The following is a 57,671-nucleotide window of genomic DNA, read 5'->3' as shown; positions in this document are numbered from 1 at the left end:
GCACGACGACGGCATGAAGCTCAGGTACTCACGCACCCAGTCGAAGGCAGCCTTCTCGTCGGGAGCGACGTGATGGATGTTTCCGTACTCCGCCTGCTTGCGGGCTCCACCCAAGTCCTCGAGGCTGACCTCTTCGCCGGTGACCGACTTGATGACGTCGGGTCCGGTGACGAACATGTACGACTCTTCGGTCGCGACCACGACGTCCGTGTTGATCGGGGCGTACACGGCACCGCCGGCGCATTTACCGAGGATGACCGAGATCTGCGGGCACAGGCCGGACAACGGCTCCTGACGTGAACCCATGTTGGCGTACCAGGCCAACGAGGAAACGGCGTCCTGGATGCGAGCTCCACCGGAATCGTTGATACCGACGACCGGGCAGCCCACCTTCAGCGCAAAATCGTTGACAGCTGCGACCTTACGGCCGAACATCTCTCCGGCGGCACCGCCGAACACCGTCTGATCGTGCGCGAACACGGCTACCGGACGCCCGTCGACGGTTCCGTGACCGGTCATGACGCCGTCGCTGTACGGGTTGCCCTCGCCCGCCATCTTCACCAGGGCACCGATCTCGATGAAGCTACCGGGGTCGAGCAACATGTCGATGCGCTGGCGCGGCGTGCTGTGCCCTGCTGCATCGCGCTTGGCAATGGCCCGAGCCGAGCCGGGTTCCTTTGCCTTCTCCAACTTTTCGCGGAGTTCAGCGAGCTTCTCCGCGGTGGTTGTCGTCACTTCTGAACTCCGGTTTCCGCTGCTTTGGTCTGAGCTGTCTCGATCTGGGCCAGCTTGGTGGTGAGGTCTGCCGCAACCTTCGCGATGTACGGCTCGTCGACGATCTGCAGGTGGTCCCCGCCGATGTAGACGACCTCGAGGTTCTTCACGTAGTCACCCCAGCCACCATCCGCCTTGCGGGTCTTGAATGCAGGCTCGAGCGTCATCAGCTCGTCGTGGTACTTGTCAGCCATGTAGAGCACGACGTCGCCGTCGTAACTGCTGAACTCGGCCGTCTGGATGGCGCGATTGTCCAACCACGACGTCCGCTGATGCTCGATGATGCCGCCGGGAATCTTGGCGCCGCTCATCTTGATCATGTCCATCAAGATCTGGATCTGATCCTCGTCGGCTTCGGTGGAAGCCAGAACGTCAAGCGGCAGCGGCACATCCAGGTTGTAGGTGCGCTTGGCGAACTTGCCGTAGCGCTCCCAACGCTTGCGTCGTTCCGCCTCGGTGTCCGGCACGACCTCGCCGGCCATGACGGTGTCGAGCAGCCCGACCACACGCACGTCGGCGCCCTGCTCGCGCAGCAACTTCGCGACCGCATACGACATCACGCCACCGAACGACCAGCCACACAGCACGTACGGCCCGTCGCCCTGGATCTCACGCAGCAGCGGAACGTAAGCAGCAGCGCGGGTTTCGATCGAGCCCTCGACCCGCTCGAATCCGTACATCGGCGTGCCGGCGGGCAGGCGCTTGAGCAGAGGCTCGTACGTCACCGTCGAACCACCGGCAGCATGGAAGACGAATACCGGTACGGCAGTGGAACCTTCGGGGCGGGCACGCAGAGTACGTACGAGTCCGTCGATCTTGCCGTCGTCCTCGAGGTACTGGCGAACGACGTCCGCAAGCTCTTCGATGGTGGTGGAGTCGAGAACGTCGTCGAGAGTGATCTCGCCACCGGCACGCTCGGAAAGCCGAGCAGCAAGCTTCTCGGCGACCTCGTCACCGACGATCGGCAGATCGTTGAAGATGCCCTTGGCCGACTTCCCGGTGACAACCGCCCACGTCGCAAACGTCAAGCGCTCGGCCGCATCTCGCGGCGGAACGTCCGAGCCTGCGTCGTCGGCAGTTCCGGCTCGAGAAGGATCGGAAGGCGCAGCAGCAACCGGAGCAGTGGTAGGTAGTTCCACTGCCACCTCGGCGGGAGCAACGTCCTCGTCAGCAGCGTCGGCCGCCAACTTCTCCGCGGCCTGCTTGTCGGCCATCGCCTGAACCTCTTCGCGATTGTCGATCGCGTAGCGCAGGTACTTGTTGACCTCGTTGAGGCTCGCGTCCTTGACTGCCTGGAGCTGGAGCTGCGGAATGTCGAACTCGTACTCGACGCGGTTCTTGATACGCATCGCCATGAGCGAGTCGAGACCCAGTTCGATGAGCGGAACCTCGGCCGGCAGATCCTCCGGCGAGTACCCCATCGACTCGGCAACCACGATCTTGAGGCGGTCGTCGAGGCTCTGCGAACCGTTCGGATCCCACTTGTCTCCGGCGTCTTCGACGACCTCGGCCAAGGATTCCATCGGCGCACTGGTCTTGACCGGCGCGCTGACGACCAGCTCGGGCAGCGGCTCACCCGACGTGACGACGGCGTCGAAGAGCAGACGGAACGTAGCGCCCTCACGAGCGTGCACCTGCACCGACGCCCCACCCGGATGCGGGTTGAGTGTCGTGGTCAGGGTCGAAGCACCGGCCAGTTCACCGTGCGGAACAGCAGCGGTCAGAGAGACATCCGAAAGCACCTGTCCGGCAGCGGCGCTCACCAGCACCGCCAGGTCGGTGACGGCGGATGCGTCGACCTCCCACACGTGGCGGCCGTCGGGCAGAGCGACGTGCGAACCGGGTACGCGAGCCGAACCGCCGGCACTGACGCGAATGTCGAGCCAATACGGCTTACGCAGGAATGCGGTACGCGGAACCGAAGCGAAATCGCCTGCGGGAAGCAGAGACTCGAGGTTCACGGCATGGCCGTGCACGTACAGCTGCGCGAGAGCGGCAAGAACACCCGCGGACTCGTCTTCCTTACGCTTGAGCGTCTGGATGAGCTCCATGTCGTGCAGGCCCGAATCGAAAGCGGTAGCCGCCACCGACATCAACGTCACCGGGTTGGGTGCAAGCTCGACAAAAGTGGTGTGGCCGTGGGCAACTGCACCGCGTACCGCATTGGTGAAGTACACGCTGTGGCGAAGACCCTTGACCCAGTACGCCTCTTGATGGATCGGCTCGTGACCGGGACGGTAGAAAGTGTCCTTGTCGACGGACGAGTAGACGCCGAGCTTCAACGTGGTCGGCTCGATACCGGCCAACTCCGCGGCAAGCTCGCCGAGCAACGGATCGACCTGTGAGGTGTGGCTGGCACCCTTGGTCTGCAGGACACGCGCCATCTTGCCGTCGGCCTCGGCGGCCGCGACGATCGCCTCGATGTCCGGCTGCGGTCCACCGATCACCGTGTGCGTCGGAGCTGCGTAAACGCAGACCTCGAGCTTGGGGTACGTGGGCAGTAGCGCCTCGATCTCGGATGCGCTGTACTCGAGCAGTGCCATCAGACGGATGTCGTCGCCGACAAGTGCGCCCTCGGCCTCACCCATCAGCCGTGAACGTGAACAGATCACGCGGACAGCGTCTTCCAGGTTCAGGCCGCCGGAAACGTACGCGGCAGCGGCCTCACCCATCGAGTGCGGAACCACGGCTTCGGCCTCGGCGCCGTGGTGACGCAGCAATGCGGCCAGACCGACCTGGATGGTGAAGATTCCCACCTGGGCTGTCTCGACGTTGTACTCGATCGAATCGTCGAGGAACATCTCGACCATCGAGTAACCGGCCTCGTCCTGGATCAGCGCGTCGACCTCGTCGACGGCCGCCTTGAAGGCCGAGTTCTCCGTGTAGAGCTGCTTGGCCATCTTGCGGTGCTGCGAGCCGAAGCCCGAGAACACCCACACCGCGCCCTTGGGCGACGGCGAGTCGGCGGAGAAGACTCCTTGAGCAGGCTTGCCCGCGGCGACGGCACGCAGCGAGCTGATGGCCTCGGAGCGCGTCTTCGCCAGAACAGCGGCGCGCGAGCGTCCGTGGTTGCGACGCGCGAGTGTGCGGGCGACGTCGGCGAGGGGCGTCTTGCTTCCCTCTTCGGTTTCGAGCCAGTCGGCCAGGTCAGCGGCTGCGCGGCGACGACGCGACGGCAGCGCACCGGAAACGGCCAGCACAACGGTGCTCTCGTTCTCTGCTGCCGGTTCGTCGACCACCGGGGCATCCACAACCGGTTCATCGACTACTGCGTCGGCGGGCACGTATTCCTTGACCACGACGTGCGCGTTGGTTCCACCGAAACCGAAACCGGAGACACCGGCGACAGCCTTGCCGGTGTAACGCGGCCAGTCGGTGGCCTCGGGCGTCACCTGCAGGTGCGACTTCTCGAAGTCGATGTGCGGGTTCGGGCCCAGGTAGTTGATCGTCGCGGGAATCTTGTTTTCCTGCATCGCCAGAACGACCTTGATCAGGCCGGCGGCACCTGCAGCTGCTTCCAGGTGCCCGAAGTTGGTCTTCGCGCTACCGAGCAGTGCCGGCTTGTCTTCGTCACGACCACGACCGACGACACGACTGAGCGCGTCGGCCTCGATGGGATCACCGAGATCGGTACCCGTTCCGTGCGCCTCGATGTAGTCGACGGTGGTCGGCAAGATTCCGGCGTCGCGGTACGCGAAACGCAACACGTCGGCCTGGGCATCGGGATTGGGGGCGAGCAGACCGTTGGAACGGCCGTCCTGGTTGACCGCGGATCCGGCGATCACCGCGAGGATGGAATCTCCGTCACGCTCGGCGTCTTCGAGGCGCTTGAGCACGACGAGTCCGCCGCCCTCACTGCGAACGATTCCCTGAGCCTGAGCGGAGAAGGCACGCAGTTTTCCGTCGGGAGCGAGCATCCCGGTCTGATCGAAACCGAGGGTTCCGGGAGGGGCCAGCAGCATGTTGACGCCACCGGCCAGCGCGATGTTGGAGTCACCGCTGCGCAGCGAGCGCACAGCCTCGTGAACGGCAACCAGCGAAGACGAACACGCGGTGTCCAGAGCGATGGACGGTCCACGGAAGTCGAAGAAGTACGAGACCCGGTTCGCGACGATCGCCGTCGACGTTCCGGTCAACGCGTACGGATGCGCCGTCGTCGGATCACTGACCGCGAGCAACTGGTAGTCGTTGGCGGAACTGCCGATGAAAACACCGACCTGCTTGCCCTTGAGCCCACTCGCCGGAATGCGAGCGTGCTCGAGTGCTTCCCACGCGAGTTCGAGTGCGAGGCGCTGCTGCGGATCGACGTTGACGACCTCGAGCGGAGACATCGCGAAGAACTCGGCGTCGAAACCCTTGACGTCGTCGAGGTACCCGCCTTTGGTGTTCGCGTTCTCGACCGCGGCCTTGATGGCGGGATCCGACATGAACTCGGCCCAGCGGTCCTCGGGGAGGTCGCTGATGCCGTCGCGTCCGGCCGCCAGCATTTCCCACATGTCCGAAGGCGTGTGCCCGGCACCGGGGAATCGTGTGGACAGTCCGACGATGGCGATGTCGTGAGCGTCCGTCGTGCCGCCTGAGACGTAATACGAGGCGTCGACGGTCTCCTCCGGCGCCTCGGGCTCACCTTCGATGATCCGAGTAGCCAGCGAAGCGATGGTGGGGTGTTGATAGGCAACCGTGGCGGTCAGCGTGACGCCGAGCAGATCCTCGATGTCTCCGCTCAGAGCAACTGCGTCCCGCGAGGCGAGCCCGAACTCTTCCATCGGGCGATCGTCCGTGATCGACCCCGCCGGCTGACCGGTCGCGTTGGCGATCCAATTGCGAAGCCACTCACGCAGCTGCGCGACACTCATTTCGCTCACAACGTCTTTGCTCTGCGCACCATCTTGTTCAACCATCAACTCACCAAGCCACCGATCATGAAGGGACTGCTCCTCAAACGCTATCGGGGAATGCGGTCTGCTGATAGCCGCCTCGCAACGTTCCCTCGATATAGCTCGCCTTACACGCGCGGCGAGCGATCTTGCCGCTCGACGTACGCGGAATCGAACCCGCGGGGACAAGCAGGATGTCTCGGGCCGTGACGCCGTGACGGGAAGAAATCGCCGCACGCACAGTGTCCGCGATCGGCTGCGGATCGGCCTTGCCTGCGCCGGGAGCACGCTCGGCCACGATGACCAACTGCTCCGAGGAATCGTCGTCGTCGAACTTCAGACCCGAGTGCGTGTTGGAGAACACGACGGACGGCAGCTGGTTGGCCGGTACGGCAAACGCAGCGATGAAGCCGGGGCGCAGAGCCGGGCTGGCTTCCTGAGCCGAAGCCTCGAGGTCCTGCGGGTAATGATTGCGACCGTCGACGATCACGAGGTCCTTGACGCGCCCGGTGATGTACAGCTCGCCGTCGACGTAGACGCCGAAGTCGCCGGTACGCATCCAGTTGGCATCCGCCGGCGTGCCCTCGGTGTGGCTGTCTTCGCTCAACCGATTGTCCAGCTTGTTGTGGAAGGTCTCCGCCGTCTCGTCAGGGCGACCCCAGTAGCCGATACCGATGTTCTCGCCGTGCAACCAGATCTCGCCGACGTGATTGTCGGGGACCTCGGTCAGCGTCTCGGGATCGACGATCGCCGCCCACTGACTGCGCGAGACGTACCCACAGGAGACCTGCGCGATTGCGTTCTCGGAGTACTGGTCGACGATGACCATGCGTCCCTTGTTGAGTTCCGTGCGGTCGACGTAGATGACCTTGGCCTCGTCGGAATGCTTGGTCGAGGAGACGAAGAGCGTCGCCTCGGCCATGCCGTACGACGGCTTGATCGCAGTCTTGGGCAGACCGTACTGAGCAAAAGCGTCGTTGAACTTGCGCATCGACGACGTCGTGACCGGCTCACTGCCGTTGATCAGACCGATGACGTTGCTCAGGTCCAGGGTCTCGCCGTCCTTCGGCAGGCCACGCGCGGCAGCGTGCTCGAAAGCGAAGTTGGGAGCGGCAGCAAAGGTGCCGGCGCCGTCGGAAACCGCAGCAAGTTCCTTGATCCACCGGTACGGCCGCTGCACGAAAGCACGCGGGCTCATGATGGTGATGTACTTGCCGCCCAGAGCAGGCAGGATGACCGTCAGCAGGCCCATGTCGTGGAACAGCGGCAGCCACGTGACGCCGCGTGAGTCCTCGTTGAGTTCGATGGAGTCGACCATCTGGAGCGCGTTCGTTCCGACAGCACGATGGGTGATCTCCACGCCGGCGGGAACTCGGGTCGAACCCGAGGTGTACTGCAGGTACGCGATGTCGTCGAGTTCGATGTCGGGGCGAACCCACGTTTCACCGACGGTGTCGGGAATCGCGTCGACGGCGATGATGCGCGGACGCTCGGCAGCGGGAAGCGAGCGGAACAACTGTCGAACACCGGCCGCCGACGATGCGGCAGTCAGAATCGCAGTCGGCTTGCAGTCACCGAGAACAGCGTGAAGACGGTCGGTGTGACCGGGCTCGTCCGGATCGAAGAGCGGCACCGCGATGGAACCGGCCTGAATGGCCGCGAAGAACGAAATGACGTAGTCGAGTCCCTGCGGAGCAAGAATCGCGACACGGTCGCCACGCTTGGTGACCTGCTGCAGACGGGCTGCAACAGCGCGCAGACGCACACCGAACTGCTCCCAGGTCAGCTCCAGGGCTTCACCGTCACGCTCGCGTGAGTAGTCGATGTACCGATACGCGAGCTCGTCCGCGTTGACACGCGAGTGTTGCTCGACGTAGTCGACCAGCGTGAAGCCTGGTTGCAGGCGGATCTGGCCCTTCTCGTCGAGAAAGCCATCGAACAGCGCGTTCATTCCATCTCCTCCGAAGCGATCACACAAGCACTGTCTTTCATGCCTGCGCCCCAGACTTCCTTCGCTCTCTCGGGTCCATCTTCGATCAATCGAATCGCACTTTGTGCGCAACTCACCTGAATCACTTCATCGATCCCAAACCATCGATATGTTACAGATTCGCATCGTCCGTATTCTCCGGCCTACTCGCCCGCCAGTAACGGGATGATCGGGGCGAACGCTTCCATCTGCGTCGGGAAGACCCCGACGTACGACATCGACGTCTTCTCGCGGACCAGTCGAATCTGGTCTGCGATTTCCTCGAAAGTGCCCACAGCCAGGTATGGAGAGTTCAACAGCTCCTCCACGCTCAGCTTACGATCCACTTCGATGTTCGGCGGAAAACCTTGGTCCAGAGCGGCGATTGCCATTTCGGCAGCCTGCTCTCGATCGTCGGTGATCATGATCATGGTGATGGTCCAGTTGAGTTCGATCTCATCGAAACGCTCGCCGGCAGCTTCGCGGATCCGCTCGACACGTTCGATGGTCTTTTCCATCGTGATTCCGGAGAGCAGAAGCCGCCCGTCACGGTTGGTCGGTGTGGCGACCGAGATGATGTCCGCGTACTTCGCCGCGAGAGCAAGCATCTTCGGGCCTCCGCCGCCCACGATGATCGGTGGCCGCGGGCCCTGCCGCGGTCGCGGGCTGCCCTTGAGGCCGCGCACCTGATAGTGCTTGCCTTCGAAAGTGCATTCCTGCCCGCGCAGAAGAACGTCGAGAATCTGCAGAGACTCCTCGAGCTTCTCGATGCGAACGCCCGGACTTTCGTAGGCGATGCCGCCCTTGTCGAACTCTTCCTTCATCCAGCCCGCACCGATACCGAGTTCGAGTCGACCACCGGACAGCACGTCGATAGTCGCCGCGTCCTTCGCGAGCACAGCAGGATGACGGAAGCCGTTGGCCAACACGGCGGTGCCGAGACGAATCTTGTCGGTGGCCACCGCGAGCGCTCCGAGAGCGGCGATCGGGCCGACCTGATTACCCAGGTGATCCGGAATCATGAACGAGTCGTAGCCGAGTTCCTCGGCCTTCTGCGCGAGCTTGACGAAGCGTCGCGCACCACCCTCTTCGGCGTTGCCCTCGCCACCGGCCGCAAACCGAAATTTGCGTAGGGCATCGCTGCCGTGGGTGGAACTCATATATCGATCTCCTGTGATGGACACGTACGTCGTACTCGAACTACAAACTCGGACAAATCGAACCTACTCGCCAGTCACTTACGTGACAGCACTGTAGAGGAAGCCCCCGGACCGTGCAGCACTCTACCGGGACCAAACGAGCAGATTACCCGCGAGCGAACTCCCGAGACGCCCGATTGTGACGAATCAACAGTGCGGCGGTGACTCAACTGTGGGGCGGCGTCGGTGCAGCGTCGATCTTCTCCGCAGCCCACTGTGCCATCCATTGGGTGGCCGTCGTGCCGTTCGGATCGACTTGGAAGGAGTTGTACATCGCATGCACAGGGTTGTTGTAGTACTCGAGCAGTCGCGGCGCCGAACTCAGCCAGTTGGTCGGGTTGAGAGCGGCTGCCGGCGCGTCGCAGATACCGTCGCTCGGCGCGCAGATCTGATAGGTCCGATCGTTGAGGTCACCGAACCCGCCGGGCCTCGGGCCGGTCATCGTGAGACCGGGCAGCTTCAGCCCGTTCAGCGACAGCTCGGCGCCGACACCGGCAACGCTCGGGCCAACGGTGTTCCCGAACGCCGGATCGCGCCGACCGTCGGCGATCAAGCCGACGCCCAGAACCAGATCGGCAGGCACCGCGCCGGTACCGTCGCCGATACTCGCGGCGACGTCACCCGCGATCACCGCGCCCTGGGAAAATCCGGTCAGGACGTAACTCGTGAGCGGGCACTCGGCGTGCCGCTTCATCAGAAAGTCGTTAGTGGCAGCAGTTCCCGCGGCCCGACTGTTGTTGTAGGACTGCTGTCCGTCCGGCGGGATCGCCACCGGATTCGAAAACTGTGCGACATACGGAACGGTGTAGACGTCGGCCCGTGAAGTATCGAACTTCTCCTGCAGAGGACGGGTCACGTTCAGCATCAACGACGCCGGATTGGCCGTCGGGTTGTACGGGTCGTCGGTAGCGCTCGACTCCCACGTACCCGGTATGGCTACTACCTGGACATCGGGGCAACTGGCCGGCTGAGACACCGGAGGCTCCGGGCTCGGCGGGATCGGAGTCGGCGAAGGCACCCGCCCGGCCAGGATGTACCAACCGCCGATCACGACCGCTGCGACCACAAGAATGATCAGCAGCGGGATCAGGCACCCACGACGCTTTCCAGACCTCGCCATGACCCGCGCCTACTTGCAGTAGGTGGCGTTGGCGACGTCGATGTAGATCTGAGCGTTCGCACCTGCCTGCTCGGGAGTGATCTGCTTGCCTTCCGCCGACGCTTCCTGGCCGACGAAGGCGGTCACGAAGGTCAGGACCTCGTCGTCGGTCTGAGGACCGGCAGCGCAGATGTAATTGGCCGTGTTGACGGCGATGCTTCCGTCACCGGCTGGGGTGATGCCCTTCGCCTTCAGTCCGTCGAGGAACTTCTGTGCCTCGGGACTGACCTCGACGACTGTGGGACCCGGGAAGCCCTCGATGCTCTGCGGCTGCTCCGGCGGCGCGGTGGCCGCGGCTCCCGGACTGGTGGGCGCAGCCGACGCCGTCGTGGTCGCAGAGGCGGACGCAGATGCCGAACCGCTCGAGGACGAAGCCGCCGCGGACGTCGTGGTGACCGGATTGGAGGTTGCAGTGGAGTCGTCACTACCGCACGCGACAAGCGCGCCACCGGTGGCGAGCGCCAGGGCGCCGACCGCGATCGCGCGTGCACAAGTGTTTCGGTTACCCGAGAAAAGCGACATCAATGTCCGTCCTTGCCTTCAGTCGAAAGTCCATCAACAGGTTACGCAACGCACGCGGGCGGGCACCGATCCGTGATCGGGCCCGCCCGTCGTGCACCACTGTGAGTTAGTGAACTTCTGTCTTGTCACCGATCACCGTGATGTAGCCGAACTGGAAGTTCTGCTGGACACCACCGGGAATGTCGAACTTGTCACTGATCGGGAATCCGAGTCGTCCACCTTCGTATCCGACGCTCTTCCAACCGTCGAACAGCGGACCGTTCTCGACGGACCATGCACCGGTGCCGGGGCTCCAGTAGATGTTGCCGCCCTCGAACTCGGTGAAGCGTCCGTTGTCCTTGATCGGAACCTCGTTCGACTTCGGGAATCCGAGCCAGCCGTTTTCCCAGCCGAGTTCGCCGTACTTGCCCATGATCATTCCGAGAACCGCGTGAGTTCCGTTGGCGCTGCTGTACATTGCGCCGATCTCGAATCCCTGGACCTTGCCCGGCTTGCCGGGGGTCGCGATCTCGTCGGCAGTCGGGTAGCCGAGCGGGCCACCTTCCCAACCCTGTGCGGACCACTCGGCGAGGATGTCGCCGCTGACGGGGTGAGCGCCGGTCTGCGGGGTCCAGTAGATGGAGCCGTTCTGGAAGTGGTTGAAGCGTCCGCGTCCGTCGGGGGTACCGAGTTCGGGGGTACGCGGGAAGCCGAGCGGGCCGGCCGCTGCTCCGGTGTTCATGTACGCGCCGGCGATACGACCGGCGACGGGCTGGGCGCCCGTTCCACTGGTGAAGTAGATGCGACCGTTGCGGAAGTCCTGTGCCAGGCCACCCGCGACGCTGTACTCGGGGGTGATGCAGTCACCGATCCAGCCGTTGGCTGCGGCCGTCGCACCGATCTCACCCGAAGTGCCGCAAGCCGGCTTCTCGACCTCGACGCCGATGGCGTTGGCCAACTGCGGCCACAGCTGATGAAGCTCGAACTGCCAGTACGGCCACGAGTGGGTTCCGGACGGGCGGTAGTTGACCTGCGCGGGGATTCCGAGCTGGTTGAGCTTGGTCGCGAAGGTCTGCGAGGTCAGGCGAGCGAGGATCTCGAGGCCCATGCCTGCGTAGTTGGTGCTCACGCCGGGAATTCCCGACGGCTGGTCGTACGGGCCGGTCGTACCGCTACCACTCGAGACGTACAGGCTGACGCCCTTGAGCTTCTCGGCGAGCGCGTACGGATCGTGTGCAGCCCACTGCGGGTTGGACGGCGGTCCCCACATCGCGGCGGAGTTGTATCCACCGGCGTCGGTCATCGCGAACTGGATTGCCTGAGGCATGCCGAGCGAGGTGGTGGTGAGGATGCCGGAGAGCGAAGCGGCGAACTTGAAGAAGCCGGGGTTGCGCGCCGTGAGGAACATGGCGGACGTGCCGCCCATCGACAGTCCGACGACACCGCGTGTCTGCGTGGTCCGCCAGTCCTTTTCGAGGATGGGGGGCAGTTCCTTGGTCAGGAACGTCTCCCACTGGTAGTTCTTGCCGTTGTCGGGCTGGAGCCAGTCGGAGTAGAAGCTGGACTGACCGCCGACCGGGAGGATGACGTTGACGTTCTTGTCCGCGTAGAAGGACTCGGCGTCGGTCTCGTAGGTCCAGGCGTTCTCGTTGTCGGTCGCGCGAAGACCGTCGAGCATCCAGACCGAGGGGAAGCTGGCCGACGGATTGACGTTCCAATCGCGGGCCAAGAGGATCTGCACCTGGATCGGGGTGCCCATCGCGGGAGAGTTCACCCACAGCGCGACGCGACGCTCGCTGAGCCAGTCGACCTTCGTGACCGCTGCTCCGGTGGGGTTCTGGGTGGCGGCCGGTGCGGCCTGAGCAGGTGCCGGCGCGGCTGCCGCGGTTCCGGCCGTCGTCAAGCCCGCGGCGATCGGCAGAACCAGCATCGCTGCCAGTGCGCCGACGACCTTTGTCCGGAAGGTTGCCCGGGACCGGCGACGGTCCTCCGTGGCAAGGCCTACTCGCATGAGCTCACTCTCTTTCCTTACGTTCGGTCCGCGCGTCGATCGTGTGGCCGCCTGAACAGCCAGACCCCCGTTGAAACTATTTCTACACGCAAACGATCCCCGCTTGGGGTAGCCGCGCTGTTACTGGTGGTGCAATTGTTACTGACATCGGGCGCTTGTGCAGCACCTGAATACACAAGTGCCGTCCCGGTTCTCCTTCGAGGAGTCCGGAACGGCACTGGTGAAGTGACTAGGTCACGGGATCGCGCACGATCACCAAGCGTTCATGGTGTCGAGGATCTGGCCGCGAGCCTTCCACAGCTCTGCCGACCAGTACGGCCACGAGTGCGTGCCGTTGGACGGGAAGCTGTAGGTGGCCGGGATACCCAGCGAGTTCATGCGGATCTGGAATGCACGAGTGTTGACCAGGGCGAGAGCCTCGAGGCCCATGCCGTTAGCCGTGTTGTAGTAGTCGATCGGTGCGCGCGGGTGGTCGTATTCACCGGGCAGGCCGCTTGCCGACGAGATGTACATCGACAGGCCCTGCAGACGCGGTGCGAAGACGAACGGGTCGTTGCGCAGCCAGGACGGGCTCCACGGCGGTCCCCACATGGAGTCGACGTTGAAGCGACCGGCATCGAGCATTGCGACGCGGATTGCCTCGCGCATACCCGGAGCCGAGATGTTCAGGTAGCCCGACAGCGAGCCGGCGAACTTGAACTGGTCACGGTGGTAAGCAGCCAGCGTCAGAGCAGCGCTGCCACCCATCGAGAGGCCGAGGACCGCGTTGTTGGTGGGCGAGACGCCGTAGTTCGCGAGGAAGTTGGGGAGTTCTTCGGTGAGGAAGGTTTCCCACTTGTACGTGATCTGCTGGCCGTTGAAGTTCGACGGTGCATACCAGTCGCTGTAGAAGCTGGACTCGCCGCCGACGGGCATCACGAGGGTGATGTTGTCGTTGCGGTACTGGTCCATCGCATTGGTCTCGAAGCTCCACGCGTTGGCGTCGTTACGCGCACGCAGGCCGTCGAGGAGGTAAAGGGCAGCGTTTCCGCCGCGAGCGGCCCACTGGACCTGGACCTTGATGTTGCCCATCGAGGAGGGCACCCACAGCTCGTCGTATCCGCCGGAGGGGGCGGTGTGGCTGGGAGCAGTGTGCGCAGGCGCAGCAGAGGCGACAGCACTACCGGCAACTCCTGCAGCAAGGGGGAGCACAAGTGCTGCGGCACCGATGGCCAACGCTCGGTGCTTGAGGCGCTGGGTCAGCCTCTTTCTGGCAAAACGCATGGATACTGCTCTCTCTCTTCGTCTGCGGAACCCACTCGGTGGAGTGGTTCCGGCGGATTCCGTCGGGGAACAGGCTTTTCTGCCAGCCCGAACGAGTTCGGGTCGGCAGCGGACCTCTTCCAAGTCACACTGCGCTCGCTGGACTTTATGTCACAGGTTCAGCTGTGACAAATAGGTGGACCGTTACGTCCCAATCCGCGAGCAACACCGTCATCACCCCTCGGGGGTGATTCAGGTTAGGTGAATCGTCTTCGAGTACATCGTGGCCAATCAATTCGGTGTTACTGAATCGAAATATTCAAACCCTCAACAGTCGGTGATGCTGATCACATCACCTGGGTGACTCCGGTGGAACGAGACCGCAGCGTTCCAATTCGTAGGCCGGAACCCGGTCGAATCGGTACTTCGCGAAGTCGAATGCCTGCTGGAAGTTCTGTTTGAATCTGGCCCAGGTCAGCTCGGAGCGGTACGACGTGAGCAACTCCTGCGTTTCCGGGCAGGTGATGGCCAGCTTTGCGTCCGCAACCCAGTCTTCGTCGAGGAAGAACGGCAGCCACGGTCGAACGTCGATCATTCCCGTGTCCGCGACCACCCAGTCCGGATAGAGATTCTTGTCGTGCCCGATCCGGCCGTCCTCGAGTCGCTCGGTGTGAGCTGCCAGGGGGTACGCCAGCCCCATCTGATCGAGCACCCGAACGTCGAGGCCGACGTTCATGCTCGTCATTCCGAGGTTGAGGAAGAAGACGACGTGCTCGGCCGGCTCGTCGATCGGTCCGGGTGGTGGGACGACGAACCAGGAGTCGTAGCTCGCGGACGGCAGCAGCAGCCCACCCTCCGGAGTCCGCGCGATGGTCTCGACCATGGCACGCATTCGCGGATAGTCGAGGTAGTCCTCGGCCAGGATCGGATGCTTGTGACCGGTGTTGAGTGCGTAGAACGCTCGCTCGTCGACGATTCCCGAGCGACCCACCACGGATCCTTCGGGCATACCCGTCGTGTTCGCGGCGAAGAAGGCCCAGATGATCGTGCCGATCCACAGCACCGCCGAGACTCCGAAGATCGCGGTGTCGCGATTACTTCCGAACGCTGCCCGCGCCGGCACCCGCAACGGAATGACCGCCACCGGGATGAGCAGGCAGAACAGCACCGGCAACAGGACGCGGCCGTGCATGAAGTCGCCGCCGACGCGCAGAGAGTAGATCCCGAGGATCAGCCCACTGCCGAGAATGAAGGTGACAATCGCCCGCGGCGTGCGCAGAAACTGCTGAAAGCGCTGCCACAGCGGGCGTGCGGGTTGATCTGCGATAGCGGTAGGTGTGTCCGCTCGGCTTCGCCACACGAGCAGCAGCGCACCGATGAGCAGGAACAGCAACGGTAACCAGAGCAGGTACGGCCCGACCAGGTTCCACAGGTAAGCAAAACCCTGCGCCCACTTCGCGCCACCGGCGTCCTTCGACACCGCGGTGTTCGGGTATGGCAAGGCGTAATAGCCCATTCGCCAGATCTGATAGCCCACCGGGACAAGTCCGGCGACGACGACGATCAGTGTGCGAATCTTCCAGGTCAGGCCTGCGGAGAGAACGATCATCATCAACGCGGCAGCACCGGGAATCGCCATCTCGGGTCGAACCAGTGGTCCGAGTCCGGCCACGAACGAGAGAGTCAGGATCGACGCCGTGGACGGCGTCGACGCCTGCGCCCACCGAACGAGCAGTACCCACAGGAGCGCGATCCAGAAGATCACCAAGCATGTCTCGAGCCCGGAAGTGGCGAAATCTCGCGCAGGCGGAACCGCGATGTAGACGAGAACACCCGCCGGTACCAGCAGGATCGTTCCGCCCGCCGACGGCCGAACGCCGCGGTACAGACGACCGGTGCCGAGCATCGCCAACACGACGGCAGCAGTCGATAGTACTAGCGCGATCGTCAGAACAACGTATTCGAGACGGATCTGCGTGAGCCAACTGAACGCGTAGACGATGTACGTCCACGCGGTACTCGTGTTCGCCTCGACACGCTCACCCGCGTTGAAGACCGGGCCGTTCCCCGCGAGCAGGTTGCGGACGGTTCGCAAGACGATGAGTCCGTCGTCGGCGATCCAGCGACGCTCCCACGCACCCCAGAACATGAGGGCAGCAGCAAGCACCACCCCGCCGAGAAAAACTCCTCGACTGAGGGTGGTGCGATTCGCCGCAGTGTCGACGTGCGGGTCGGCCTCGGTGCGTGGCTCAGACGAGGTAGACAGCGACACCCACTACTCCGATCCACGCAATCGCGAGGAGTTGCAGCACCCGGTCACCGAGCGCGATCTCCTCAGGCTCTCCGGCTTCGCCGCCGTCGACGTCCACCGCGTATCGCAGCACCGCGATGGTGAACGGCACCATCGAGATGGCGTACCAGTTGGTGCCCTTGATGGCGTCCTGTTGGAACGCCCACAGTCCGTAGCAGAGGACCAGCGTCGTCGCTGCCATCGTCCACACGAAACGCAGGTACGTCATCGTGTAGCTCTCGAGGGACTTACGGATCTTGGCGCCGGTCTTCTCGGCCAACTGCAGTTCGGCGTAGCGCTTGCCTGCCGCCATGAAGAGTGAGCCGAACGCCATCATCAGCAGGAACCACTGCGAGAGATCGATCTCGGCGGCAACGCCACCGGCGATCGCTCGAAGCAGGAAGCCGGACGAGACGATGCAGATGTCGATGACGGCCTGATGCTTGAGACCGAAGCAGTAGGCGAGCTGGATGACGATGTACACGCCCATGACCACGGCGAGTTGCCAGTTGGCCAGGAAGGACAGCCCGATCGCACCGGCAAGCAGCACGACTGCCATGCCGTAGGCGATGTTGACGGGTAGAACGCCGGCCGCGATGGGACGGAATCGCTTCGTGGGGTGAGCACGGTCGGCTTCGACATCCATCGCGTCGTTGACGAGATAGATGCCTGATGCCGCCATACAGAACACGACGAACGCCAGCGCGACGGGCAACAGCACGTCGGCTTCGGTGGCGGTTCCGGCCGCGATGGGCGCTGCCAGCACAAGGACGTTCTTGACCCACTGACGTGGGCGAAGCGCCTTGACGATGCCGGCGGGCAGGGACTTCGGGGGTCCGCTGACCGTAGCCGGTTCCTCGCTCATTTATCTCCACATTTCTGTTCGGCTCTGGCTTCTTCGACCCGGCGAACTACCGCCGCGGATGCGGCTCCCAGTGCCGCTCCGGCGAGTACGTCGGTCGGGTAGTGAACTCCCAGGACCAGACGCGAGAGCATCATCGGGGGCACCAGCAACGCCGGTAAGGGTAGCCCGGTGAGCCGACCGATCAGCACAGCCGCCGCCGTCGTCGACGTCGCGTGTGATGACGGGAAGCTGAGCTTGCTCGGTGTCGAGACGTTGACCTGCACCGAAGGATCGGAAGGTCGCTTGCGCCTGACCACTCGTTTGATCACCACGGAGGCGGCGTGTGCACCGAATGCTCCGACGGCTGCTCCGGCCCATTCACGTCGACGCGGCTTGTCCACAGCAGCACCGACGGCAGCGATCGCGATCCACCCGAGGGAGTGCTCACCGAAGTGAGACATACCGCGGGCGACCTTGACGGCTCCCGGCAGCTGCCCGACGGTCGACTGAATCCCGGCCAGAATCTGTACTTCAGGAGATGCCGAAGACACGTTCCCACCTTTCCGTGCTGGTCAGTGAAGGAACGGCGTCCTGGTACTGCTTCTTGAGCTCGGGGAAACGGGCGGCGAGTTCGCGGCGCAACCGTGTTGCTTCCTTGAGCAGTTCGAGCGCGAGTTTCGGGTTTCGCTTGCGGTAGACGACGCCGCGACCGTCGGCCGTGGTGACGGTGACGCCGTCGACCTGCGAGAGCAGGAACCAACGGGCGTCGATGGTCGGAACATTGAGCTGAGGGCGCTCGAGGTGTTCCGGCTTGGCCGGCTTCACGTTGTGCACTCCGGCCCTGAGGACCCGGGTGATCTTCGCGACGGTCGACAGCGGCAGGCTCACGTCTCCGACATCCGCACCGGAGGGCAGCGGCAACGCAGTCGACGACGGCAGTACGACGGCGTCGGAGAATTCCTTGCGCTGGGCGTGGACCTCACCGAGTGCCGTCGGCAGCATGTTCGCGACGTGCTCGGGTCCGGCGAGGAAGTCCGCGATGGCCTTGTTCTGGATCGCGACGGTGGAGTACTCGAGGCACAGCAGGTGCTTGAGCGTTGCCTTCACCGTGTTGACCACGAGGCCACGGCCGTTGCCCGGCATGTGGAGCGCGGCCACCACCAGACGGTTACGGAGGTGGAAGTACGCCTGCCAGTCGATGGCGTCGTCCTTGTCGCTCCACGCCATGTGCCAGATCGCGGCACCGGGCAGAGTGACGGTCGGGTATCCGGCTTCCTTTGCGCGCAAACCGTATTCGACATCGTCCCACTTGATGAAGAGCGGCAGCGGCTGCTTGAGTTCTTCGGCGACCTGGCGCGGGATCATGCACATCCACCAGCCGTTGAAGTCGACGTCGATGCGGCGGTGCAGGAGCTTCGACTCGCGCAGCGGTTTCTTCGAGAAATCGTGGTCGTATTCGACGTTCGGCGCCGCGGACCACATGAAGGTGCCGCGGTTGACCACTTCACCCATCACGTGGAGGTGGCTTCGTTCCTGCAGGTTGAGCATCTGCCCACCCACCAGCATCGGCGACTTCGCGAAACGCGAGAACGAAAGCGCACGCAGAATCGAGTCCGGTTCGATCTCGATGTCGTCGTCCATGAACAGGATGTGCTGGCACTGCGTCGTCTTGAGTGCCTCGTACATGATTCGGCTGTATCCGCCCGAGCCGCCGAGGTTGCCCTGATCGTGAATGGCGAGCCGATCACCGAGCGCTGCAGCAGCTTCGGCGAATCCGGGTTCGTCACGCACCTTGCGGGTGCCCTGATCCGGCATGATGACGGCCTTGATCACGTCCGACACCAGCGGATCCGAAGCCAGTGCAGCAAGCGCCTTGACCGCGTCGGTCGGACGGTTGAACGTCGGAATACCAACGGCGACAGTCGCTTCGCCGGGAGCCTCGACGGGCGCGTACCAGCCGCCGCTCTCGACGACCACTGCCGTATCGGTGGTGATGTCGAACCAGATCCAGCCACCGTCCTCGAACGGCGCCAGTTCCACCTCGAACTCGACCGCGGCATCGCCGTCGGCAAATTCCTTGCCTTCCACGTGAATTCGCGAGGAATCCGCCTTGGAACGGTAGATGTCGACGCGGCCGTGGCCGGACAGCTCGAGACGAAGGACCACCGATTTCAGGATGGACCATCGACGCCAGTAGCTGGCAGGGAACGCGTTGAAGTACGTGGCGAACGAGACCTCGGTCTCGGCGCCGAGCGCTACCGACGTGCGCGAGGTCGAGTGCGCCCGCCGACTGTTGGACCAGGACTCTTCCAAGTACAACGTGCGGACGTCGAGCGGCTCACCGGCGCGGGGCAGGATGATCCGCTGAAGCAGGGACTTGCCGAGGTAGGTCACCTCGTCGCCGCTGACGGCATCTTCGCCTTCGAGTAGATGACGTGCGTTCATTCGCTCTCCCCTGCCAATTCCGCACCCGTTTCGAGATGCGGGCGCAGGGTGTTCTCGAACATCGTCAGCGCGCTGGCGATCGCCATGTGCATGTCCAGGTACTGGTAGGTGCCGAGACGCCCACCGAAGAGGACCTTGTTCTCCGCGGTCTCCTTCTTGGCGCGTGAGCGGTACGCGGAGAGCTTCTCGCGATCCTCTGGAGTGTTGATCGGGTAGTACGGCTCGTCCTTCGCCTCCGCGGCACGTGAGAACTCACGCATGATGACGGTCTTGTCGGTCGGGTACTCGCGCTCCGGATGGAAGTGACGGAACTCGTGGATACGGGTGAACGGCACGTCGGCGTCGTTGTAGTTCATGACCGGGGTGCCCTGGAAGTCTCCGGTGGGCAGAACCTCGGTCTCGAAATCGAGGGTGCGCCATCCCAGTGCACCTTCGGAGTAGTCGAAGTAGCGGTCGAGCGGGCCCGTGTAGATGACAGGGGCGTCGGGGCTGGCGGTACGCAGTTCGTCGCGGACGTCGAAGTAATCGGTGTCGAGGCGGACCTCGATCTTCGGATCCTTCGCCATGTTCTCGAGCCACGCCGTGTAGCCGTCGACAGGCAGGCCCTCGTACGTGTCGTTGAAGTAGCGGTTGTCGAAGTTGTAGCGGACCGGCAGGCGGCTGATGTTCGCCGCGGGCAACTCGGTGGGGTCGGTCTGCCACTGCTTAGCCGTGTAGTCACGCACGAATGCTTCGTAGAGCGGGCGCCCGATCAGGGAGATCGCCTTCTCTTCGAGATTGGAGGCGTCCTTCGAATCGATCTCGCTGGACTGTTCGGCGATGAGGGCGCGTGCTTCTTCGGGAGTGAAGTACCGACCGAAGAACTGCGACACGAGGCCGAGTCCCATCGGGAACTGGTACGCCTGTCCCTTGTGCAGCGCGAAGACGCGGTGCTGGTAGTTCGTGAACTCCGTGAACTGGGTGACGTAGTCCCAGACCTTCTTGTTGGAGGTGTGGAACAGGTGGGCACCGTACTTGTGGACCTCGATGCCGGTCTCCGGCTCTGCCTCCGAGTATGCGTTTCCCCCCAGGTGGTGACGGCGATCCAGCACCAGCACGCGCTTACCCAGCTGGGTAGCGGCACGCTCGGCGATGGTCAGCCCGAAGAATCCCGAACCGACGACGATCAGGTCGTACTGGGCACGGGCGGTCTCTGAATTTGCAGCGGTCACGATGAACCAGGGTATCGGACCTGTTCGGAAGCCGAGGGTTGGATGCGTCACCAGGGCCGATGCGGCAAGTCAGGACGCTGCGAGACCGATCAGACCGGAAGCACTCGGTGCACCGCTCGAATCGAATTCGATCACGATCGGTTCGTCGACGGGAAAGTGCGCGGGAAGTAGAAGCAGTCCCTCCGACGCGCAGCGTTCGAGAAGTTCGCGGCGGGTGACCCTGGCGATCTCGGGATCCGCGTCGCCGCCCTGGCTGAGGTCCGGGTACAGAAACTGGATCGGATGGTGGATCACATCGCCGGAGATGACGGCGCCGCCGTCGGCAGTGCGAATCTCGATCACGATATGGCCCGGCGTGTGGCCGGGCGCGCTGCGCACGACGACGCGAGTGCCTTCGGACTCGGCCAGGACATGACCGTCGTCGACCGCCTCCCACTTCGCCCCGTCCAGAACGGGACGGACGCTGTCCTCGAAGGTCTGCGCCAGATCCGAGACCACTCCTTCGTGTGGACCGTCGGCGGCGAGTTGTTGGAGCGCGGCCAGTTCGGTGCGATCGAAAATGTAGGTCGCGCGGGGGAAGGTAGGCCGCCAGGTTTCGGCGTCGAGGGCGGTGTTCCAGCCACAGTGGTCAGGGTGCAGATGTGTGCTGACCACCAGATCGACGTCGTCGACGGACACACCGGTGGCTGCGAAGCGTGAGAGGTAGTCGGTGCCGAACATGTGATGCGGCAAGAGGTTCGGCCGGTGCTTGCTGTTTCCGTTGCCGGTGTCGACGACGACGGCCTTGCCGCCGATCTCCACCAGGTAGGTGTGGATGGCAAGTACGAGGTCACCGCTATCCGCGTCGAAGAACGCCGGTGCCAGCCGCGCCGACGCGTCCTCTATCTCCGCCTCACCCGCGTGCGGAAAAAGCTCTCGCGGCGGAAACGGCCAGTGCGCCAGCTCTGTCAGTTGGGTGACGCGCGCCGACCCGACGTCGATGGTGAAGCTCATCAGTGTTTGCCTTCCGAACAGCTCGATACCGCTTGTGGGCACACACAAAGGCACCCACCGAAATGCTCGGTGGGTGCCTGGTCGGTGTCAATGGTTTTCGACGCCGGTGATCAAAGACTCTTCGCGATGATGCCCTTCATCACTTCGTTGGCGCCGGCGTAGATCTTCTGGACGCGGGAGTCCTCGTACATGCGCGCGATCGGGTATTCACGCATGTAGCCGTATCCGCCGTAGAGCTGCACGCACCGGTCGACGACGGCGCATTGCTGCTCGGTGAGCCAGTACTTGACCATCGCGGCGTCTGCGCCGTCCAGCTCGCCGTTGAGGTGATCCTCGATGCAGTTGTCGAGGAAGACACGGCAGGTGCGTGCGATCGTCTGGCACTCAGCCAGCTCGAAGGCGGTGTTCTGGAACTCGAAGAGGCTGTGCCCGAACGCTTGACGCGCCTTGGTGTATGCAACGGTCTCCTCGACTGCACGCTCGATGGTGCCGATGGCCTGCGCGCCGATGATGAGGCGTTCCTGCACCAGCTGCGCCATCAACTGACCGAAGCCGAGCCCCTCGGACTCACCGAGGAGGTTCGAGACGGGAACGCGAACGTCGGTGAAGGACAGCTCCGACGTATCGGCGCCGTGCTGCCCGACCTTGTCGAGCACGCGGCCGACCGCAAAGCCTTCGCAGTCACGAAGATCCACGATCAGGAGCGAGACACCCTTGGCGCCCGCCTTGGGGTCGGTCTTGACGGCGAGCACGATCATGTCGGCGCTGCCGCCGTTGGTGATGAAGGTCTTCGACCCGTTCACGACGTAGTGGTCACCGTCACGGATCGCGGAGGTGGTGATTGCCTTGAGGTCGGAACCTGTTCCGGGCTCGGTCATTCCGATGGCGCCGAGGATTTCGCCCGTCGCCATACCTGGCAGCCAGGCCTTCTTCTGCTCTTCGCTTCCGTATTCGAGCACGTAGTGGGCGACGATGCCACTGTGCACGGAGTTACCGAGCGCATAGTCACCGCAGTAGCCCTGCGCCTCGAAGACAGCGAGATCATGCGCGAAAGTTCCACCGCCCCCGCCGTATTCCTCGGGAATCGAGCAGCACAGCAGGCCGAGCTTGCCGGCTTCGAGCCACACGGACCGGTCGACGCGATGCTGAGCGTCCCACTGCTCACGCTTGGCGATCAGTTCACGATCGAAGAAACCACGGGCCAGTTCGGCTACTGCGGTGATCTCGTCGTCGTGCCACGACGGCTTGCGCTTGGTCGCCATGATCAGACCCGCTTCAGCAGGGCAGCGAGTGCCTGACCGCCGCCGATGCACATGGTGACGATGCCGAATTCGAGGTCGCGGCGGACCATGTCGCGGGCCGCACGCAGGGTCAGGATGGCTCCGGTGGCGCCGACCGGGTGTCCGAGGGCGATCGCTCCGCCGTACGGGTTGGTCTTCTCCGGATCCAGGCCACTGTCACGGATGACGGCGATGGCCTGCGAAGCGAACGCCTCGTTGACCTCGGCGGTGCCGATGTCGGAAGGCTTCAATCCTGTTTGTGCAAAGAGCTTTTCGAGAGCGAGCACGGGAGCGTAGCCCATCAGGCCGGGCTCCATGGCTGCTGTCGTGACGGTTTCGAGCGTGACCAGTCCGGTGAGACCGCGCTTGGCTGCCTCGGTGCCCGTCGCGAGGACGAGTGCGCCGGCGCCGTCGTTGATGCCCGACGCGTTACCGGCGGTGACGGATCCGCCCTCTTCGAATGCGGGGCGCAGCTTGGCGAGGGTTTCGACGGTGGTTCCGGGCTTGGGATGCTCGTCCTCGGTGACGGTGACGGAGCGCCGACCACCGGTCTCGACGGGAGTGATTTCCTCGGCGAATGCCGCCTTCGCTGCGTCGGTAGCGGCACGGCGCTGAGATTCGACGGCGAACTCGTCCTGCTGCTCGCGACTGACGCCGTACTTACGGGCGACGGCTTCGGCAGTGCGGCCCATGTGAGCCTTGCTGAACGGGTCGGTGAGCATCGCGACGGTGCCGTCGACGAGGCTGCGATCGCCGAGCTTGTAGCCCGAGCGGGCGGCGAAGTCGTAGAAGGGCATGCGAGACATGCTCTCGTCACCGCCGGCGAGCGTGATGGCAGCTGCGCCCCATCGCATCTGCATCGCCGCAGACCACACAGCCTGCAGGCCGCTGCCACAGAGACGGTTGACGGTGTAGGCGGGGACGTTCTCGGGCAGTCCGGCGGCGATGCCGACGCGGCGTGCGTTGTAGGCGTCCGGGCCGACCTGGCCGATGCAGCCCATGAGGACCTCGTCGATGTCTTCGGGCGCAACGCCGGCGCGGCTCAGCGCGGCCTTGGCTGCTGCGGCGCCCAGCTCGTGTGCGGGTACGTCCTTGAAGACGCCGCCGAAGCTACCGACGGGGGTCCTGGCCCCGTCGACGATGACGATCGGTTCGGGTGTGGTCATGATTGTCCCCATCTGCTGTGCTCACGTCGATTTCTCTGTCCGTGGCCGATACTAGGACATCGAAGTATCTCGCAGATGGGGACGTTGGTGTCAGGGTGTGGGAGCGCTCTCGGCGACGGGCACGACCTCGGCGTCGGCGTCGGTGTCTTTGTGGTTCCGGTAGCGGTAGAGCCCGATACCCACGAGGATCGCTGCAAGTCCCAGGGACACGATCATCTGGCTGCGCGTCGAGTCCAGGGTGAGCATGCCGATGCAGAGCGCGATGATGGCGGCGATCGTGGCGTAGGTCAGGTACGGGAAGAACCACATCTTGAGTTCCAGCTCCTGGCCCGAAGCTTCGAGCTTGCGGCGGGTGCGCAGCTGGGACACCGAGATGACCAGCCAGACGAACAGCGCGATCGCACCGGAGGAGTTGACCAGGAACAGGAAGACCTTGTCCGGGGAGAGGTAGTTCATGCCGACGGTCAGGAAGCCGACGATCGTCGAGACCAGGACAGCGCGCATCGGGACGCCGGTCTTCTCGATACGTGAGAGCGACTTGGGGGCGTCGCCGCGGCCGGCGAGGGAGAAGATCATGCGGCTCGCGGTGTAGAGACCGGAGTTGAGGCAGGACAGAACCGACGTGAGGACGACGACGTCCATGATGTTGCCCGCGGCCGGAATGCCGTAGGAGTCCATGACGGCGACGTACGGGCTGAGTGCAACCGACGCGCTGTCCCAGGGAAGCAGAGTGACGACCACTGCGATCGAGCCGATGTAGAAGATGAGAATTCGCCAGACGACGGATTTGACGGCTGCGCGAACAGCTTCGAGCGGGTTGGCCGATTCACCGGCGGCGATGGTGGCGATTTCGGCCCCGAAGAACGAGAACACGACCACAAGGACTGCGGCGAGCATCGCTCCTGTTCCGTTCGGCAGGAAGCCGCCGTGACCGGTCAGGTTTGTCATTCCGGGTGCTTCGACGCCGGGCATCCATCCGCAGATCGCCACGATGCCCATGCCGAGGAACGCGATGATGGCGACGACCTTGATGGAGGCGAACCAGAACTCGAACTCGCCGAACGACTTGACCGAGATGATGTTGGTCAGCGTCAGCACGATCATCAGAATCAATGCCCAGGTCCACTGGGGAACGCCGGGGACCCAGCGATTCATGATGAGGGCACCGGCGGTGGCCTCGATCCCGAGCACGATGATCCAGAACCAGGCGTACAGCCAGCCGATCGAGAAGCCCGCCCAGCGGCCGATGGCCTTGTCGGCGTACGAGGAGAACGAGCCGGTTTCCGGCGACGCTGCCGACATCTCACCGAGCATGCGCATCACGAGGATGACGACTACGCCGGCAAGCGCGTAGGAAATCAGGACACCGGGTCCCGTCTCCTGGATCGCCACACCGGAGCCGACGAACAGTCCGGCGCCGATGACGCCTGCGATCGCAATCATCGACAGATGCCGCTTCTTCAGCGTGTGCTGAAGTGCCGGCTGGTCTGTACTGGACATCAGTACTCCTTGTGGGCTGTTCGGGACGTGGATCTCGGTGGCGCTCTATCCGGAGCGCATTTTCGATAGCGCCAGTGTCGGACCTTCGGCAAGCTCGCGTCAGGCTCCACTTTGTACAAACGTGACCGCAGGCACTACAAAGTGGCGAGTTCGAGGTGTCAGACTGGACTCATGCCCATCACGCTCCGCCAGCTTTGTGCGACCGAACAGTTCGGCCTTCGCGTCCTGGCTGGGCACGACCAGCTCGATCGCACCCTGACCTGGGCACATGTCTCCGAACTTCCCGACCCGACGCCCTTCCTCGACGGCGGTGAACTACTACTCATCACCGGGGTGTCACTACCGACGACGGCCGCGGAAACGACCCGATTCGTACGGACCCTGGTGGCGGCCGGAATTGCCGGAATCGGTTTCGGAACCGGCCTCGGATACGAGCAGGCGCCACAGACTCTGGTGGATGCGGCCACCCGTTTCAGTGTGCCCCTTCTCGACGTCCCATTGCGAACACCTTTCATCGCCCTGACCAAAGCGGTGTCGAAGGCGCAATCCGACGACGACATGAAAGCGCTGCGCAGCAATTACCAGAGCCTGCGGCGACTGCTTCAAGCTGCGGTGACGGTCAACGGCACCCGGGCAGTCGTACGACGGGTGGCGGAATTGATCGGCGGATGGGCGGCTCTGCTGGACTCGGCCGGACATACCGTCGAGATCTCACACACCGCCGCGGCCGCCGGAATCGAGCGAACTGCCCCCGAGCGCGACGCCCGCCCGATGGAAGTCAGTTTCCTCACGAGTGAGAACGAGGACGTCATCTCCCATCCGCTGCTGACGTCGAGGGGAAAGCTGATGGGGTACCTCGTCGCCGGCTGCCCCGGCGCCGTCGGTTCACTGAATCAGGGCATCGTCATCGCAGCCGCGTCTCTGCTCACGTTGATGACGGCTCGAACCCGAGACGCACAGCTGACGATGAACCACCTTCGTACCGTTGCGATGCATCAGCTGTTCGAGGGACAGAATGCGCTCGCCCGCAACATCTCCGGGGAACTGTGGGGAGGATTTCCGGTCGAGCCTTTCCAGGTCTTCCACGTAGCGGGCCCGAGTGGCCTGCTCGAGAGCGTGTCCGTCTCACTGCTCGATGGTCTCAGCCGCGATCTGGCGTTCGGCATCACCGACGGTGCACTGATTGCCGTCGTCTCGGCTACCGACAGCGGGCGAATCCTCGCCCGTGTCAACGAAATCGACGTCACCGTCGGCGTGTCGGACATGCTGTGGTGGGACGATCTCTCGCGCGCCAGACGCCAAGCCGCGCAAGCAGCAGCCGAGGCGGGTGCCCGCAACCTGCCTTCGATGCGGTTCGCCGAACTCTCGGAGAGCGGATTGTCCGCATTTCTCGACCAGGATCGCTCGACGGCATTCGCGGCGGCACACTTGCGCCCGCTTCTGGAAGCGAAGGGCGGTAGCGATCTCTACCGGACCTTGGCCATGTGGTTGGCACACAACGGGGTGGGCGACGCCGCAGCCACAGCGCTGAATATTCATCGGCATACGTTGCGCAGCAGACTCGCTCGGATCGAGAGCCTTCTCCAGCTCGACCTCGGCTCCCCCACGGAACGTGCGGAGTTGTGGCTCGAGTACCGCCTGCTCGGCGACGCCCCGACCATCTGACCGACAACCAACGAACCCTGAACGACCTGAAGGGCCTCCGCCGGGTTACGGCAGAGACCCTTCAGAGTCGATACGTGCGAGTCGGTACCGACCGACCTTCCCCTAGCTTCCGCCCGTCGGTATCCACTCGCGGAGCACGTTGGCATCAACTACCTGCGCGCCCAAAACCTTTGTCCAGATGATGGTTCCGTTTTCGTAGACACGGAAAGTGCCTGCTTCGGAGGGCAACTGCATCTCCGGGCCGGCAGGAGCACCGAGAGAGCCGCTTTCACCGCCGAGCTCCCGATACTTCTTCTCGATCTGCGTCTCCGTAACCGTACCCGATGGATCGTCGGATGGCGAATTGGATTCCGGCACTGTCGATTCCGAATCCGGTGCCACTACCACACCCGCACCGTCACCGATGGTGAACCAGTCGGATTTCAGGCCGAGTTTCTGGCGGAACTGAATTCCGGTGGCGCCAACAGTTGCATTTGTTCCGACTACCTCGACTGCCGTCACTCGCCCGCCGTCGGTACCGAATCCGTTGCGCGAGAGAATCTTGAGCGATTGCAGCTCACCCACATCGAAGGCGTCCGCAATCTGCCCTGCGGTCAGATTCACTGTCCAGTCATGATTCGGAGAAAGGGCGTCACCGAGATCCTCGACGGCCGGGAATTCACCGCCGGAGCTGTAACCTCCTGTGGACGAGGAGAATTCGGTGGCAACGATCTTGCCGTCACGCGACAGAACGGCGCCGGCGGTGGACCGGACGGCTTCGGTGGTGCGGGGATCTTCCTTGCCCGCTCCGCCGTAGACCTGGCAGTCCTGAGTGTCGCAGGTGTCGGCGTACGAGCTGCGATGCTCGGTCGCAGCGTACGAGCGTGCTGCCACGGCTTGCGCCCGTAGCGCTTCGGCCCCACCGGAATCGGCCCATTCGGCCTTCGCTTCGACCGGCACCACGCCGAGCAGGTAGTCCTCCATGTCGAGGAGATTGACTGTCCGAGCCGAGCCGTTGTCGAGCACTACGCCGAGGGCGCCTCGATAGGGCGCGTCGTTGTTGCACAGCTTCAGGAACTGGTCGGCGGGTCGATCAGGACCGAGGTCCACCGGGTCCACCCACGGATGGTCGGTGACCGCTTCCCAGACAACCCCGCCACCACACCCGCTGGTGACCACTACCTGCGCACCGCCACCGGGCAGTGCAGTGAGATGGGCAGCCTCGCCGGGCGCGGTGCGCTGACCGTTGACCACGAGGCCGGCGTCGGAGTAGACGTCGAGCGTCGAGTTGTCCTGGGCCGTGAGCCGCACACTCATCTGGGCAGGCGGCATCGAGTCCAGGACGGTTCCCCCGTAGTAGTGACTGAGGATTCGCTCGCCGGACCAGCCGTCGTTCTTGGCGTAGCCGTAAGCGCCCCACTGGCCCATTCCACGGCCATGTCCGTTGCCGTGCCCGGAGAGCGTGAATTGCGTGTCGGCAGCGACGGCGTGCAGGATCGACGGCTCGTCAGCGCGGATTTGCGTGAAACCTCCGATCGCGACGCCGAGCGCAAGAGCCGGAACGAGACCGAGGACCGAGATCCGCATCAGCGAGGTTCGCCTCCCGGGTCCGCCCACCAGAAAGCGACCTGCGCGACCGGACACAGGCTTCTTACCTGCAGTTCCGCTTCTTCCGCTTCTCGCCATCAATGCTCTCCTCATCGCTACCGGCCTCACGAGTCCGCGAAGTCGGTACTTCGCGCGCAGGCCAGTCCACAACGATTTAACTAAAGTCTCACCCTAAGGTTGAGCGTTATGGACTTTTGTGACTAGTGTGGCAAGAGTGTTTGGAGTTAGCAACACCAGTCACACGAGTCACATCAGCATCACGAGTTGCAGACGTACGCGTCCGAAAACTGGAGTTCAACCCCAGAACATGGCATCCGACCTGCTCGGATCCGGTTTTGAAGGATTCCGTTCACGGCCGTCATCGGCCCTGAAGTTCGCTCGCAAGTAACTACAACCGAGGAGTAATCCCTTGCCACACCGTCGACCGAAGCCCTCGCTCGTACTCGGGGCTGTAGCCGCAGTGGCTGTCGCAAGTCCTTTTGCGGTCTACGGCTTCACGAGCACTACGTCCGATGTACGTTCCGCGAACGAGACGACGTCAGTAGCAGTGCCGACCCAGATCGCAGAGGTGCTCCTCGCGTCGGTGCCCGACATCATCATTCCGGTCAAGGAGCTGACCGGTCTCGATCTCCCCGACATCAACCTCGGTGATCTGAGAAACCTCAAGCTCCCGACCGAAATCCCGCTACCTCCCGGGATCACGCTGCCGACCGAGCTGTTCCCGGCACCCGCTGCTCCCGGCGCCCCGACCGAAACCGCTCCGGTTCCTTCCGAGGAAGAGCCAGGTGCCGTGGTCAAGGAAGTCACCCGCGACACTCCGTTCAGCATGGTCGCGTTGACCTCCGACACCATCGCCTCGGCGCAGTCCAAGGTCCGCGCCCTGGCCGAAGACGGCACCTGGGGCCCGTGGTTCACCCCTGACGCCATCGACTCCGCCAGCTCGGATCAGGCCACCAACTCCGGTACCGCCACCGAACCGGTCTTCGTCGGCGCCACCAAGTCCATCCAGATCCTCACGCCGCAGGGTGCCGCTGCTCCCGCAGCCGAGGTTGTGCCGGCCCCGACTCCGGAAGCTGCCCCCGCGCCCGCTCCGGAAGCTGCCCCCGCTGAAGCACCCGCAGCCACCGGCGAACTCGGGTACACACCCGCTTCGGTGTCCAAGCCGCTTCGCCAGGTGACGACGGCAGCAGATGCCGTCACCGCCGTGTTGATCGACCCGGGTGCCAGCGAGGCAGACAGCAATCTGCAGGCCGTCGCAGCGCCGCTCGGCGGCAGCGGACCGTCCGTCATCACCCGTGCTCAGTGGGGAGCAGACGAGTCACTTCGCTGCGACTCCCCCACGTACGACGACTTCATCGGTGGCGCGACCGTTCACCACACCGCAGGTAGCAACAACTACACGAAGGCCGAATCGGCCGGCATCGTCCGCTCGATCTACGCCTACCACGCACAAACGCTCGGCTGGTGCGACGTCGGATACAACGTCCTCGTCGACAAGTACGGTCAGACCTTCGAAGGCCGCGCAGGCGGACTCGACAAGGCAGTTCAGGGTGCACACGCGGGTGGATTCAACGAGAACACCACCGGTATCGCGATGATGGGCGACTACTCCACCGTCGAGCCTTCGCAGGCGACGCTCAACGCCGTCGGCAAGTTCCTCGGTTGGAAGCTCGGCATGGCCGGACTCGATCCCAAGGGCCGAACGACGATGTACTCCGAGGGCACCGAGTTCACGCCGTACCCGCAGGGCGCAGCAGTCGATCTGCCGATCATCTTCGCCCACCGCGACGTCGGAAACACCGCGTGCCCGGGTGATGCCGCATACGCACACATGAACGACATCCGGAACATCGCGGCCGCGAACATCGGGGGAACGTTGAACCCCTCGAACCCCTCCAATCCGTCGACACCCGCGCCCAAGCCGACCACTCCGGTCGACACGGTCACCGGTGGCACCGGTTCGTCGATCCCGGATCTGGTCACCCAGATTCTGCAGATCACCGACAATTCACCGCTCGCGCAGAAGTGGATCGCCGAAGGTGGCGAGATCGGACGCCTCGGCCAGGCACTGTCCGGAATTCTGCAGGCGAAGCTCGGCAACCAGGGTGCGCTGTTCCAGAACGGCGCTGTCTACACCTCGCCGAACGGCGGAGTGTTCACCGTGCTCGGCGAGATCTTCAAGTCGTGGCAGAGTTTCGGTTCCGACGCGGGTGAACTGGGATTGCCGATCTCGGACGAGTACTCGATCCCGGACGGCCTGCGAAGCGACTTCGAGAACGGTTCGCTGATCTTCAACCAGATCACCGGCATGGTCACGAAGGTCCTCAAGACCTACAACGAGACCTTTGCCCAGGAAATGGCCAACAGCGCGCCTGTCGGCTGACACTCGAGCAGTACACGTCCTCGGGCGCTGGTGGGTTCTACGACCACCAGCGCTCGAGGACTTTTGCGACCCCGTGTGCCGAATTGGTGTCGGTGACCTCGTCGGCTGCGGCTTTGGCTTCGGGGTGAGCGTTGCCCATGGCGACGCCGAGTCGAGCCATCCCCAGCATCGGGATGTCGTTGGGCATGTCTCCGAAGGCCACCAGACCCGACAGGTCGAAGCCGAACCTCTCCGCGGCAGCAACCAGGCCCGACGCCTTCGTGATGCCCGGCGCCGAGAGTTCGATCAGTCCGTTCTCGGTGGAGTACGTCATGTCGGCGAGCGCACCGACGTGCGGGGCGAGCGTGTCGTACATCGCCGTGCTGGTCATGCCTGGACGGCGAATCAGGAGTTTGACGGCCGGCGCCGCAAGCACTTCGTCCTCGGACATCTCGGTGTTGTCCGGGTTGAGCCAGGCGTGTTCGTAATCTGGTGAGCTGACGAACTGTGGGGTGGCGGCGTCATGTGCGCTCTCCCCCACTCGTTCCGCGGCCAAACCTGCGCCCGGGAGTGCAACCAGTGCCAGCTCGGAGAGTTCGGTGAGTGCGTCGACCGACAAGGTCGCGGCGCTGAGGACGCGGTCGGCGTAGCTGTCGTAGACAACGGCTCCATTGGCGCAGACGGCGAGTGGCGCGTATCCCAAGCCCTCGACGACGGGCGAAATCCATCGCGGAGGACGCCCGGTTGCCAGCAGGAACGGCGTGCCGGATTCGACGACGGCATGCACGGCGGCGCGGGTGCGGGCACTGACCAACTCGTCGTGATCGATGAGGGTGCCGTCGACATCGGTCGCAACCAAGGTTGGGCGGTCAGGGCTGATACGACGGTCTGGGCTCACACCGCCATTGTGCCTGCCCGGTACGACGGTCTCGCTCAGCGCGCCCGCTTCGCGCGTTCCTGTGCGTCCATGGCCGCGGCTTCCTCCGGCGTCGGTGCGCCACCGCCGAGTCGACGAGGCACCCAGTACGCCCCGGGCTCGTGCACGAACCCGTCCTGCACGTGGCGCAGGATTGCATCCATCTCGATGCGCAGAATCTCGCTCAACGCTTCGGCGGGCTCGACCGGATCGATCGGTGCACCCACCTCCACCGAGATCGGGAAATGATTGCGGCCCAGATTTTTCGGTCCGCCCTTGGTGACGATCCGCTGGGCGCCCCAGACGATCAGCGGAATTATCGGAACGCCGGCGTCGATGGCCATCCGAGCTGCTCCGGATTTCATTTCCTTGATCTCGAAGCTCCGGCTGATCGTCGCCTCCGGGTAGACGCCCACCAGTTCGCCCCGTTTCAGGGCGTCGACTCCGGCTCGATACGCCTGCGCTCCGGCAGAGCGATCGACTTCGATGACACCGCATCCACGCATGAGGAAGCCGAGGACCTTGTTGTCCGCCAACTCGGCCTTTGCCATCACCCTGAGCTTGCGTTTCGCGGTACCGACCGCCAGGGCCGCCGGTATGAAATCGAGGTAGCTCGTGTGGTTGATCGCGATGACGGCGCCACCGGACACCGGGACGTTCTCAGTCCCGGTGCGGGTGACCTTCACACCCTGGAAACCGCTCAGACCACGCGCGACTACCTCGACAGCGGTGTAAACGGGTTCGAAGGACATCGGTCAGCCTTCGGACTTCCGCGCCTCGCGAGCCTTGGCTTTCGCCTCGGCCTCATCGGCATCCATCTTGTCGGCCTGCTCGAGCGTCGGCGCGCTGCCACCGAGGCGGGCCGGCACCCAGTACTCGCCGGCGGGATGGTCGTAGTTCTTCTGCAGATCGAGCAGCAACTCCTGCATCGTCGACCGCAGCTTCGCCGTCAGCTCACTCGCCGGCTCGAAAGGTGCAATCGGCTCGCCGACGGCAATGGAGATGGGAGTGTTGGTGCGGCCCAAACGCTTCGGATAACCCTTCGTCCACACGCGCTGAGCGCCCCAGATGACGACGGGAACGATCGGGACGCCCGCCTCGATCGCCATGCGGGCGGCGCCGGACTTGAATTCCTTGATCTCGAAGCTCCGACTGATCGTGGCTTCGGGGTACACGCCCACCAATTCGCCGCGCTTCAGGAAATCTACGGCCGCCTTGTAGGAGTCGGCGCCCGCGCCGCGGTCGACCGGGATGTGCTTGAGGGCCCGCATGATCGGTCCGGAGATCTTGTTGTCGAAGACCTCTTTCTTGGCCATGAACCGGATGTAGCGCTTCGGGGTCCGTGCCGGCAGTCCCGCATACGTGAAGTCCATGTACCCGGTGTGGTTGATCGCGATCACGGCGCCACCGGACGCCGGGATGTTCTGCTCTCCCTTGACGGAGAACTTCAGGCCCTCGAAAGCGAAGACGGTACGGGCGATGCCGATGACTGTTCTGTAAACGGGATCCACAGTTCGCTAGCGTAGACGGGAATCCGTGATCTGACCCGCAGCAGTTCTGGGGTGGATGTTGGTCAGAATGTCGCAAAAGGGGCGTACGAACGAATGAAGTCGGCAGGACGAGCGGCAGTGGGGGCAGTCGCACTCGCCATGACGTTGGCGATAACCGCATGTGAGGACGACGGACGGACGGGAATCCTGACGGACGAACCGTCTCCGCCGACGACTGAAACCACGACGACAACCACTCTCGCACCCACGACGACAATTGCGCCCGCTGCGCCGGCCGCGCCACCTCCGGTTGGTGACGTGCCCGGCAATCCGGCTGCTGCGCCGGCCTTGGCAGCTTGGGCAACGGACCTGGTGTCCTTGGACGTGGACGCGCTCACGAACGCATGCTGGACGATGCCGCCCACAACGATCGCCGACCGATACTCGGATGTTCCCGCCATCTTGACGGCCATCGCCGCACCAGGCGTCGACGGCCAGTACGCGGTCACCTGGAGCGGCGGCGGACTCTCCGTCGCCGCCAAGCGCTCGGAGATCGCTTCCGGCTATGCGTGCCCGTTCGTCTTCCCTGCGGGGCAATCAAACTTCTACACCGCGGCCGACGCTTCCCACGCCGTCGTCAGGTTTCTCTCACGCGCCACGGGACGGCCGGTCAATACCCGCGACGTCGAGACGTTCTATCCACTGATCTGCCCCGGCAACAGCCCGTGGGATCCGGACGGCACCGGCGCAACCGGCCAGCCGCCTCTCAAGCTCGATCCGAATAAGCTGGCCGGTATCAAGTCTTTCGACGCCGACGCTGCAACAGTCACTCCGGTTCGCGGCGACTACGTCCGTGTCACCCTGCCCGTCAGCGACGGAACCGGTAACTCGCGCTCGATGCAGTTCACCCTGTCGATCGGCCCCGAGGGATATTGCCTCGGGGCCGCGACCTGAACTGCTTCGGTCAGGAACCGAAGGGAAGGAAATCGCTCGAGCCAGCGCTGCCTGAACCGAGGCTGCCCGTGCCACCACCGGTTGCAGCCTTGACCTGAATTGCATGGGCCGTCGAGGTGGAGCCTGTGAATCCGGCTGCGCCACTGTAGATTGCCGAAATCGAATGCGCGCCAGTTGTGGTGAAGGTGTGGTTCAGCGCCGCGATCCCGTTGACCACCGCCACAGCGTCACCGATCGGGGTGTCCCCATCCATGAACTGCACCGTTCCACCGTTCTGCACCGAACTGACAGTCGCCGACAGCGTCACCGACTTGTTCACCACAGCATCGGCAGGCGCCGTCACCACAGTCTCCGTGGTGACATCCGAAGGCGCAGGGTCCGTTACATTCACCGTCCGCGCTTGGGCCGAGGATCCGACTACACCGGCTCCTCCCGAATAGACCGCAGTGATGCTGTGCGCACCCGCAGAGGTAAACGAATGCGTCAGGCCGGCAGCGCCGGCCGTAACCGCTTCAGGACCGCCGATCGCGACCCCACCGTCGTAGAACTGCACGGTTCCGACGCCGACAGCATCATCCGACGACGTTCGGACGGTTGCCCACAAGTCGGTCGCCACACCAGTTTTGGCGTCGGTCGGAATATTCAGTTCGACGACGGATTCCTGGTCGGCAACACTGACCTGAACTGACTTCGCACTCGCAACCGAGTTCTTGAATCCGGCACCCGCGGTGAAATCCGCGGTAATGCTCTGCGCGCCAGCGGCATCGAAGGAATGCGTAAGCGTCGCGGTCCCACCGGACACCGTCACCGGTGAACCGATCGCAGTGCCATTCGACTTGAACTGCACCGAACCCACAGCATTGTTCGGAGCTACCGTCGCGGTCAGATCAACAGCCGTGCCCGTGATGGCAGTCGCGGGAACCGAGAGTGACGTCGTGGTCTGGACATCCACCGGAGCCGGATCCGACACCGTCACCGTCTGAGCAGGCGCCGACGAGCTGACAAACCCTGCACCGGCAGTGAAGTCAGCCGTAACACTTTGTGCACCAGCAGCATCGAACGCATGACTCAATGTCGCAACACCGCCAGTCACCGTGACCGGAGTGCCGATCGCAGTGCCGTTCGACTTGAACTGCACCGTACCGACAACATTGTTCGGAGCGACCGTCGCGGTCAGATCAACAGCCGTGCCCGTGATGGCAGTCGCGGGAACCGAGAGTGAGGTCGTGGTCTGGACATCCACCGGAGCCGGATCCGACACCGTCACCGTCTGAGCAGACGCCGACGAACTCACAAACCCTGCAGCAGCAGTGAAGTCAGCCGTAACACTTTGAGCCCCAGCAACATCGACCGCATGACTCAATGTCGCAACACCGCCAGTCACCGTGACCGGAGTGCCGATCGCAGTGCCGTTCGACTTGAACTGCACCGTACCGACAGCGTTGTTCGGAGCAACCGTCGCCGTCAGATCAACCGCAGTACCCGTAACCGCCGTCGCGGGAACCGAGAGTGACGTCGTGGTCACCACATCCACCGGAGCCGGATCAGACACCGTCACCGTCTGAGCAGACGCCGACGAACTCACAAACCCTGCAGCAGCAGTGAATTCAGCGGTAACACTCTGAGCACCAGCAACATCGAACGCATGCGACAGCGTCGCAACACCCGACGCAACTGCAACCGGTGAACCGATCGAAGTGCCGTTCGACTTGAACTGCACCGCGCCGACAGCGTTGTTCGGAGCGACGGTAGCGGTCAGATCTACGGCCGTACCCGTGACCGCCGTAGCCGGAACTTGAAGCGTTGTAGTCGTACTCAGCGCTGAGCTCGAGATCTCGATGGTCTGAGCTTGCGCGGTCGAACCACCAAAACCTGCAGTACCTGAGTAGACCGCAGTGATCGAGTGTGATCCCGTCGTGGTGAACGTGTGATCCAGGGTCGCCGCTCCGCCAGTCACCGCGATGGGTCCGCCGATGTCGATGCCACCGTCCTTGAACTGGACCGTTCCACCGTTAGCTGCCGGTGAGATGTTTGCGGTCAGCGCGACCGAGGTCTGCTCGACGGCACTACTCGGCACTGTCAACGACGCAGTCGTCTGTACATCGGCAGCGGCCACGCTCACTGTGCGTGCTGGTGACGTGGATGTCAGAAACTCGAGAACACCGTCGTATACAGCGGTGATGGAGTGACCGCCTGCCGCGGTGAATGTATGTGGCAGTGTGGCAACGCCATTGACGACGGCCACCGGGGCGCCGATGTCAGTTCCGCCATCCTTGAACTGAACGGTGCCGCCTGTCGGTGCCGGGGAGACCTGCGCAACCAAATCGGTCGACTGACCGACCGTTGCAGCCGCGCCGGATGTCACTGTGGTCGAGGTCGCCGCCTGCGAGACGACGTTGACGGTGGCCAATGCCTGACCACCCGCATTCAACCCACCACCACTCGAATCGCGCGGAGAGCAGTTGTAGCGCTCCCAGTACCCCGGCCAAAGGGTCTCGTACTGCAAGAACGTGAACGCATTCTTCGGCGAATTGAACGCACCCGAATCACCATCTGTGGCACGCAACTTCGGCTGCACCGTACTACCCGCGGCACCGGCAACCACCGTCACGTCGATCGCGGGCAACCGGAAGGTCTTCCCTGCCCCTACCTCGATTCCACCGTCACTGTTCTTGCTCGTGCTCGGGCCGTTACCGCCCTTGTTGTTCGAGTCAGCAGTCTGATTGTTCCCCGAAATACGCAGATGCGTACCCGCGCCATCCGGCGAACCGCCGTCGTTGATCCGAATCACCGACGGAGTTACACCGGACAAATTCGACGAAGTACCTGCCACGACCTGAGCATCCACCAACGACACCCCTGCAGCTATATCGAAGTCGTACTTGAGCCGCGTCCATTTACCGACACTGCGGCCTGCATGCCCACCCGTCGGCACCGACATCACGTTCGGCTGAACCCGATAGGTGAACGTCGACCCCGCCACCACCTTCTCCGGTGCAGACACCGTCACACCCGTCGAATGAAACACATCCGCGATATCAACAGCCAGATGTTCATAACCATCGCAACCCAGCTTGAACCCGATCGAGTTCTCCACCGCGGGAGATGACGTCGGAGCTGCCGAAGCAACGCCACCTGCCACCAGCACGCCACCGACCAACGCCGCCACCACGACCGCGGAACTTCTTCTCACCAACACGAACTCTCCTCAGCTAGCAACAGACGTGGATCGGGAACCGCACGGAAGGAGGTCACTCGAACAGAGCGGAAATCGGAATGGAGCTGGACGCTCGTACAGTACCCGTCAAAAGTAGTACTTGTATCAGTTATTTCAGACAAATATTCACGAATTGCCAATAGTTCAGCTAACGACCGATCAGCGATTCCCGAAGAGCAATGCCCCCTTGCACCTATGGGCGCAAGGGGGCATCACATCATCGGAGAATCATGAACCGAACGGCAGCGACAGCGAACCGAGCGAACCGGAGCCACCACCCCCGTTACCGACGTTCACAACCGATGCAGTCGACGTGGAACCCGTGACGCCCTGGGCTCCGCTGTAGACCGCGGTGATCGAATGGTTGCCGGTCGTGGTGAAGGTGTGGCTCAGCACGGCCTGCCCACCGACAACATCAACGGCAGTTCCGATCGGAGTCGTTCCGTCGAAGAACTGGACGGTTCCCGACGTCGCGCCGGAAGAACTGACCACAGCCTTCAGCTGCACCGCCGTGCCGACCTTTGCCGAGGACGGAGCCGTCAACGACGTAGAGCTTTCGACATCCGACGGGGTCGGAACCGTGACATTGACGTCGACAGACTCCGCAGTGGACGACGTGAACACACCGGATCCACTGAATACAGCCGAGACTGCAAAGGTGCCTTCTGCTCCGAAGACGTGCGGGAGCTTGGCAACTCCGTCAACAACCGCGACCGGGGCGCCCAGATCGACTCCACCGATCTTGAACTGGACCGTTCCGCCGGAAGGCACCAGGGCGTCCGAGGGATCTTCGGACACTGTCGCGAAGAGATCAACAGGCAGTCCGACCTTGGCTTCACCCTGAACACTCAGCACCGTCTTTGTCGCCTTGTCGACCGGAGCCGGATCCGACACCATCACCGTCTGAGCAGGCGCCGACGAACTCACAAACCCAGCACCAGCGGTGAAGTCAGCGGTAACACTTTGTGCACCAGCAACATCGAACGAATGCGAGAGCGTCGCAACACCCGACGTGACTGTCACCGGTGAACCAATGGCCGTGCCGTTCGACTTGAACTGCACCGTACCGACAGCATTGTTCGGAGCAACCGTCGCCGTCAGATCAACCGCCGCACCCGTGACGGCAGTCGCCGGAACCGAGAGTGACGTCGTCGTCTCCACATCCACCGGAGCCGGATCGGACACCGTCACCGTCTGAGCAGGCGCCGACGAACTCACAAACCCAGCTCCAGCGGTGAAGTCAGCCGTAACACTCTGCGCACCAGCAACATCGAACGAATGCGAGAGCGTCGCAACACCCGACGTGACTGTCACCGGGGAGCCGATTGCCGTGCCGTTCGACTTGAACTGCACCGTACCGACAGCAGTATTCGGAGCAACCGTCGCCGTCAGATCAACCGCCGCACCCGTGACGGCAGTCGCCGGAACCGAGAGCGACGTCGTCGTCTCCACATCCACCGGAGCCGGATCAGACACGGTCACCGTCTGAGCCGACGCCGACGAACTCACAAAGCCAGCACCAGCAGTGAAATCAGCCGTAACACTCTGAGCACCAGCAGCATCGAACGCGTGCGACAGAGTCGCAACACCGCCAGTCACCGTGACCGGGGAGCCGATTGCCGTGCCGTTCGACTTGAACTGCACCGTGCCGACAGCATTGTTCGGAGCAACCGTCGCCGTCAGATCAACCGCCGCACCCGTGATGGCAGTCGCGGGAACCGACAACGACGTCGTGGTCTCCACATCCACTGGAGCCGGATCCGACACGGTCACCGTCTGAGCAGGCGCCGACGAGCTGACGAACCCTGCACCAGCGGTGAAGTCAGCCGTAACGCTTTGAGCGCCAGCAGCATCGAACGCGTGCGACAGAGTCGCAACACCGCCAGTCACCGTGACCGGGGAGCCGATTGCCGTGCCGTTCGACTTGAACTGCACCGTACCGACAGCAGTATTCGGAGCCACGGTAGCGGTCAGATCAACAGCCGTACCCGTGATCGCCGTCGCCGGAACCGAGAGTGACGTCGTGGTCTCCACATCCACCGGAGCCGGATCAGAAACGGTCACCGTCTGAGCCGGCGCCGACGAACTCACAAACCCTGCACCAGCGGTGAAATCAGCCGTAACACTCTGCGCACCAGCAGCATCGAACGCGTGCGACAGAGTCGCAACACCGCCACTCACCGTGACCGGGGAACCGATTGCAGTGCCGTTCGACTTGAACTGCACCGTACCGACAGCAGTATTCGGAGCAACCGTCGCCGTCAGATCAACCGCCGTACCCGTGACGGCAGTCGCCGGAACCGAGAGCGACGTCGTCGTCTCCACATCCACCGGAGCCGGATCAGAAACGGTCACCGTCTGAGCCGACGCCGACGAACTCACAAAGCCAGCACCAGCAGTGAAATCAGCCGTAACACTCTGAGCACCAGCAGCATCGAACGCATGGCTCAATGTCGCAACACCGCCAGTCACCGTCACCGGTGAACCGATCGCCGTGCCGTTCGACTTGAACTGCACCGTGCCGACAGCATTGTTCGGAGCAACCGTCGCCGTCAGATCAACCGCCGTACCTGTGATGGCAGTAGCCGGAACCGAGAGTGACGTCGTGGTCTCGACATCCACCGGAGCCGAAGCAATGCTGATCGTCGCGAGTGGACCTGCACCAGCGTTGAGAGGCGTGGTGTCCTTGTTCTCGCGAGGCGAGCACCGGGTCGGAGCCCACTGTGTACCAAGGAAACTCGCCTTTGCGAGCTGAGTGCTGAAGTTTTCGCTGGCACCGAGGTTGCCGGCCGCACCCGCGGTCCTCACCTTCGGCTGGATCACTCCCGTCGCACCAGCGACCATTGTTACGTCGACTGCGGGAAGTCGGAACCACGTGTCTCCGTTGCCGTTTGTCGAGCCATCGAGGTTCTTCTTGGACTTCGGTACTCGAATTCCACCCTCCGAGTTCGTGCTCGTCGTCGGACTGTTGCCGATCACCTGGTTGTTTCCTGACAACCGCAGGATCCCGCCGCTGCCGTCGACATTGCCAGAATCGTTGACTCTGAGAACATTCGGTGCGACATTGTCGAGTCCGATGGAGGTACCTGCGACGACGGTAGCGGAAACGTACGTCGCATTGCTCGGGATGGCATAGTCGATTTTCAGACGTGACAAGTTCGTAGTAGTCGCTCCGGAGTCCTTGTCCGGATATGACGTTCCGCTCGGCTGAATTCGGTAGGTGAAAGTCTCGCCGGGCTGGACAGAAGCCGGGGCGTCGACCGTGATGAGGTTGTCGGTGACCTTGTGGACGTCTCCGATAATCGATCCGGCAACGCACGCTGTTTTGAAACCGGTGGTCGAGATAGCAGCTGACGCGGGCGTGCCGACCAGCAGCATTCCGGCGACCATGGCGGTTCCGGTTATGGGCACGGCGAATCGCCGCAACTGAGAGATTTGGGGCATGGGCACTTCCTTCGGAAGGGCAAACATGAGCAGTGGATTCGGACAAAACGTGTGCGCGCCGTCACAACATAACGAAAAAACTAGTACGTGTACTACTTTTGGCAAGACACTTGTCCAATTCACCCCGGACTCACCCTCGTATCACCAGACGCGGGATGGAAAAGCAGGGTATGGAAACTCGATTGAACGCAAAACTATCGCCAAAGCGGCCCATCGACAACGCTTTTGGTGGTCACCGCGCCAATCGGCGGGAAAAAGTTGATATTTCGTCAGTTCAGAAAAAGTTCCAAACCTACCAGTACGAAAGTACGAAAAGGGCCGCGACGGAGTCCGTCGCGGCCCTGATTGTGTTGGTTCAGCGTGTCAGCGAAGCACATCCGTGCCGACAAACGGCACCAATGCCTCGGGCACTCGCACCGAGCCGTCGGCCTGCTGATGGTTCTCGAGAATCGACACGATCCAGCGCGTCGTAGCCAAGGTGCCGTTGAGAGTGGCGGCCGTCTGCGGCTTGCCGTTCTCGTCGCGGTACCGAACTCCGAGGCGGCGGGCCTGGAACGTCGTGCAGTTGGACGTCGATGTCAGCTCGCGGTAGGTGCCCTGCGTCGGGACCCATGCCTCGCAGTCGAACTTACGCGCAGCCGAAGAACCGAGGTCTCCGCCGGCGACGTCGATCACGCGGTACGGAACGTCGATGGCTGCCAACATGTCTCGCTCCCACCCTAGGAGACGCTGGTGTTCGGCGTCGGCGTCCTCGGGACGGCAGTACGTGAACATCTCGACCTTGTCGAACTGATGGACACGGATGATGCCGCGGGTGTCCTTGCCGTAGCTTCCGGCCTCGCGGCGGAAGCACGAGGACCAACCGGCGTAGCGCTTCGGGCCTTCGTTCAGTTCGAGGATCTCGCCCGAGTGGTAGCCGGCCATGGGTACCTCGGAAGTTCCGACGAGGTACAGGTCGTCATCTTGCAAGTGGTAGATCTCGTCCGAGTGAGCACCGAGGAAGCCGGTGCCCGCCATGATTTCCGGGCGTACGAGCACCGGCGGAATCATCATCGTGAATCCGTTGGCGATCGCCTTCTGCGCCGCCAACTGCAGCAGTCCGAGCTGGAGCATGGCTCCGTAGCCGGTCATGAAGTAGAAGCGTGAACCCGAAACCTTGGCGCCGCGTTCCATGTCGATCAGGCCGAGCGACTCGCCCAGCTCGAGGTGATCCTTCGGCTCGAAGTCGAACTTCGGAATCTCACCGACGTGTTCGAGAACGATGTAGTCGTCCTCGCCGCCGGCCGGCGCACCTTCTTGTACGACGTTGGAAATCGCGCGGTGTGCGGCGTCGAGCGCGGCCTGCGCCTCGTGCTGCGCGGCCTCGGCTTCCTTGACCTTTGCCGCCAGTTCCTTGGAACCTTCGAGCAGTGCGGGACGCTCCTCCGGAGATGCCTGTCCGACCTTCTTGCCGAAGGCCTTCTGCTCTGCGCGGAGGTTGTCTCCGGTCAGAACGGCAGCGCGTCGGGACGCGTCGGCTTCGAGCAGAGCGTCGACCAGTCCTGGATCTTCTCCACGGGTGCGCTGCGACTCGCGGACGATTTCGGGGTTCTCACGGAGAAACTTGAGGTCAATCACGACTTCGAACTTTACCCACTCACTGCAGCTCTCCGACGGTCACGTCCACGTCGGAGAGGGGGAGATCACGATTCGAGCAGACTCAGGTAGTCCTCGCGTCCGAACATCCGAGCCGCGTCGACCGCCGTCGGGTGTCCACCTTTCGGGTCGGCTCCCCCGCTCACCAGCGCTTTCACCACCGCATCCTCGCCCTTGAAGACCGCTCCGGCAAGGGGCGTCTGGTTCTTGTCGTTGGGCCGGTTGACGTCGGCGCCGCGCTCGATCAGGGCAACGACGGCGTCAGCGTGACCGTGGTACGCCGCCAACATGACGAGCGTGTCGCCACTCTCGTTGGTCAGATTGACGGGAACTCCGGCATCGACGTACGACGCCAGCCCGGCTGCATCACCGGTTCGTGCCATGTCGAAGAGCCGGCCCGCCAGCTCGACAGCCTCGGGATCGAGTGGGGTGTTTTCGCTCATGACTACAAAATACTCACAGACGCGATTGTGAGTTTTGTAGTGAAGGTTCGATATCGCCACGGCAACAGGCATGATGGAATCGATGTCCGAAGACAAGATCGAGAAGTCGCCAGATCCGGCAGATCCCCAGGGGACGCCGGCGAAGAAAACTGTCTCCGCGAGTCGCACCCGTCGGGTCCTGGCTGCCGTGGCGGTAGGTGCGGTGGTCGCCGCGATCGCAACGATCGCGATTTCCGGTGGATTGAACAAGGACGACTCGTCCTCGGTCAGTGTCAGTGGTGGCGGTCCCGCAGCGACGGGATCTACTCGCGACGACGCCTTCACCGCGGCTGCGGCCGGCGACTGCCTCAACTGGACGCCTGCGACCGAGTCGGGCGGGGACCGCACGGACATGTCAAAGGTTCAGTGCGGAACTGAACACCGCTTCGAGGTTGCCGGACCACTCGACCTCTCGGTGTTCCCCGGCGCCGAGTTCGGCCCCGGTTCCCGGTACCCGGGCGCCCTTCGGTTCGCCGAACTACGCGACGAGCACTGCACACCCATCGTCATGTCCTACCTCGATTCGAAGTTCGATCCCAAGGGCAAGTTCAGCGTCGGCCTGATGTTCCCGAGCGAATCGGGTTGGGCTTCGGGCGAGCGCGCACTGCGTTGCGGGTTGCAGTTCTCGACCACGACCGGCGAGCTACAACCGTTCGTTGGCCGCGTGGCGGACCAGGACCAGTCGAACGTGTGGGACGTCGGCACTTGCATCGGCATCAACCAGAACCTCCCGACCGATCCGGTCGATTGCGCGAAACCGCATGCATACGAAGTTATTTCGGTGATAGACCTCGGCACTCAATTCCCGGGCGCAATGCCGTCGGTCGAAGATCAGGACCGCTATCTCGAGGGCGTCTGCACTCAGGCGTCCAACGAGTACCTTGGTTCCGCAGACGCGCTTCGCGACAAGACGCTGACACTGTTCTGGGACAACATTTCACTGGAAAGCTGGTTGGCCGGCAGCCGCCGAGTCAATTGTTCGATCGGGAAAGAGGTCGAAACCGGCGGGTTTGCCGCGATCACCGGAAGCGCCAAGGGCGACATCCTGATCAACGGCGCCGCTCCGGTCCCGCCACCCGCTGCACCGGAAGGTCGGTCGTTGCCGACGCCGTTGCCCGGCGCAGCTCCGCCGTCGTAAGCCATGACGGTAACTATGACGCCCGACCGGTTCGAGGAACTGGTCGGCGAGGCGCTCGATCTGATTCCGCCCGAACTTGCCAAGGCAATCGACAATGTCGTGGTGCTTGTCGAAGCACGTGACGAGGAAGAGCCGGGGCTGCTCGGTTTGTATCAGGGCGTCGCTCTGACCGAGCGGGATTCTCATTACGGTGGGTACCTGCCGGACACGGTCACTATTTTCCGCGATTCGATACTCGACATCTGCGCATCCGAGGACGAGGTTGTTCACGAGGTTGCCGTGACCGTCATCCACGAGATCGCGCACTATTTCGGCATCGAAGAAGACAGATTGCACGAACTCGGCTGGGGCTGAGGGCAAAGTCGTCCGATTTCGGGGGGAACCAAAAGCGGGCGGTAGGCATCAAAGTATGTGCGGGGGGATATCGACGGCTGTGCGCACGGCCTCCCGACCACTTATCCGCCCTGGTCAGGAAGGAGTTCGGCACTATGCACGTCGACCCTCAAGCCCTAGTTGCCGCCGCAATGGAACTCGAGTCTGCGGCGACGCGATTGCGCGGAATCGTCTCTACTGCGCAGCCGACGCTACGCGTTCTCCCAGCGGGATCCGAAGAAGTGTCCGGTAGCGCGGCAAATTACTTCAACACCATTTCGGGCAGCCTTGCCTCGTCCACCGATCGGGCAATCGAGGAGCTCACCGCGGCTGCGGCAGCTCTGCGCAAGAATGCAGCTGCCTACGAGCTCGAAGACCAGCTCACCAAGTCCAGCCTGGCAGCCGCACCGATCTGATCGACAGAAATCGAACTCGGTAACTCGGCAACACAGTCACACTTCCTGGGGGGAAGAACAATGGTCGGCATCACCGGCGTCATCTGGTATCCACGGGGCGCAGCACCCAACTCCGCAGCACTGGTCGCCGGAGCCGGGCCGGTCCCTCTCGGCGTGGCGGCCGGAGCCTGGTCCACCGTGTCGTCCGGACTCACCGACACCGCTGCGTCCATCTCTCGCGTGATGGCGGATCTTCGCACCGGGTGGTCCGGAGAAGCAGCGGATGCCGCATTGAGCAAATTCGCACCGTTCCAGGAATGGGCTGCAGCGGCCGCGTTGCTCGCGGGAGAAACTGCAGGTAAGGCCCAAGTACAGTCCGGTTCCTACACCTTCGCCACCCTGGCCATGCCGTCGCTGGCGGAGATCGCGGCAGTTCAAGCGGCAAAGGTCGCCGCGTACTCCATCGGCGGTGCCCTGGTCGGCGGTGCCGCCGCCGCCGAGGCTGCCGAAGAAGCTCTCAAAATTCGAGCGGCGGTGACAATGGAAACGTACGACGCCGCAACGGCCCATCTGGCCGTGCAGCAGAACTTCGACTCACCACCGTCCATCGCGGAACCCACAGCTGGGGCATCCGCTTCGGCCGAAAGCCCAGGCAGCGCCGCACGACAGTCCGTCGTGCAAGCGGCATCCACGCTCGCTGACGCAATCGCGGATCCCGTGCGCGCCGCCACCGCTGCTGTCGCATCCGTAGTTTCCAACCCGGTATTTGCCGCCGCTGCCTCACAGGCCGGTGCCATCTCCGGTGGAGTTGCCACCGCAGCCAGCGCCACCACCACCGCAGTCACAGGCGCCACCACTGCCGCATCAGCTCTCGCGACGGCAGGAGCACGACTCACCGGACTCGGCGGCGCAAGACTCGGCGCTTCCACACCATCACTGTTCGGCACCCCGTCGGCAAGCCGGGCACCGGCACAGGTCAGCGCAGCTTCCGCGACTACCGGAGCCGGAGCAATCGCGGGCTCGTCGTCGAGCAGCAGCACCGGTCGGCACGCTCTTCCTGATCCCTCCACCGGCCAGAGCGCCACACGCCAGAACCCCGTGACCTCGCCGGTTCAGGGCACCGCGGATACCGTCAAGGTGGATCCGGCCCGAACCGCAGGCGGATCTGCGCCGATCGCCGGCGGCCGTCATGCGGCCCAATCTGAAGACGAGACCGAGCACGACACACCCGATTACCTGAAGCACTTCGAGCACTTCGCCGACGGCCGAACAGTCATCCCGTCCGTGATCGGTGGCGCACTCGAAACTGCAGAGCATTGATGGTGGATCTCGGCACCTCACCTGAGGGGTGGAATTTACCTGTCGTCGCCCTGTCACAGGACGAAATCGACTATGTACGTGAGCGACTCGGACTCGATGGGCTTCCCGTGGTTCTCGGTGGCGCGACGGTTCACGGCAGTGCGAGCGCTCACCGTACGGCGATGCAGTCCGCGGCAGATTCACTCTCCGAGCGCGATCTCCTCCCCGGTGGGGAGATCCATCACGACCTCAGTGCCCGCCTGCGCGTCCTGACCCACCCCAAGTGGGAGTTGGCGCTGCGTCGGCATGTCGGCGGAAGCATTTCACGCCTCTGCGTCGCGCAGGGCGAATTCCTTTGTGTCGAAGCAACTTCAACCGATTCTTCGTTCGCATTACGCAGTGTCACAACCGAACCAGCTGCACCCGTTGTCACCGCGCTCGGCAGCGCCGAAGCAATGCCGATTGCCGTGATCAACGCACCGACCGAGATGCTCAGCCTGGCATTCGGCGCCGGCCCGGATGCAGGCAGCGTAACCTCGGCCTTGATCAACGCCGGAATACCCGAAGACGACGCGCGCCAACTGGGTAGCGCAATCGTCTCATGCACCGCCTTCGCCGAATTGGTTGGAATACCACACAGTTTGGGAGCGACGACGCTCATGACCGGCGCAGTGACTGTGTACGACACCTTGGCCGGCCGGCTCGTGGGTTCGACTACTCGGGCTGCCGACGGCACCGAGTGGACGTCCATCAGTTCCGGAACACCCCATCGCCTCCGACAAGCCGTGAACGCTCTGGTAACGGAACTCGAGGAATCGGCGCCGGAGACTTCCGGGTAACCTCGGGGCGTCCCTTCAACGCCCGGAGCCTTACTTCAGCATGCAGTTCTCGCGTCAACCGTCGTCACCGGGCGAACAAGGCTCGGTCGCCACGATCGACCGGCCGAACGAAGAACGGGCAACAACACCGCACCGACAAGACCTGAACGGACTGCGTGGCCTCGCCATCGGTTTGGTGGTCGTATTCCACGTCTGGTTCGGACGGGTATCGGGCGGGGTGGACGTCTTCCTGGTTCTGTCCGGATACTTCTTCGTCGGCTCACTGGTTCGACGCGCCGAAGCCGGGGGTTCACTCAACCCGGTCCCGGCACTGCGGCGGGTGTTTCTGCGGCTGTTCCCCCTGATCGCGGTGGTCAGCATTTTGACCGCACTGGGGACCGCGTTGCTGCTGCCACGCACACGCTGGGCCGATCTGGGCGATCAACTGATCGCGGTGCTCGGGTTCTTCCAGAACTGGCAGCTCGCCAGCACCGCAAGCGACTACCTGGCCGCCGACGGCTCGGTCACTCCCCTGCAGCACCTGTGGTCGATGGCCGTACAAGGTCAGTTCTATCTCCTGGCCATCGCACTGGTCTCCGTGATCGCTTATGTCGCTTCACGCGTGAATCCCAACTATTTCCGCCCGTCACTCGCGGTCACCCTTCTGGTTCTGACCGCAGGATCTTTTCTCTACGCACTCGCCAAATCTTCGCGTCACCAAGCCTGGGCGTACTACGACTCCGGCGCCAGGTTGTGGGAATTGGCCCTCGGTGGTCTGCTGGCCGTTCTGATGACCAGCACACGCAGTCGGCAGATCGCATCCCTGCCGTTCTCGGTCAGAGCAACGATCGGCTGGGCGGGGCTTTCGTCGATCCTGTTGTGCGGCATAGTGCTCGACGGCGCCCAGCAGTTCCCCGGCCCGTGGGCGCTGGTGCCGGTGCTGGCCACTCTTGCGCTGATCCTGTCCGGAGTCGGCGACGACACGCCTTGGACGTCGAAGACTCTTGCCCATCCGGCACTGACGTGGCTCGGCTCGTTCGCATTCGCGCTGTACCTGATTCACTGGCCGATTCTGGTGTTTGCACTCGTCATCACCGGACGCCCCGAAGCCGGCCTGCTCGGCGGGGCACTGATCATCGCCCTCTCCGTCGCGGGGGCGCTTGCACTCCGGCGCCTGATCGAGGTTCCGGTGGAACGTGGAGGCCGCTCGCGCCGGTACACCGTCCTGGCATGCGTCGTCACCGCTGCCGTGGTCCTCGCCGCTTCGGTCGCCTGGCAGTCGTACGCGAGCAGCCAGACGACGGGCCAGCGGGCAGTCGACACCCTCGACCTCCCGACCCATCCCGGCGCACTCGCGCTCACCGACGGTGCCGAAGTACCCAAGGCGTCGATGGTTCCCTCGATCTTCGATGCGCCACTGGACCTTCCGGCCAGTACGCTCGACGGCTGTATCGCCGATTTTCTCGAGCGGGACGTCGTCCACTGCACCTACGGCGACGCCGACGCCGACAGAACCATCGCGCTCGCGGGTGGTTCGCACTCCGAGCACTGGCTCACTGCGCTCGACGAACTCGGCAAGAGTCACGGGTTCCGCGTCGACACGTATCTGAAGATGGGCTGCCCGCTCACCATCGACTCCATGCAGACGTTGTCGGACAACGACTATCCGGATTGCGTCGACTGGTCGCGTGGAGTGCTGACCGAGTTGGCCGACGCCTCACCCGATTTCGTGTTCACGACGGCAACCAGGCCGAGTTCCGACGGCCCTGGCGACGTGACGCCCGAGTCTTACGTACACGTGTGGGAGGAACTGGGGCGCGACGGTATCGACGTGCTCGCCATCCGCGATACCCCGTGGTTGCACCACGACGGCGTCGCCTACCGCGCGATCGACTGTCTGGCGACAACCACGTCACCCGATCACTGCGCGATGCCACGGTCCGAAATGCTCAGCGACGTCAATCCGGCGCCGTCGGCGATCGGCGATCTGACCAACGTCCGTCTACTCGACCTCAGCGACGGCGTCTGCGGACCGGAGTTGTGCCGCGTCGTGGAGGGAAATGTGTTGGTGTATCACGATTCCCACCACCTGACAGCCAGCTACGTGAGCACGCTGTCCGCTGAACTCGGGCGCCAACTGAGCGTCCAGACCGGTTGGTGGTGAAGCCGGCCGTCAGCCCATCACGTCGTCGGCACCGGGGATGAGTCGGTGCTCGAACGGCGGGTTGACGGTTCCCCAGCGCAGGCACTCCCAACCGCCGTCGACCGAAGGCAACAGTTCGACGGTCTCGGTGTTGGCCAAGTGGTTGTTGGCTGCGAACAGACCGGGGACACCGGCAAGCTGGGCTGCGACAAGACGGATCGCCGCACCATGACTGACCACGACGATGTCGCCGCCGTCTCGTGAGCCTTCGAGAAATTCTTCGCGCAACGAATTGACGACGGGGACGTACCGCTCCAGGACGTCGTATCCCGTTTCACCACCGGGGATGCGAGCGCCGAGGTTGCCGGTGTGCCAGTGATGGAACGTCTCCATGAACAGTCGGTGCGCGGCCTCGTCGGTACGATCTTCGAGGTCACCGGCCTGCACCTCGTGCAATCCGTCCCGCACGTCCAGAGAGACACCGGCGGCCTGCTCCACGAAACCTGCTGTCTGCCGGGCACGCAAAGCCAACGACGATACGAGTGCCAGCGGCGGCGCCGAAGCCAGGCCGATGCCCAAAGTCTCGGCCTGTGCCAACCCTTCCGGCGTGAGCTTTGCTCCGGGTAGTGCGGTGTCGAGACGTTTGGCGACATTCGCCTCCGTCTGACCGTGCCGAACGAGGATGAGCCTTCCGGTCATCGTTCTCCCCCTCCATGCTTGAGTTCGTCGATCCACCGAATCGCTTCTTCGTCCGAAGGAGGTTGTGGCCCGGTCGAATTCGCTGTCGCCCACGACCCCAGGAAGCGGACTCCGGATTTACGATGCAGCGCACGCATCGCCTCGGCCACCAGCGAGTCCTCGACGTGTCCGACGCAGTCCACGAAGAACCGGTACGTGCCCAATTCCGTTCGCATCGGCCGTGATTCGATCCGAGTCAGATCGATACCGCGAGCGGCGAATTCGGAGAGTGCACGCACCAGGGAGCCGGGAGCGTTGTCGAGGTGAAGCACCAGCGCGGTGCGATCGGCACCGGTCCGCGCCGGAACCGGGGCCGGCTTGGTGACCAACACGAAACGTGTGCGGGCGCCGCCTACATCGGCGACGTTGTCCGCCAGGCTCTCGAGTCCGAGCATCTGACCGGCCAAAGCCGTGGACACACCGGCGTCGACGGTTCCGGCCTGCACATCCAGGGCCGCACCGGCGTTGGACGAGGCCAACACCACCTCGGCCTGGGGCAGGTTCTCGGCGATCCATCCGCGGACCTGCGCGCCCGCATGCGGGTACGCGCCGATCGTTCGGACCTGATCGGCGGTGGTCCCGGCCCGAACCAGGATGGAGAAACTCACGTCCAGATCGGTTTCGGCGACGATCTGCAGCGGCGAACCGAGAGCGAGTGAATCGAGCGTCGGAGCTACGCCGCCTTCCACCGAGTTCTCGAAGGGAACCACGGCTCCGTCCACGGAACCGTCGCGAACCATGTCGAGAGTCGCCGGCGGACTGCCGGCCGGTACTCGCTCGACGGTTTCGCCGAACGCGCCCTCAGCCTCCAACTGGGCGAGAGCTATCTCCGTGAAGGTTCCCGACGGACCGAAATACGCGATTCTTGGCACGCCTAAAAGATTACGCACCGACCCACGCCGGTCACTGCAAACCCGCGGCACGCAAAGCCGTTTCCACTGCAGGCAGATCCGCGACCTCGATCGTGAGCAGCACCTCACGCATGGCCGACGCGGCTTCGGGGATCAGCGCGGCAAGTTTTTCCGGCTTCGGATCGACCATCGCGGCGCGCACGTCGTCGCCGCGCAGTGCAGCGACGGTGCCACACAGCAGGGCGACCACCTCGTCGCCGTCGGCCGCGCGGGCTACGAAACCGACGGACTCGTGCGCGAGTACCGCCAGGAAATCAGCCACTTCGGTGGGCGTAAGACCGGCGGCGAGTCCGGGGATCCGGCCACCTTCGCACAGACGCAGCGCCGCTTCAGCGGGTGTCAGATCCTCTTCGCCGCCGTCGACGTACACAGCGAGCGGAGCGGGCAGGCGCAGCGCGATCGCGTCGTCGATCTGGTCGGTGGTGACGTCGACGTCGAAACGGACGGCCTCGTACGACGCTTCCGTGTCCGCACGCAGTTCTTCCGGATCGATATCGAGACGGACGACAACCCGGCCTGCTGCTTCGCCACCGATCAGAGCCGACGCCGGAACAACCGGGAGAAAGAGTGCTTCGAGGAGTCCGCGCGAGTTTCTCGGGGCGGGCAGCCCGAGTGAGAGAGGAATGGCCACAGACAAACCGTAACCCCGGCGCAGGCGGCGGATTCCACGCGAGTTGCGCAAAAGTCTTGCGATTCACACTGAAGCACCTTAGGTTAGGGTTACCTCATCATCCGATGGAGTTCGAGAGAACACCCGCCAAGGGGGCAGCATGGCAACGAAGACCAGCACCGGCCCGTCCACCGCCGAACGCGTCCGCAGCGCCTGTGTGCGCGCACAAGACGCAGTTCTCGCCATCGAAGGCAGCGATCCCACCGCCACGTCGGTGCATCACCTGCGTTCGAACGGTGACGTCGTCGTTGCAGTCCCACATGCCTCCGCAGCTGCGGCCCTGGCCTGGAACTCCGGCGGCGGCGGCCTGCCTGCCGTCCTCGAGATCACCGATCACGCACCACTGCGTCTGCGTGAGCCCGTGCGCTCCCTCGTGTGGCTTCGCGGCTCGTTGCACGCTGTGCCCGACTACGAGGCACGCGTTCTCGCCGACGACGTCGCATCCGAACATCCACACCCGGGACTCCTCGACATCGGCCACACCTCGGTCCTCCTTCGCTTGAGCCTGGCCTCGGCTGTAGTCGCTGATTCAACGGGGGCAGAACCCGTTGCCGTGGACGAACTGCTGAACGCCAGCCCCGATCCGTTCTGGGAAATGGAGACCGCATGGCTGCAGCATCTCGACGAAGACCACCGCGACCTCGTGGACCTGCTCGTACGCAAGCTTCCCCCGTACATGCGCACCGGACGCGTTCGCCCACTCGGCATCGACCGCTACGGACTTCGCCTGCGGGTCGAGGATCACACCGGTGACCGCGACGTGTGGATGCCGTTCGCCAACCCCGTCGACGACGCTCCCGCGCTGAGCCGCGCCATCCGCATGCTGGTCGGGTGCCCTTTCCTCAACGGCCTCCGATCGGGCGGCGCATCAAACGGCTAGCGTTGCGCGGGTGAATGCCCGCGAAACCGTCCGCACCTGGTTACGGCCGCCGACTCCCGTCCCGGCCGGCCCGGCCCTCGATCCGGCCGCCAGACGCGGAGTCTGGATCGAGATCACGATCGTCCTGCTGGTCACCTTCGGACTCAGCGGATTGTCCGGGATCCTCTCGCTCGCCGAATCCTTGGCGACGCCGGTTGCGCTCTCGGATCAGACGGTTGCACTCAACCCGTCGCGGGCCGCCATCGACTGGATCGACCTGGCGCGCCAATTGCTGGGCGTCGCAAAGCTTCTCGCGTGGGCAGCGCTGGGACTCTATCTACTGTGGCGTTCGGGGATCGGTCCACGTGCTGCGGGACTGACCCCCAAGCCTCGATTCGGGCGCGACATCGCTCCGGGATTCGGCCTCGCCGCTGTGATCGGTCTCCCCGGTCTGCTGTTCTATCTCGTGGCTCAGGCCCTGAGCATCAACCTCACCGTCCAGGCCAGTGCGCTCGACGATCACTGGTGGCGGGTGCCGATCCTCGTACTGTCCGCGATCGCGAACTCCGGTGCCGAAGAGGTGCTGGTCGTCGCCTACCTGATCACTCGCCTCCGAACGCTGGGTTGGAGCGAGAACAAATCACTGCTCGCGTCGTCACTCCTGCGCGGCAGTTACCACCTCTATCAGGGGTTCGGTGGCGGCGTCGGAAACGTGATCATGGGGCTCGTGTTCGGCCGGTACTGGCAGCGCACCGGGAAACTCTGGCCGCTGGTCATCGCCCACGCTCTCATCGACATGGTGGCGTTCATCGGTTACGCCCTCCTGCGCGATCACGTCTCCTGGCTGCCGTGACCGGTACCGTGAACTGGTGACCGGCGACTCCGAATATCCTCAGCGCCCTCCGCGGCGCCAGCCGCCAGGGCCACCTCCGCGTGGACCGATGCCTCCGAGGCAGAACCCTCCACGCCAGAATCCACCCCGTCAGGGCCCACCCCCGCAGCGGCGTCCACCGATGCCGCCGGAAGGGCCGACGGTCATTCGCCGCGACGGACGCCCGCAGCAGCAGAATCCGGCCAATCAGGCCTGGTCACAGGGAAGTACGCGCCCGCACCGCCGCGCCGAACCCCGCCGAACGCCCCGCCGCGCCCTCCAGAACCTCCGAAGCAGCGACGCCCCCGCAAGCGTCGTAGCTGGGGTAAACGTATCGGCATCACGTTGTTGGTCTTGCTGCTCGCGCTGGCCGGCGCGCTCTATTACGTCGACAGTTCGCTCAATCGAATCGACGCGCTGCCCGACTACGCGGGACGCGTCGCCGATACTCCGGGCACGAACTGGCTGATCGTCGGCTCCGACAGTCGTGAGGGGCTCACCCCAGAGCAGGAGCAAGCCCTTGCGACGGGCGGTGACACCGGTCCCAAGCGCACTGACACGGTCATCTTGGTCCACGTCCCCAAAAGTGGGAAGACGACCATGGTCAGCATCCCTCGCGATTCGTACGTTCCCATCCCCGGCTACGGCTCCGACAAGATCAACGCCGCCTTCGCCTTCGGTGGCGCTCCATTGCTGGTGCAGACCGTCGAAGAGGCAACGGGGCTTCGCATCGACCACTACGCCGAGATCGGATTCAGCGGGTTCGCCGGCATCGTCGACGCCGTCGGTGGCGTCAACGTGTGCCTGGCACAGCCGATCGACGATCCGCTGGCCGGGATCAACCTCCCCGCCGGATGCCAGGACTTGAAGGGTTCGGATGCACTCGGGTTCGTGCGAACTCGCGCGACGGCGCTCGCCGACCTCGACCGCATGAACAACCAGCGCCAGTTCATGTCGGCGTTGCTGTCGAAGGCGACGAGTCCGACCACGTTCCTCAATCCGTTCCGGTTGTGGCCACTCGTCTCCGATACCGCCAAATCTCTACAGGTCGACGAAGGCGATCACATCTGGAATCTGGCCTCACTCGCCTGGGCGCTTCGCGGCGGAATGACCACCACGACGGTTCCGGTCGCCGGTTTCGAGGACGTGGACGGGTCGGGCAACGTGTTGTTGTGGGACAAGGCGCGCGCTTCGCAGTTCTTCGACGCCCTGGCCAACGATCGGCAGATTCCACAGGATCTGATCACCACGGGGTAATCGCCCTGAGTTCCGGTAGTACCGCGGGAGGACAAGCCCGGCGAACAAATCGCTTTCCGGCAGGACGCGGAATCGGCGGCCGAAAAATACCGTGAAGGTATGAACACAACACACCGCCGATTCCGCACTCTCGCCGTCGTTGCCGCCGCCGTCGGAGCTGCTGCACTCGTGACGTCCTGCTCCGGAACCTTCGAGAAGTTCGACGACTCCAAGGCGTACAAGAAAACCGAAACCTTCTCTTTTGCACAAGCATCCAACGGAATCGACACACTGCCGAGTTGGGTTCCCGCCGGCGCGACGGGTATCGACGAGGTCATCCGCACCACCGGCAACGAACGCATCCTGCGAATGACTGCGAACATCGCGGAGATAGATCACAACAGCTGCATCGCACGACCCACCGTCGAAACTCGTCCCGCATCGTTGTCCGCACAGTGGTGGCCGACGGGGGTCGAGAAGGGCAGTTCTTTGCAGTGCGGCGATTGGTACGTCGGCGAAAAGGACTCGTTCGTCTACGGGTACCGACCGGAAACTGTGGGCTTCGTCATCGATCAGCTCGACAAGAAGTAGCTCCCTCTCAGCGGCGACGACCCAGTAACCTGTTGGGATGACACAGGCGAAGAACTCGAGCGAATTCACCACTCTGCTGCGTCAGCAGATCCGTAACGAGTTCACTGCATCGCAGCAGTACATCGCGGTAGCGGTGTACTTCGATGCACACGATCTTCCGCAGATGGCCGCGCGCTTCTACAGCCAGGCCACCGAGGAACGCGGTCACGCGATGATGATGATCCAGTACCTGCTCGACAACGACCTCGACGTGGACGTTCCGGGCATCGACGACGTCGTGACGAAGTTCGACAGTGTCCGGGCTCCGGTCGAGTTGGCACTCGAGCAGGAGAAGACGGTCACGGAGCAGATCACGCAGCTGGCACGCACCGCGCGCGATACCGGCGACTACCTGGGCGAGCAGTTCATGCAGTGGTTCCTCAAGGAACAGGTCGAGGAAGTGGCAAGCATGACAACACTTCTCACCATCGTCGACCGCGCCGGCGACAACCTGTTCCACCTCGAAACGTTTGTCGCACGCGAGATGAACCCCCCGGCCGCTGCCGATGCAATGGCGCCGACGCCCGCCGGCGGCGGCGTCTGAGGGCCACCGGCCTACCGAGTCTCAGGCCGCTCGGCGGCGTTCAGTGATCTGAGGAAATTGTTGTACGCCTCAAGATCACTGTCGCCGTCGATCTCGGCGCGGCGGTCCAGGTCGGCATTCATCCGTTTGTCGTCGCGGTTCCAGCGCATCGCGAAGATCACGACCACCACCAGCGCGACGGGCTCTCCGTACGACCACGCGAGGGCGCCCGCCAGCTGCTGATCCTGCATCACGTCCACGCCCCACTCGGGAGGCGGATCCACGAACGTGGTCAGCAGCGGCTTTGTCGCCATCATGAGTACGACGCCGATGAACACGTGCAGCGGCATCTCCACGAACAGGTCGAAACACCGGCCGAGGTAGCTCTGTCGCACCGGCAGTGGGCCGGTGGCGAGCACCGGCATGATGAAGAGCAGACCGCTGGCGAGAAAGAAGATTTCGAGAAAGACGTGTCCAGCCGGTGACGCCGAGACGGTGTCGAAGATCGGCGACAGGTAGATCCCGTAGTAGCTGAACAGAAATACCGGGATCGTGAACCCGGGGTGCAGCATCCACCGCGCCGGTGGGCTACGCAATGCCGAGAGGGCAAGCGCGAGAATGCCTTTTCCTATTCCTCGGTGCGGCGTCGAACGTAGTAGCAGCAGTCCCGGCGAGCCCAGTACCCAGAGCGGCGGGATCGCCATCGAGAGCGTCAGGTGTTGGAACATCCAGACGCTGAAGAGTTCGTAGCCGTAGCTCTCGACCTTCAGTCCGGTCACCGCGATCAGCAGCAGGCACCCACCGAGGAAACACGCTGTCCGATGCCACGGCCATGGTCGCCCACTCGCGCGAACTCGCTGAGCGCCAGTCCAATACCAGAGTGCAAGAACAACTCCCAGGGCAGGAAGAAGCGGGAGGGATGAGGCATCCCACTCCAGCATCTGCCCGATCGACGGCGGCGGCGTGTCATTCACGAACGCTTCACCGGCGGGTCCTCCTTCGTCTCCATGCGGGTACCGTCGACTCTACACCTAACTACTATGTTGGATAGTATTTAGGAATTCGACGGAAGGTACAGGTGCACAGCAGTGTCCAGAAGCATGAAGATATCCGCCGCCCTGATCGCGGTGTTCGCGGTAGCACTGATCACGTTCATCACCGTCGATCCGATTCGGGCAGACAACGAGAACGCCGATCGGGCAGCACAATCCACCGCCGTCCTCACCGACGACGCGTACCGATTGACCTCGGCCGCCGACGGCAAGGTGAACCTGGTCGAGTTCCTCGACTTCGAATGCGAAGCCTGCCTCGCGCTGTACCCGACGATGGAGCGGATCAGAGCGGAGTACGAGGGTCGAATCACGTTCGGCATCAGATACTTTCCGATTCCGAGTCACACCAACAGCACTCTCGCGGCGCAGGTCGTCGAATCCGCATCTCGCCAGTGCAAATTCGTCGAGATGTACAAGCGAATGTACGAGACGCAGTCGCAATGGGGTGAATCCGCCGAATCACAGGAGGCGCTGTTCCGTTCCTACGCACAAGATCTCGGACTTGACATGGCCCGATTCGAATCCGACCTCGGCAGCCGCGGCGTCCGCGAGCGGGTCGAGCGCGACTTCGAAGAAGGCCGACGCCTCGGCGTCCAAGGTACTCCGACGCTGTTCCTCAACGACGTGAAGCTGGACCAGATGCCGAGCTACGAGCAGTTGAAAGCCCAGATCGATTCGGCCTTGGGAGAATGATCAGGTCAGAACAGCGCAGATCCCCGCGGAGACGGCCACCGTCACGGCTGCGGCAACGGCCGTCGTGACAGCGGCCGGCGCACAGGCCGCCACCGCGCAGGTCAGTCGCC

44 protein-coding genes and 1 pseudogene (1 of these 45 only partly in view) are annotated in these 57,671 nt (G+C 63.6%); 15 read left to right on the top strand and 30 right to left on the bottom strand.

The window, feature by feature from the left end:
• The 17 genes from YH3_RS02970 to YH3_RS02890 all read right to left on the bottom strand — a co-directional run.
• Positions 1 to 735, bottom strand: partial view of an acyl-CoA carboxylase subunit beta gene (locus tag YH3_RS02970; RefSeq protein WP_003943957.1) — the start only. It extends 807 nt beyond the left edge of the window; only the first 735 of its 1,542 coding nucleotides appear in the window; it begins with the start codon at positions 733 to 735; the stop codon falls past the left edge of the window.
• Positions 732 to 5,675: a polyketide synthase Pks13 gene (gene pks13, locus YH3_RS02965; RefSeq protein ID WP_064442966.1), complete on the bottom strand. Its 4,944-nt coding sequence runs from the start codon at positions 5,673 to 5,675 to the stop codon at positions 732 to 734. Before pks13 ends, YH3_RS02970 begins: the two co-directional genes overlap by 4 nt.
• Positions 5,676 to 5,712: 37 nt before the next feature.
• The gene (fadD32, locus tag YH3_RS02960; protein ID WP_003943899.1) at positions 5,713 to 7,602 is read right to left on the bottom strand and encodes a long-chain-fatty-acid--AMP ligase FadD32; all 1,890 of its coding nucleotides are present in this window, start codon (positions 7,600 to 7,602) and stop codon (positions 5,713 to 5,715) included.
• Between the two features lie 182 nt (positions 7,603 to 7,784).
• Complete coding sequence (locus YH3_RS02955; RefSeq protein WP_007731815.1) at positions 7,785 to 8,780, bottom strand: LLM class F420-dependent oxidoreductase; 996 nt, start codon at positions 8,778 to 8,780, stop codon at positions 7,785 to 7,787.
• A gap of 205 nt (positions 8,781 to 8,985) precedes the next feature.
• Positions 8,986 to 9,939, bottom strand: a complete 954-nt coding sequence (locus tag YH3_RS02950; protein ID WP_003943848.1) for a cutinase family protein — start codon at positions 9,937 to 9,939, stop codon at positions 8,986 to 8,988.
• Positions 9,940 to 9,948: 9 nt separating this feature from the next.
• Complete coding sequence (locus tag YH3_RS02945; protein WP_003943980.1) at positions 9,949 to 10,500, bottom strand: DUF732 domain-containing protein; 552 nt, start codon at positions 10,498 to 10,500, stop codon at positions 9,949 to 9,951.
• 106 nt (positions 10,501 to 10,606) lie between these two features.
• Positions 10,607 to 12,490, bottom strand: coding sequence for an alpha/beta hydrolase-fold protein (locus YH3_RS02940; protein ID WP_003943922.1), 1,884 nt, complete (start codon positions 12,488 to 12,490; stop codon positions 10,607 to 10,609).
• Between the two features lie 252 nt (positions 12,491 to 12,742).
• Positions 12,743 to 13,753 (bottom strand): alpha/beta hydrolase family protein, encoded by a 1,011-nt coding sequence (locus YH3_RS02935; protein ID WP_007731818.1) that lies wholly within the window; start codon positions 13,751 to 13,753, stop codon positions 12,743 to 12,745.
• A 331-nt stretch (positions 13,754 to 14,084) separates the two neighbouring features.
• Positions 14,085 to 16,004: a flagellar motor control protein ZomB gene (gene zomB, locus YH3_RS02930; protein ID WP_064442965.1), complete on the bottom strand. Its 1,920-nt coding sequence runs from the start codon at positions 16,002 to 16,004 to the stop codon at positions 14,085 to 14,087.
• A complete protein-coding gene (locus YH3_RS02925; RefSeq protein WP_003943808.1) occupies positions 15,982 to 16,887 on the bottom strand; it encodes a decaprenyl-phosphate phosphoribosyltransferase in 906 nt (301 codons plus the stop codon). Before YH3_RS02925 ends, zomB begins: the two co-directional genes overlap by 23 nt.
• On the bottom strand, positions 16,884 to 17,417 hold the full coding sequence (locus YH3_RS02920; protein ID WP_003943893.1) for a phosphatase PAP2 family protein: 534 nt from the start codon (positions 17,415 to 17,417) through the stop codon (positions 16,884 to 16,886). Before YH3_RS02920 ends, YH3_RS02925 begins: the two co-directional genes overlap by 4 nt.
• Positions 17,398 to 19,311, bottom strand: coding sequence for a glycosyltransferase (locus YH3_RS02915; protein WP_064113798.1), 1,914 nt, complete (start codon positions 19,309 to 19,311; stop codon positions 17,398 to 17,400). Before YH3_RS02915 ends, YH3_RS02920 begins: the two co-directional genes overlap by 20 nt.
• Positions 19,308 to 20,522: a UDP-galactopyranose mutase gene (gene glf / locus YH3_RS02910; RefSeq protein WP_007731822.1), complete on the bottom strand. Its 1,215-nt coding sequence runs from the start codon at positions 20,520 to 20,522 to the stop codon at positions 19,308 to 19,310. Before glf ends, YH3_RS02915 begins: the two co-directional genes overlap by 4 nt.
• Positions 20,523 to 20,591: 69 nt before the next feature.
• Positions 20,592 to 21,515 (bottom strand): MBL fold metallo-hydrolase, encoded by a 924-nt coding sequence (locus YH3_RS02905; RefSeq protein ID WP_064442964.1) that lies wholly within the window; start codon positions 21,513 to 21,515, stop codon positions 20,592 to 20,594.
• Between the two features lie 110 nt (positions 21,516 to 21,625).
• The gene (locus YH3_RS02900; RefSeq protein WP_007731824.1) at positions 21,626 to 22,777 is read right to left on the bottom strand and encodes an acyl-CoA dehydrogenase family protein; all 1,152 of its coding nucleotides are present in this window, start codon (positions 22,775 to 22,777) and stop codon (positions 21,626 to 21,628) included.
• A 2-nt stretch (positions 22,778 to 22,779) separates the two neighbouring features.
• On the bottom strand, positions 22,780 to 23,961 hold the full coding sequence (locus tag YH3_RS02895) for a thiolase family protein (protein ID WP_064443459.1): 1,182 nt from the start codon (positions 23,959 to 23,961) through the stop codon (positions 22,780 to 22,782).
• A gap of 90 nt (positions 23,962 to 24,051) precedes the next feature.
• Positions 24,052 to 25,461: an amino acid permease gene (locus YH3_RS02890; protein ID WP_064442963.1), complete on the bottom strand. Its 1,410-nt coding sequence runs from the start codon at positions 25,459 to 25,461 to the stop codon at positions 24,052 to 24,054.
• A 171-nt stretch (positions 25,462 to 25,632) separates the two neighbouring features.
• On the opposite strand from YH3_RS02890, the gene YH3_RS02885 reads away from it, so the two are divergent.
• Positions 25,633 to 27,126, top strand: coding sequence for a PucR family transcriptional regulator (locus YH3_RS02885; RefSeq protein ID WP_003943944.1), 1,494 nt, complete (start codon positions 25,633 to 25,635; stop codon positions 27,124 to 27,126).
• A 102-nt stretch (positions 27,127 to 27,228) separates the two neighbouring features.
• Here YH3_RS02885 and YH3_RS02880 read toward each other — a convergent pair whose 3' ends face one another.
• Entirely contained in the window at positions 27,229 to 28,791 is a 1,563-nt protein-coding gene (locus YH3_RS02880) for a SpoIID/LytB domain-containing protein (protein ID WP_054827106.1), read from the bottom strand.
• Positions 28,792 to 29,122: 331 nt separating this feature from the next.
• On the opposite strand from YH3_RS02880, the gene YH3_RS02875 reads away from it, so the two are divergent.
• Positions 29,123 to 31,096, top strand: a complete 1,974-nt coding sequence (locus tag YH3_RS02875; RefSeq protein ID WP_030535825.1) for an N-acetylmuramoyl-L-alanine amidase — start codon at positions 29,123 to 29,125, stop codon at positions 31,094 to 31,096.
• Positions 31,097 to 31,133: 37 nt separating this feature from the next.
• Here YH3_RS02875 and YH3_RS02870 read toward each other — a convergent pair whose 3' ends face one another.
• Genes YH3_RS02870 through YH3_RS02860 form a run of 3 tightly spaced genes read right to left on the bottom strand, consistent with a single transcriptional unit; the run spans position 31,134 to position 33,502 of the window.
• The gene (locus YH3_RS02870) at positions 31,134 to 31,955 is read right to left on the bottom strand and encodes a Cof-type HAD-IIB family hydrolase (RefSeq protein ID WP_037131235.1); all 822 of its coding nucleotides are present in this window, start codon (positions 31,953 to 31,955) and stop codon (positions 31,134 to 31,136) included.
• A 53-nt stretch (positions 31,956 to 32,008) separates the two neighbouring features.
• Positions 32,009 to 32,743, bottom strand: coding sequence for a 1-acyl-sn-glycerol-3-phosphate acyltransferase (locus YH3_RS02865; protein ID WP_007731829.1), 735 nt, complete (start codon positions 32,741 to 32,743; stop codon positions 32,009 to 32,011).
• Between the two features lie 3 nt (positions 32,744 to 32,746).
• Entirely contained in the window at positions 32,747 to 33,502 is a 756-nt protein-coding gene (locus tag YH3_RS02860; protein WP_003943903.1) for a 1-acyl-sn-glycerol-3-phosphate acyltransferase, read from the bottom strand.
• Positions 33,503 to 33,595: 93 nt separating this feature from the next.
• On the opposite strand from YH3_RS02860, the gene YH3_RS02855 reads away from it, so the two are divergent.
• Positions 33,596 to 34,435, top strand: coding sequence for a hypothetical protein (locus tag YH3_RS02855; RefSeq protein WP_064442962.1), 840 nt, complete (start codon positions 33,596 to 33,598; stop codon positions 34,433 to 34,435).
• Positions 34,436 to 34,445: 10 nt separating this feature from the next.
• On the opposite strand, the gene YH3_RS34835 is transcribed toward YH3_RS02855, so the two are convergent.
• From YH3_RS34835 to YH3_RS02830, 4 genes are all read right to left on the bottom strand, one after another.
• Positions 34,446 to 37,628: an Ig-like domain-containing protein gene (locus YH3_RS34835; protein ID WP_082920571.1), complete on the bottom strand. Its 3,183-nt coding sequence runs from the start codon at positions 37,626 to 37,628 to the stop codon at positions 34,446 to 34,448.
• A 252-nt stretch (positions 37,629 to 37,880) separates the two neighbouring features.
• Positions 37,881 to 41,096, bottom strand: coding sequence for an Ig-like domain-containing protein (locus tag YH3_RS02840; protein ID WP_064443458.1), 3,216 nt, complete (start codon positions 41,094 to 41,096; stop codon positions 37,881 to 37,883).
• 363 nt (positions 41,097 to 41,459) lie between these two features.
• Entirely contained in the window at positions 41,460 to 42,713 is a 1,254-nt protein-coding gene (gene serS / locus YH3_RS02835; RefSeq protein ID WP_007736032.1) for a serine--tRNA ligase, read from the bottom strand.
• A gap of 65 nt (positions 42,714 to 42,778) precedes the next feature.
• A complete protein-coding gene (locus tag YH3_RS02830) occupies positions 42,779 to 43,174 on the bottom strand; it encodes an ankyrin repeat domain-containing protein (protein WP_003945404.1) in 396 nt (131 codons plus the stop codon).
• A gap of 70 nt (positions 43,175 to 43,244) precedes the next feature.
• Here YH3_RS02830 and YH3_RS02825 point away from each other — a divergent pair, with 70 nt between their 5' ends.
• The 6 genes from YH3_RS02825 (at position 43,245) to YH3_RS02800 (ending at position 49,399) form a co-directional block, all read left to right on the top strand.
• Positions 43,245 to 44,351, top strand: a complete 1,107-nt coding sequence (locus YH3_RS02825; RefSeq protein WP_003945397.1) for a septum formation family protein — start codon at positions 43,245 to 43,247, stop codon at positions 44,349 to 44,351.
• Positions 44,352 to 44,354: 3 nt separating this feature from the next.
• Positions 44,355 to 44,705 carry a metallopeptidase family protein gene (locus YH3_RS02820; RefSeq protein ID WP_007736028.1) on the top strand — a complete coding sequence of 117 codons (351 nt, stop codon included), beginning with the start codon at positions 44,355 to 44,357 and terminating at the stop codon, positions 44,703 to 44,705.
• A gap of 134 nt (positions 44,706 to 44,839) precedes the next feature.
• On the top strand, positions 44,840 to 45,139 hold the full coding sequence (locus tag YH3_RS02815; RefSeq protein WP_003945399.1) for a PE family protein: 300 nt from the start codon (positions 44,840 to 44,842) through the stop codon (positions 45,137 to 45,139).
• Positions 45,140 to 45,199: 60 nt separating this feature from the next.
• Positions 45,200 to 46,438: a PPE domain-containing protein gene (locus YH3_RS02810; RefSeq protein WP_064442960.1), complete on the top strand. Its 1,239-nt coding sequence runs from the start codon at positions 45,200 to 45,202 to the stop codon at positions 46,436 to 46,438.
• On the top strand, positions 46,438 to 47,256 hold the full coding sequence (locus tag YH3_RS02805; RefSeq protein ID WP_050657020.1) for an ESX secretion-associated protein EspG: 819 nt from the start codon (positions 46,438 to 46,440) through the stop codon (positions 47,254 to 47,256). Before YH3_RS02810 ends, YH3_RS02805 begins: the two co-directional genes overlap by 1 nt.
• Positions 47,257 to 47,296: 40 nt before the next feature.
• Entirely contained in the window at positions 47,297 to 49,399 is a 2,103-nt protein-coding gene (locus YH3_RS02800) for an acyltransferase family protein (RefSeq protein ID WP_064442959.1), read from the top strand.
• A 9-nt stretch (positions 49,400 to 49,408) separates the two neighbouring features.
• On the opposite strand, the gene YH3_RS02795 is transcribed toward YH3_RS02800, so the two are convergent.
• The 3 genes from YH3_RS02795 to YH3_RS02785 are packed head-to-tail and all read right to left on the bottom strand — an operon-like array spanning position 49,409 to position 51,658.
• Positions 49,409 to 50,077: a histidine phosphatase family protein gene (locus YH3_RS02795; RefSeq protein ID WP_007736019.1), complete on the bottom strand. Its 669-nt coding sequence runs from the start codon at positions 50,075 to 50,077 to the stop codon at positions 49,409 to 49,411.
• A complete protein-coding gene (pheA, locus tag YH3_RS02790; RefSeq protein ID WP_007736017.1) occupies positions 50,074 to 50,988 on the bottom strand; it encodes a prephenate dehydratase in 915 nt (304 codons plus the stop codon). The genes YH3_RS02795 and pheA overlap by 4 nt, the downstream gene beginning before the upstream one ends.
• Before the next feature lie 31 nt (positions 50,989 to 51,019).
• Entirely contained in the window at positions 51,020 to 51,658 is a 639-nt protein-coding gene (locus YH3_RS02785; protein WP_064442958.1) for a hypothetical protein, read from the bottom strand.
• A 139-nt stretch (positions 51,659 to 51,797) separates the two neighbouring features.
• On the opposite strand from YH3_RS02785, the gene YH3_RS02780 reads away from it, so the two are divergent.
• The 5 genes from YH3_RS02780 to YH3_RS02760 all read left to right on the top strand — a co-directional run bounded on the left by YH3_RS02780 (position 51,798) and on the right by YH3_RS02760 (position 55,837).
• The gene (locus tag YH3_RS02780; protein ID WP_007736014.1) at positions 51,798 to 52,577 is read left to right on the top strand and encodes a DUF2470 domain-containing protein; all 780 of its coding nucleotides are present in this window, start codon (positions 51,798 to 51,800) and stop codon (positions 52,575 to 52,577) included.
• 10 nt (positions 52,578 to 52,587) lie between these two features.
• Positions 52,588 to 53,409, top strand: coding sequence for a CPBP family intramembrane glutamic endopeptidase (locus YH3_RS02775; RefSeq protein WP_003945405.1), 822 nt, complete (start codon positions 52,588 to 52,590; stop codon positions 53,407 to 53,409).
• A gap of 363 nt (positions 53,410 to 53,772) precedes the next feature.
• Positions 53,773 to 54,684 carry an LCP family protein gene (locus YH3_RS02770; protein WP_064442957.1) on the top strand — a complete coding sequence of 304 codons (912 nt, stop codon included), beginning with the start codon at positions 53,773 to 53,775 and terminating at the stop codon, positions 54,682 to 54,684.
• Between the two features lie 99 nt (positions 54,685 to 54,783).
• Positions 54,784 to 55,254 carry a hypothetical protein gene (locus YH3_RS02765; protein ID WP_007736008.1) on the top strand — a complete coding sequence of 157 codons (471 nt, stop codon included), beginning with the start codon at positions 54,784 to 54,786 and terminating at the stop codon, positions 55,252 to 55,254.
• A gap of 37 nt (positions 55,255 to 55,291) precedes the next feature.
• Positions 55,292 to 55,837: a ferritin gene (locus tag YH3_RS02760; protein ID WP_064442956.1), complete on the top strand. Its 546-nt coding sequence runs from the start codon at positions 55,292 to 55,294 to the stop codon at positions 55,835 to 55,837.
• 11 nt (positions 55,838 to 55,848) lie between these two features.
• Here YH3_RS02760 and YH3_RS02755 read toward each other — a convergent pair whose 3' ends face one another.
• The gene (locus tag YH3_RS02755) at positions 55,849 to 56,790 is read right to left on the bottom strand and encodes a cytochrome c oxidase assembly protein (RefSeq protein WP_064442955.1); all 942 of its coding nucleotides are present in this window, start codon (positions 56,788 to 56,790) and stop codon (positions 55,849 to 55,851) included.
• 126 nt (positions 56,791 to 56,916) lie between these two features.
• On the opposite strand from YH3_RS02755, the gene YH3_RS02750 reads away from it, so the two are divergent.
• Positions 56,917 to 57,561, top strand: coding sequence for a thioredoxin domain-containing protein (locus tag YH3_RS02750; protein WP_064442954.1), 645 nt, complete (start codon positions 56,917 to 56,919; stop codon positions 57,559 to 57,561).
• Here the strand turns inward: YH3_RS02750 and YH3_RS37255 are convergent.
• A pseudogene (locus YH3_RS37255) lies at positions 57,562 to 57,671 on the bottom strand (M56 family peptidase); the annotation flags it as partial.

Origin of the sequence: Rhodococcus sp. YH3-3 (genome assembly GCF_001653035.1) — a bacterium.
GTDB classification, from domain to species: Bacteria; Actinomycetota; Actinomycetes; order Mycobacteriales; family Mycobacteriaceae; genus Rhodococcus_F; species Rhodococcus_F qingshengii.
Note: the sequence above shows the minus strand (reverse complement) of the source record. Positions and strands in the feature narration are given on the sequence as shown.

Bases quoted from the DNA above. Each gene is read 5' to 3' on its own strand.
- pks13 (WP_064442966.1), bottom strand. From the start codon at position 5,675: ATGGTTGAACAAGATGGTGCGCAGAGCAAAGACGTTGTGAGCGAAATG.
- fadD32 (WP_003943899.1), bottom strand. From the start codon at position 7,602: ATGAACGCGCTGTTCGATGGCTTTCTCGACGAGAAGGGCCAGATCCGC.
- YH3_RS02955 (WP_007731815.1), bottom strand. From the start codon at position 8,780: ATGAGTTCCACCCACGGCAGCGATGCCCTACGCAAATTTCGGTTTGCG.
- YH3_RS02950 (WP_003943848.1), bottom strand. From the start codon at position 9,939: ATGGCGAGGTCTGGAAAGCGTCGTGGGTGCCTGATCCCGCTGCTGATC.
- YH3_RS02945 (WP_003943980.1), bottom strand. From the start codon at position 10,500: ATGTCGCTTTTCTCGGGTAACCGAAACACTTGTGCACGCGCGATCGCG.
- YH3_RS02940 (WP_003943922.1), bottom strand. From the start codon at position 12,490: ATGCGAGTAGGCCTTGCCACGGAGGACCGTCGCCGGTCCCGGGCAACC.
- YH3_RS02935 (WP_007731818.1), bottom strand. From the start codon at position 13,753: ATGCGTTTTGCCAGAAAGAGGCTGACCCAGCGCCTCAAGCACCGAGCG.
- YH3_RS02925 (WP_003943808.1), bottom strand. From the start codon at position 16,887: ATGAGCGAGGAACCGGCTACGGTCAGCGGACCCCCGAAGTCCCTGCCC.
- YH3_RS02915 (WP_064113798.1), bottom strand. From the start codon at position 19,311: ATGAACGCACGTCATCTACTCGAAGGCGAAGATGCCGTCAGCGGCGAC.
- YH3_RS02905 (WP_064442964.1), bottom strand. From the start codon at position 21,515: ATGAGCTTCACCATCGACGTCGGGTCGGCGCGCGTCACCCAACTGACA.
- YH3_RS02900 (WP_007731824.1), bottom strand. From the start codon at position 22,777: ATGGCGACCAAGCGCAAGCCGTCGTGGCACGACGACGAGATCACCGCA.
- YH3_RS02895 (WP_064443459.1), bottom strand. From the start codon at position 23,961: ATGACCACACCCGAACCGATCGTCATCGTCGACGGGGCCAGGACCCCC.
- YH3_RS02890 (WP_064442963.1), bottom strand. From the start codon at position 25,461: ATGTCCAGTACAGACCAGCCGGCACTTCAGCACACGCTGAAGAAGCGG.
- YH3_RS02885 (WP_003943944.1), top strand. From the start codon at position 25,633: ATGCCCATCACGCTCCGCCAGCTTTGTGCGACCGAACAGTTCGGCCTT.
- YH3_RS02880 (WP_054827106.1), bottom strand. From the start codon at position 28,791: ATGGCGAGAAGCGGAAGAAGCGGAACTGCAGGTAAGAAGCCTGTGTCC.
- YH3_RS02865 (WP_007731829.1), bottom strand. From the start codon at position 32,743: ATGTCCTTCGAACCCGTTTACACCGCTGTCGAGGTAGTCGCGCGTGGT.
- YH3_RS02855 (WP_064442962.1), top strand. From the start codon at position 33,596: ATGAAGTCGGCAGGACGAGCGGCAGTGGGGGCAGTCGCACTCGCCATG.
- YH3_RS02840 (WP_064443458.1), bottom strand. From the start codon at position 41,096: ATGCCCCAAATCTCTCAGTTGCGGCGATTCGCCGTGCCCATAACCGGA.
- YH3_RS02830 (WP_003945404.1), bottom strand. From the start codon at position 43,174: ATGAGCGAAAACACCCCACTCGATCCCGAGGCTGTCGAGCTGGCGGGC.
- YH3_RS02825 (WP_003945397.1), top strand. From the start codon at position 43,245: ATGATGGAATCGATGTCCGAAGACAAGATCGAGAAGTCGCCAGATCCG.
- YH3_RS02820 (WP_007736028.1), top strand. From the start codon at position 44,355: ATGACGGTAACTATGACGCCCGACCGGTTCGAGGAACTGGTCGGCGAG.
- YH3_RS02815 (WP_003945399.1), top strand. From the start codon at position 44,840: ATGCACGTCGACCCTCAAGCCCTAGTTGCCGCCGCAATGGAACTCGAG.
- YH3_RS02810 (WP_064442960.1), top strand. From the start codon at position 45,200: ATGGTCGGCATCACCGGCGTCATCTGGTATCCACGGGGCGCAGCACCC.
- YH3_RS02805 (WP_050657020.1), top strand. From the start codon at position 46,438: ATGGTGGATCTCGGCACCTCACCTGAGGGGTGGAATTTACCTGTCGTC.
- YH3_RS02800 (WP_064442959.1), top strand. From the start codon at position 47,297: ATGCAGTTCTCGCGTCAACCGTCGTCACCGGGCGAACAAGGCTCGGTC.
- YH3_RS02795 (WP_007736019.1), bottom strand. From the start codon at position 50,077: ATGACCGGAAGGCTCATCCTCGTTCGGCACGGTCAGACGGAGGCGAAT.
- YH3_RS02780 (WP_007736014.1), top strand. From the start codon at position 51,798: ATGGCAACGAAGACCAGCACCGGCCCGTCCACCGCCGAACGCGTCCGC.
- YH3_RS02765 (WP_007736008.1), top strand. From the start codon at position 54,784: ATGAACACAACACACCGCCGATTCCGCACTCTCGCCGTCGTTGCCGCC.
- YH3_RS02760 (WP_064442956.1), top strand. From the start codon at position 55,292: ATGACACAGGCGAAGAACTCGAGCGAATTCACCACTCTGCTGCGTCAG.
- YH3_RS02750 (WP_064442954.1), top strand. From the start codon at position 56,917: ATGAAGATATCCGCCGCCCTGATCGCGGTGTTCGCGGTAGCACTGATC.